Below are 54863 nucleotides of genomic sequence, written 5' to 3'. Positions count from 1 at the left end.
TCTTCAATTTATAAACCTGGCAAGTTTAGAAAATGCTGAACCTTCTCATATTACTTTCGTAAATGGCGAAAAGTATATTGATCAAGCAAAAGCTAGCCGTGCGGGTGCGTACATTGTTACAAACTCAATTAAAGAACAGCTTACTGATAAACAAAATTTTATTATTGTTGATAATCCTTATTTAGCTTTTGCCATACTTACGCATGCTTTTGATAAAAAGATCACATCAATAGGTATTGAAAGTACTGCTCAAATTCATCCTTCTGCAATTATTTCTGAAAAAGCATATATTGGCCATTACGTTGTAATTGGTGAAAATTGTGTAGTAGGTGAGAACACGATTATTCAGTCTCATACTCGTCTGGATGATAATGTGGAAATTGGAAAGGATTGTTTTATCGATTCTCATGTCACCATTACTGGCGGTTCTAAATTACTTGATCGTGTTCGAGTTCATGCAAGTACTGTAATTGGTAGTGAAGGCTTTGGATTTGCACCATATCAAGATAAATGGCATCGTATCGCACAATTAGGTTCAGTTATCATAGGTAATGATGTCCGCATTGGATCAAATTGTAGTATTGATCGAGGGGCACTAGATAATACGATTTTGGAAGATGGGGTAATTATTGATAATCTTGTGCAAATCGCACATAACGTTCATATAGGTTCCAATACAGCTATTGCTGCTAAATGTGGAATTGCTGGAAGCACTAAAATTGGCAAAAACTGTATTCTTGCAGGAGCTTGCGGTGTGTCTGGTCACCTTTCAATCACTGATAATGTGACTTTAACTGGAATGTCAATGGTCACAAAAAATATTTCTGAAGCTGGTACCTATTCTTCAGGAATTGGATTATTTGAAAATAGTCATTGGAAAAAGACAATTGTACGCTTGCGACAATTAGCAGATGTGCCATTGACCCAAATCACTAAACGACTTGATCATATACAAGCTCAAATAGAGTCTCTTGAATCAACTTTTAATTTGCGTAAATAGAATATTATGACCGAGTCAACTACACCTAAATTTGCCATCCCTGAATTACCAATGCAGATTCAAACGATTCGTCAATATTTGCCGCATCGTTATCCTTTCTTATTGGTTGATCGTGTGACTGAAGTTACTGACAATAGTATTGTTGGTTATAAAAATGTTTCTATCAATGAAGAGTTCCTACAAGGACATTTCCCAGAATATCCGATTATGCCGGGTGTCCTAATTGTAGAGGCATTAGCTCAAGTTTCGGGCGTTCTAGGTTTTATTATGAACAATGAGACGCCAAAACTAGGTTCTTTATTCCTCTTTGCTGGTGCAGAAAAGGTTAGATTTAAAAAACAAGTAGTTGCAGGCGACCAACTTGTATTAAAATCTGAATTAGTAATGCAAAAACGCGGTATCTACAAATATAACTGTACGGCTACCGTTGACGGTATTGTAGCAACAACCGCTGAAATTATGATTTCACACCAAAAAACAGAGCAGGCATGAGCAATCACGATTTAATTCATTCTACGGCCATTATTGATCCATCTGCAGTGATTGCCCCGGATGTCCAGATAGGACCTTATTGTATTATTGGTCCAAATGTGACGATTGGCGCTGGTACTAAATTACATTCACATGTTGTAGTTGGTGGTTTTACCAAAATTGGTCAAAATAATGAGATTTTCCAGTTTGCAAGTGTTGGTGAAGTTTGCCAAGACTTGAAATATCAAGGTGAAGAAACTTGGTTAGAGATTGGAGATCATAATTTAATTCGTGAGCATTGCAGTTTACATAGAGGAACTGTACAAGATAATGCTTTAACTAAAATAGGTAGTCATAACTTATTGATGGTTAATACGCATATTGCACATGACTGTATTGTTGGTGATCATAATATTTTCGCAAATAATGTTGGTGTTGCTGGACACGTACATATCGGTGATCATGTCATTATTGGTGGTAATTCAGGAATTCATCAATTCTGTAAAATCGATTCTTACAGTATGGTTGGTGGAGCATCTTTAATTTTAAAAGATGTGCCAGCTTATGTTATGGCATCTGGTAATCCAGCACATGCGTTTGGTATTAATATAGAAGGTATGCGCCGAAAGGGTTGGTCTAAGGATACAATTCAAGGTCTTAGAGAAGCTTATAAATTGATTTTTAAATCAGGCCTGACTTCTGTTCAAGCTGTTGAGCAGATTAAAAATGATATTCTTCCGAATGTTCCAGAAGCTCAATTATTAATTGACTCTGTTGAGCAATCAGAACGTGGTATTGTGCGTTAAGCCGAGATATTCAAAAAAAGACACCGCAATCTGCGGTGTCTTTTTTTCTTAAAAACTTTTATTTATTAAAAAATTTGGCTTCTTCAGATTTTGGATACTGACTTAAGATTTTAGCTTTATATTGGTTTGCTGATACAGTGTTTTTATCAACATCTTTGGCAATACTGTAGAGTTGATAAAGCGCACGAGGAGCTTTACTAGAATTTGGGTATTGCGTAGCGACTACATTATAGTTCTTTTTAGCTTCATTATAATTTACCGGATCAGTTGCTAAATTAAACTCGGCTAACCAAAAATAGGCATTCCCTGTATAAACGCTATTAGGATGATTTTTGATAAAGTTTTGCATTGGAGCAATCGCTTTTTTCGCTCCACCTTGTTTGTAGGCATCTAAAGCGACAGTATAAGCTGCTTTTTCAAGTTCTACAGGGTTCGATTGATTTTGCGTAGCAGGTGATGAAGCTGGTTGTGTTACTTGCGTTTGTGAGGGGGGAGTAACTTGACTTGCAGTAGTTGTAGTAGTACTAGCTGCTTTATTGTCGGTAGGAGGAGCTTCTGAGCTTCCGGTAGCTGTAGCATCACTATTTGCTGTATTGTCTGGTGCTGCACTTTCTGGATCTACTTTTTGATTTAGTAATTCCAAACGCTGGTCTAAATCAGTATAGCGATTAGATAAATCTTTTTTCAGTTGTTCAATATCATTCGATTGTTCTTCTAACTGTCCGCGTAAGGTGCGTATATCATTTTCTAATTGTTGGTTTTTTTGCATCAATTCCCAATTTAAATTACTAGGGACTGAAGCGTTATTCGATGAAGTGTTAGTTGAACTACCACCACTTTGACTTAAACCGCGCGATTCAATTGGAATATTGGCATAGAGAGAAGTAGTGCTCATTAAGGCAATAAATAATAAAGAATGCTTCATCAATCGCATGAGTATAGGTCCATAATTTTATGTAAAAGCTAACTTGAGAAGGGAATATGTAAACTATTCACATTAGCTATCTAAGGTTTTAATTGATCATTGCAATTAAAACAGCTAACAATATAAATGCAAGAATAGTTTACAATCTTCAAGCATATTTTATTCAAAATAAGTATCAAGAAAGAATATAAGATAAGAGATTCTAGGAATTTATATGTTTTTGACGATGAATTAATCAATTGAAACATTAACTTGCTTAAAATTGAGAAGAAGGCTTGCAACTCTTTTAAAAATCTCTATACTCTGTTTTGCAATGGTAGCCCCGCTGGTGGCTTCGCAATTGTACTCTGTGAACCCCGCCAGGACCGGAAGGTAGCAACGGTAGCAGATCTATGATGTGCCGAAGTTTTGCTAGTGGGGTTGCCACCACCTTCTAATCCGATCTCCGTTGGATTGCCTTCATAATTACATCTAAATCAAATCCTCTATATTGTAAAAACCTCATCTGTTTTGCTTTAAGTTTAGGATCTTTTTCTACTTCTTCACCAAACTTTTTCACTTTAAGTTGATAAGCCTGTTCCACCCAATCAATATTATGAATTTCATCTGCAATTAAATCATTTTCGATTTGTTTAGTTTTTAAAGCTTGTTTAATGCGTTTTGGCCCTTTACCTTTACGAATTTGGCTAGCTAATGTTAGTTCTGCAACGCGTTGGTCACTTTGATAATTTTGCTCAGATAACTCTTCAACAAGTTGCTTAACCTCTTCAGGGTTTTGTGCGTAACGATTCAATTTCTCGATCAGTTCTGCTTTCGAATAATCTCGACGAGTCAATAATGCAAAAGCATATGAGCGCAAACGTTGCCCTGTAAGCAAAGCGCGTTGTTGGGGCTGTTCTTCTGTTCTTTTGAACATATTTAATATTTCCTCGTAAAAAACGCCCCGAAGGGCGTTTTAAGACTTATAAGCGGTAATTAAGACTCTAATAGAAGATCTTCTTCTTCATCTTCCACTTGTACAGCACCATTAGTACCCGTAGTTAGAAGTTGTTCACGGATAATCTTTTCAATTTCTCCAGCCATTTGAGGATTTTCTTCAAAGTGGCGAATAACGTTGTTTTTACCCTGACCAATTTTATTACCTTGATATGAATACCAAGCACCTGCTTTTTGCACGATATCTTGTTGTACAGCTAAATCTACAAGTTCGCCAAGCTGGTTTGTACCTTTACCGTACAAGATTTGGAAAATAGCTTCTTTAAATGGAGGAGCCATTTTGTTTTTAACAACTTTAACTCGAGTTTCAGAGCCGATGATTTCATCACCTTCTTTGACCTGACCAATACGGCGGATATCTAAACGTACAGAAGCATAGAACTTCAATGCGTTACCACCAGTCGTAGTCTCAGGGCTACCAAACATTACACCAATTTTCATACGGATCTGGTTAATGAAAATAACCATACAGTTCGAGCGTTTAGCGTTACCCGTAATTTTACGTAATGCCTGACTCATTAAGCGAGCTTGTAAGCCCATGTGAGAGTCACCCATTTCGCCTTCAATTTCTGCTTTAGGAGTAAGAGCAGCAACTGAGTCGACAACGATTAAATCAATTGCACCAGAACGAACTAGCATGTCTGCAATCTCAAGTGCTTGTTCACCGTTATCAGGTTGCGATACAAGTAGATTATCAATGTCCACGCCCAGCTTACGTGCATATTGTGGATCTAATGCGTGTTCTGCATCGATAAATGCACAAGTACCACCAGCTTTTTGACATTGTGCAATCGCTTGGAGAGTCATTGTGGTTTTACCAGAAGATTCTGGACCATAAATCTCAACGATACGACCTTTCGGTAAACCGCCAATCCCCAATGCAATATCTAAAGTCAAAGAACCTGTAGATACAGCTTCAACTGCTTGAACAGTGTTGTCACCGAGACGCATCACCGTATTTTTGCCAAATTGCTTCTCAATTTGACTTAGCGCGGCTTGTAATGCTTTGCTTTTATTCTCATCCATCTCAAAAACCTCAATACTCTAAGTTCATCACGTTTAACCCAAGTGGATGCATTGAATCTCAACTTGTTTCACAGGGCTAATAGTGACAGATTTTTTCTATAGCTTCTATGTGTTGTCTGTGTGTGTGCGACACAACTCGACGTTTTTATTCATCACCATACGACCAGTGTTGATCATTGTCCTGTTTAAACCGATTAATCTGTCTACGATCCTTTTTACTCGGTCTATGATCAGGTCGAGCAAGATTATGCAATTTTCGTTGGGATGCAATCAACTCCCGTCTAGCAATACTTACTTCTGTTTCTTCATAAAGTTGCTGGGCAACTGGTGCTGGACTACGTGTGTTCGAAAGCGCTTTTACGACAACGGTTTTTTTATCAAAACCTTGTTGAATAATAAGTTCCATTCCAATGCGAATTTCTTTGGAAACTTTTACACGCTCATTATTGTGATGTACTTTACCTCCTTCGATTGCTGCTTTAGCAATTGAACGAGTTTTAAAAAAACGAGCAGCCCATAACCATTTGTCGATACGCATGGTCTCTACAGCATCGTTTTCAAGCGATTTTGACATCATTATCCTTTCTATCAATTTGATTCAATATAGACAGCAATTCTGTAAGTCGATCTAGCGCTTTATATTCTAAATCTTCATGCTTTCTTACATCCTTTAGAGTTGAGGGCTGCAAGATAGTAAACAAGTGCTTGATACCAAATTTTTCAGCTGTTTTTAGTACAGGAGCTGTATCATCAATAAAAATGGTTACGTCTGGGTCAAAAGGGTGTAATTTTTGGAGCTCTTGCCAAAAATGAATATCTTCTTTTGCATAACCAATTTGTTCACTCGATACGGTTACGTCAAAGAAGTGTTCAATTGCAACATTATCGAGCTTTAACCGTAAGCTTGCACGATCGGCATTTGTAACTAACCAACAACTATATCCTTGCTTTTTCAGTTCCTGTAGAAGCTCAATACAACCAGACCGAGCTTGAATTTTTGTCTGAAATTCTTGCTGTAATTTGAGTACATCAACGCCTACAGTTTTGGTCCAATAAGCTGATGAATACCAAACAAGCGTATGTCTATGTGATTGATAAAACTGATATAGTGTTTTTTGGCTCTGGTCGAGTGGAAGTTGATGTATCTCTGCATGTCGCTTAGGAAGACATTCATTCCAGATGAAATCATCAAAAGCGAGATCTAATAGCGTACCATCCATGTCAAACATTACAATCTTAGACATGCGTCAAAAATCTCCAAAGATATTCAAAGCATAATTTTTCAAATGATTTAGTCATATAACCTTTAAAAAATAATAATTTGTGAGTGTTTTGTGGCATTCAAAGAAATTCAAAGCTCAACAAAGTAATTCATGCAACAAACAAAAATTTGTACAAGGGTTTGTACAAAATATTATAGCTGGCATGGAAGGTAAGTTGCTTAAGATATTTTGTAAGTTGGTTTTTTTATGATGCGAAAATGGCTTTAAGTGATACCTGGTTAAAATCAAATAATGGAAAGTTGAGAGAAGCTACTCAAGTTGTTAATGACAGAGATGGTTTATCAGTTCGCATTTCCCCAAAAGGGAAAATTGTTTTTCAAATGCGGTATAGATTTAATAACTCTTCAAAACGCATGGACATTGGTACATACCCAATGATGTCCTTGAAAGAGGCGAGAGCAGAAGTTCTCGAAAATAAAAAGGAATTAGATAAAGGACGAGATCCATTACAGCTAAAATTAAAAAAAGAGACAGCATATTTAGCACAACCAACCGTTCGGCAAATATGTCTAGAATTCTTCGAGACCGCAGCCGCACATAAAGCAGCATGTAAAGATGATAAAAGAGCTTTTGAATTACATGTATTTCCTAGATTAGGAAAACGTATTTGTGATGAAGTTACTTTACAAGAATGGTCGCAGCTTCTATTTACAATCGTTAGTTATGCAAAAACTGTTGCAATAAAGGTATTAGGTAATTTGAAGCTAATCATGAAGTGGGGTTGTATTCATGGAAAATTAAAAGAGCAGACTTTATTACATATAAGAGCAATTGATTTAAATGTTCGTAAAAATCCTAGGACGAGATATTTAACAGAACAAGAAATTTTCTGGGTAATCCATGCAACATTTTTATCAACTGGAATATCACCCAAAAACAAATTAATGATACTGATGTTATTAATTTTTGGTTGTCGAGTAGGTGAGTTGAGAATAGCTAAAAAGAGTGACTTTGACTTTCAAAATCATACTTGGACAATTCCTCCTGAGCAGCATAAAACAGGTGCAAGATCTAGAAAAGCAATTGTTAGACCTTTGATTCCTCAGGTAGAAGTTTTAATTAAACAAGCTTTTGAACTTTCTCCACCGGATTGTGAGTGGGCTTTCCCAATTATTAGGGCTCAAAAATATAAACCTACACAAAAAGGATTTCAAACAACTATTCCTATTTATATTAATGAAAACGTCAAACGATACTTTGATGTAGAAATGAACCATTGGACAACACATGATTTGAGAAGAACAATGCGTACACACATTGCTGAATTTGCTCCTCCGCACATTTGTGAAATCATGCTGGGGCATGCTTTACCACAAGTATGGGGAACTTATGATTTAAATCAATATCTAGAACCTCAGGCACAAGCTTATGCAAAATGGTTTGATAAGCTTTGTGCCATTATAAATAACTACGAAAGATTTGATATTAAAGGCTCAATTTCAAGTGCTTCTAAGTATCCGTTTCTACTTTCCCAAGAGGCCACTGCTTTAACACCATATAAATTAGTAGCTCTTCCATGACCTCTAACAATTGGCTCAGGAAAGGGGTCGGAACCCCTTTCCCGCATATTTTTTAAAGTACCTTTAGAAATTTTGTACCTCTGTAAAATCTCTGGTGTTGAGATATAAATTGCCATTAAATTTAGACCTCCTTATTTTCCACTTTTCTAAAAACAGTACCTTCAGGATCAACTCCAAAATATTCGCATATCTGACGAGCCTTAGTTGAACCCGGTCCCAATCTACTAACGTGAACCCAATTTGTATCTGATTTACGCTTTTTAGTTGCATTCTGAATCGCTAAATAGTAAAGCTGCTCAAAGTCAAATCCACTCATACTTCAGCTCCAGATTCACTTTCTACTATCATTGCCTTATCAATTGCTTCACGTTTCGTTTGATGAACTGTCTCAGTTAAACGTTCCCATCCACTAATCCAATAAACAGCATTTACACAAAACCCTTCACCAGTTTTGTCATAGTTTTCATCGTAATTAATATCAGTTGTGACTAATCTCGGCTCTTGAAGCAAGAAATCTAAGCGCGCTGTATCTTTTGCTTGATCCTTGGTAACAAGTACACCCTCAGGCACCGCCTGAGCATTAGCTTTTATCTGCCACAATTCCCAACCTAGTAGAGACTTAGAATTTGTATATTCACCATCTTCAAGTTCAAGCTCACGCTGCTTACCACCAACACTTAAGTAAGCTTCTTCGAAAAGCTCTCTTTCTTTAGTCATGTCAATCATTGATGTGCTCCCGATCTAGATTGATAGAGAGACTTATTAGTTTCAACAATTTCTTCACATTCTTCTTGGCTACCAACAAAGAAATAATCTTTTTTCAATTGGCCGGCTTCTAATTTAGTTACCCATGTGCCGTAGACTTTACTTGCAGTTAAATATGCAACACGACGCTTTGTAATTGAAGTAATATCTTCAATGTCTAAACAATCACCCAAATTATTGAAGTCACTTTCTTTATTAACGCAATTTTCTGGTTCTTCATCGTCTTGCCAAAATGTATCAATTTCAGATTCCGTAACTAAAATCGAACCTTTAGGTACTGCATTGGCTTTTGCTTTATTCCAGAAGGCCCACAATTGACGGGCTTGTTCGATCATAAAAAAGACCTGATCATCTTCAAAAATGGAATAAGAAAAGAAGTCCCTATTTGAATAAGATGCTGCAAGTTCTGGAACGAACCAAAGTTCCATACATTCTTTTTTAAAGACAGCAACTTCTGCCATTAACGCAGCTCGCTGATTCGCTAAATCAATCATAACTTCGCTCCGGTAAGAGAAGAATCAGGAAGGGGCAACCAAAAAATAATTTTTTCATTTATTTCATAGTGCTCATTTTCAAAACCATTTTTCGAAAAAGTAAATTCGGACCAATATTTAGCCTCACCACCTTCATAGACATCATGCATATAGCGTGCTCGAGAAATATTTCCATATTCATCAATAACGGCACATGCAATTCCATCAGAATTTGGTTCTGTCTCAGGTAAATGTTCAGCTGCAAGAATCCAATTATTTTGTGGTTCTTTAGCTGCTAACCAAACTTCTTGCATTAATTCAATATCGTTATAGCTAAGAGTACATCCAGCTTCACGAACTAGGTTTGTTAAAACGCCTAAACTATTCCAGCCAACTTTAATTACACCTTTAGTTCTAAGAAATCCTAAAAAAGACTCTCTTTCATTCAACGTCATGCTGCCACCTTTTGATAACTGAATTTCATTGAATTAGAAATGCCACGCATCCGAAGCTGGTTAATAAAACGTTTATCCTTATTCATCCAAACCCGGCAAAATGAAGTAAATCTTTTTTGACAAACTTCATTCATTTCAAAACCTTTTTTTGTTTCTATTAGGGATATCTTTGCTACTTCTTTGCCACGCTTCATAACGATGTATCCTTTTTTATAAGAAGGATAGAAACCACTTTCTGACATCCAAACTGTGAATGGGTATGACATAGAGTCAGGGATGAATTTCATCATGTTAGAATCTCCAAATAGAATCTTTAAGTTTTGCTTTGAAGAGCAAAGCTTCAGTTTCATTAAGTGATACATTTAAGAAAACTTGGGTTCGTTTACCGATCACAGTGAAAGTTCTGGTTTTGCTGTTATAAATTTGAATCATTGAGGCGACTCCAATAAAAAGTTACCTTCAACCTCAAGTTCTTTTCTTCTTTTTAGAACCAGCTCCATTAGACGTTCTTGAATACGTTCATCAGCTTCAGAAATATCAATTTCAAGGGCATCTAATGTAGTCAGGTCCTTTGCTTGTCTGATCTTTTCCCCAATTGAAATATTTTCTTTAGAGTGACCAGCAATAATTACTAAATGCTTATTTAGTTCGGTTTTAAATAAACTCTGATCTTCAGTAGCCCAGTCTTTGATTTCCTCAATGAGACTATTAGCATCATCAGCAGTTTTGGTTTTCTTTAGCTTTTCCATAAGTTCAGATAAAGGGCTAGACTGTACAGGTTTACCGTTATGGTAACGTGTCCAGTTTTCCACTTTAGTCTCTGCTTTTTTTGATTTCTTAGGTGTTTTACCTACAGATGTAGATTCGGTTTCAGAACCTACTTTAGAATCACTTGGACCCAAAACATTTAGAATGTTGTCATCATCTCTACTAGTTAAACCTACTTCACCATTAATAATTGCATTCAGTAGATTTTTAAACTCATCACACCAATAAAGTGATTTTACAAATACACGTAACTCACCATAATCATGTGATTTACGATTAATAAATGCTTCAGCAGCTGACCGTGTTAGATGGCAATTAATATCTTCCCAAAAATATTTACCATGGCAAATATAGACGTTGCGTTCGTTCCATTCCGATAAAATATTAATTTGTGTTGATACTTTGACATCAAGGAAAAGCTCATCTTCTTCATCAATAGCCAAGCCATTTAAATCATGTTTTTCTGCAGCTTTAAGTGAATCAAAAAACTCTTCAACTGACTTATATTTTGATTCTTGATCTACATCGACAATATTCGTAATTTCAACTGAATCGCTTGCTGGGTCTAAACCCCAAACAATATTTTTTGATTGAACAACGAAAATAGGTGAATCTGTACCAGCGTTATCATTTTCCCAAGAATTTTTGAGTTGTTGGGTAAACTCCGCCCATGCTTCAGGCGTAAATAGAGTAGGTTTCATAGTTTCTAACCTTTAAATATTTTGAAGCGCTTTACGCAAATGTAGGTCAAGGTCTTCTTTATTCAGTAGCCATGAGATATACGGGCGCGGTAAATCTTTAAGAGGGGTTCCTTTGTGTTTGCCCCAAGACATAATTTTTGGTAAACGAACTGCTTCAGACATAAGGTATAAAGAATTCAGATCCTTAATTCCTAGTCGTTCTATTAGAGCTATTAGGATAATCCCCGTAAAATAAACATCCGCTCGAGCTGAATGTGCATGTCTTAAATGCTTACGTGCTTCTTCTCGGTTGGTCATTACGAAATAGTACAGAACAGCCAATTTATGACTTGGTAAATCAGGCCAAACATCCCTTGCTAAAGCTAAAGTACAAATAGTCTTTGCCTTAATTGCTGGTCCACATTTATTTAGAGCTTTAATGTCATAATCAATATTGTGGCCGACTATGAATTCAACACCTTCGGGGAATCGGAATGTTTCACAACTGGGTTGACCTTCAATATCTGCTTCAATGATGTTGTGTACAGACATTGCCTCAATATCAATTGGTTCTGGGCAAGAGAAATACCTGCTAAAGGCATGATCTTTGTTAATCAGAATCTGGCCGCTTTCAAAGCTAAATGGTGTGTAAGCAATTTCGATTGGGTATCCGTTTAAAGTATTGGTTTCAGTATCAACAATTAGTGCTTTCATAAAATTGACCCCAACTACCGTGTACCAAGAAAACCACGACGCATTTTGTAAGCTTTGCGGTCTGGAGAGGGAATATGCGTTTTACCGAGAATTTGACCTAATTCGCGCTTTCTTTGTCGCGAAATTTCTTCTTCCAAGTTGCGGAGAATCCATTCTCTTGAATTAAGGGTATGTTGAGAAACGGGAGTTAATACACCAGTTGCATCCACAGTATAAACACGGGTTAACGTATGTGGTGCAGCATAGATGGTGTAGCCTAAACGTACTTTATATAAATTTTGCTCTTCATCTTTACCTATATATTCACGGAATGTTGATTTATGGCCTGATTGATTATTCGTAAAATTTTGGGTTCTTTTAGCGCCACGTAAAAAATTAGTTCTCATTGGGCACCACCTAATTTAATTACTCGTACTTGGACTTCAACTGGTTCGCCTGAGTTAAATTGTTCTTGCCAATGTTGTGCCTTCTGCTCACGCATTTGGGCTTCTGCATCACATGCGTAAAGAAAGGCAATTGCTAATGCACTAAATATAAGAAAACATAAAAAATACGGCCATTTACTATCTTTTTTAAACTTTAGATCCTGTGCTGACGGATGTTGATAAAGCTTAGAAGTAGCTGGTTTATTAGTTTTATTCCCACTAAGTTCAGGTACAAAACAAATAGGGGTAGATGGGGCAGATTGACTGCCTATATATTTCTGATTCATAATAATTCGCCTTAATACGCACAGTATTGGTAGGAAAAAGCCCCGATAGCCGTCCAAAGTTTTCTGGGCTTTTTTCATTTCTAAGCATTTACTTCAAAAAGCTGCTCAGTATGTTTAGCAAATAGCGATACATCTCCGCCCGTATTTAGATACATGGGCGTTTTATCTCTATGCTCTTCCACACATTTGCCTTTAGGAAGTGGGGCATTCGAAACTAATTTATGTTCAACGGTTATGTTGTTGTGACCAGCACCTTTAGTGAACTTAAGTTGAATTGTAATTACGCCTGCTTTTTGAGTTTCCATTGCAGCAGTAGCAACTTTACTGACTGCACGACTTAGTTGTTCAGCAAATTCTCCGCCGTCTATGTCATTAATGAATTCTTCGCAATCTGTAGGGCGTAAATTAATCATCTATTTATTCACCGTTAGATGTGTTGGTGAAATTATTATGCATAAGTGCATAACTTAATGCAATACTGCATTATGCAAATGTGCATTATTTTTTGAGTGTTTATCAATAGGCATAAAAAAACCGCTACAAGAGCGGTAAATTAAAATGAAAGCTAGAGTATTAATTTAAAAAGTTAATTTACTAAATTAATAGACTAAATCTTTAAATTTTCAACTGTAAGCTTAAGCATTTTTGCTAATTCCATGTCAAAACCGTGTAAGGCATTCTTAATGACGTTACCCGCCATATCATGGTTTTCAAAATGATCCATTGTAAATGCTTGAGTTACAAGAGGATGATGCTCATTAGAGAGTTCTTTTATCTTCATTAGAATCGTTGCAGCTATGTCTGGTGATGACCTTACAACCTCTTCAACAAATGTTGTGAGTAATGCTTGTCTACCAATCAAATCAGCGGTGTTCTGTTCATTATTCTTCATAACTTATCGTCTCACCTTACGACCTTCTGATTTCCACCAGTATTGACCAATGATTTGTACATTTTCAGCTTCAATACGAGTTGGTGAGTAATATTCATCAGGATATTTAACTTTATCTGTATTACGAGATACAGCTTTAAAGCCACCTCTACCTTGTTCATTCCATTCAAATAACATCTTGATTTTTAATTCATCGCCTCTTAAAAAGGCATAAATTTCACCATCAAAAATTCTTTTTGCTGAAGTATCAATAGATATTCGTTGTCCTGGATAAAGGTCTGGCACCATGCTTTCACCATCAACAACGATGACTTTTGCACAATCTGGTTTCACGTCATATCTTCTAATTTCATTTACGGGAAATAAGAATTTATGTGGGCTTTGCTGCTCTATATTCAAGTATCCACCTCCGGCACTAACTTTAATTTCACTATAGAAATCAATAGCTACATAACCATCAGGGATGGGGTCACCTTCTTCATATAAATGAATTTCGGTATCGTAAATTTTATTGTTATCAGGACCTGGATTATGTTGATTTTGATTTCTTTCTAATAAAGATAAGTCTTTATCAAATAATTCATTAACAGTAACGCCTGCCCATTTAGCAATAGGTTCTAATGTAGAGCGTCTAGGATCTTTAGTAATTCCGTTCAAAATGCGGAAAACAGTCGATTGCTTAATCTCTGGATTCTTTTGCTCAAGATCATTTGGATTTGTTTCATGTTTATTAAGCAAGTATTCAAGATTCGATTTCAGGTAATTCATAGATTTCACCAGTAATTCCGCGAATCCATTTTATGCGCAAACGCATAATTTGGGTAAAATAACTCACTTATGCATTGACGATAATGCAAATATGCATAATAATTTGCATAAATCGGTCTAGACGTAAGAGCTAATTATGACACTTAAAGAAAAAATTCTTTTTTTAACAAGTACTCGTGGGTTTACCCAACAACAAGTAAGTGAGGAAACCGGGATTGAACAAAGTTCAGTTTCTCGGATTTTAAATAACACCCAAAAAAATATTGGATATGAAAAAGGTGTGGCATTAGATGCTTTCGTAAATCGTGAAAAGAAAAATGTCCAATCCAAAACTTCTTAAAGGTTTTCTCTCTATATCTATGTAATGAGGTATGTATGGCTGAAAAACTTTTAGCAAATGCTTCAGCAAAATTATCTTTAGAAGAAAAAGCAAAGATGGAATGGATCGCCAAACTTGAAGGCAAGAACTCCATATCTAATCTCATCCGCTCTATGTGTAAGAAGAAGATTTCTGAAGTAGAAAGTGAGATGGCTAATAAAAGCTCTCTAGACGTAATTAAAAACATTTGCACAAGAAAAATCTCAGAAGCAGAAACTGAATTCGAGTTTCTCAGAAATGTTTTTATTGGGTCAAAACAAACCGGGTATACCGAAGATACCTTTGAATTAGTGCCTTTACGGGCCGAAAAATCACGGCATTCAAATGCATGTGACAAATCAGTCCAGCTGGATCTTCTTAGCTGGAAATAAAAAAACCATTTCCTGCGCCAACAGGAAATGGTCATGGCAGTTCAAAACCTTGGAAGAAATGAACGTGAGTAATTTAGCAAATCATCCTTGCTCAGGCAAATGCACTGATTTTAATGAAGAACAGTGCTCGACTTGTTTAATCAAACAAGATGCCCCGCATCAAATCGCAGAACTTCAAACCGATGAAGACAAATTTCTCAATCGTGCTTTATCAGCACAAAGGGAGATTTCATGACATCTAAAAAGGTTTGGCCGTCAGGAACTAACCATACAGATTCTGAAGGTACACCGTGGAAACGGGACGATCAGAACAATTGGTGGTTTTGGCAAGAAAACTTTGGCTGGTCACGTTACGTGGGGCTGGTGAATAAAGCTTTCTTAAATTCTCGTTTTGAAGTGGGTACAGATCAGTGATTTTTGAATTAATAAACCTTAGTGATAAATGTACATTTGAAGCAACAAATTTAAAAATTGCTGCGATAGTTACGTGTGTACTTGGAAATGGACAATATTCAGCGAAGGGAATACAGCATGATTTAGATGTTCCGTTCTTTCTTTTCGGAGGACATGAAGAGTGGTTTGTCTCTAAATTTGGAACAAATTTTGAAGAAACACTTATCCAAGTTCGAGATGCAGAAAAACAAGATTTAGTGGATAGCTTTAATAGCGTTTTATTAGGTTCATACATTGACCGGACAGCTTTTTTCAAAGCTTATAACTTAATTAAACATCCAGCTGAACAAAACAAATGGCGTAGACAATGGTTAGATGAACGCCGCTCATCTTTTAACAACATCTGTGAACGTGCTTGGAATTATGCTGAACAGATGAGCTTGTATAAGCCAGCTCAGGAAGGTGAAGCATGAGAGATCGTTTTTACATCGCATGCTTTAGGGATAATGTCGGTCCTAATGTAAGTTTTCATCGTCATCAATTTGCAGGCTATCACACTGATATTGATCAAGCATATGTTTGTACATTTGACGAAGCACAACGTCATTTCAATCAAGCCAGAGAGTTCGAACGTCCTATTTCTGCTGATCATGTTGATGCATTAGCTGTATGGAAAGTTGATCATCAAACTTTGCCTAATAGCACTCAAATTATTGATGGTGTTTTTGGTTATGCTGTTTTCGTTCAAGGAAAATATTCGGGAAATGATGTCTATTGGTTAAATAAAGGTACTTATGACATAGCTACTGATTTTGAAAAAGCATCTTATTTTTCCAAAGACGAAGTAAATCAACTAGGTGGAAAGTATGTTGCTATTCCTTTTTCTTTAGCTGAGAAAGCAAAACGTAGAACTTTTGATTTTGAGCAATATAACCCACGAATCATGACTCAGGGCGCGGGCTTAAAAATGCCTGAGCACCTTAAAAGAGCCAAGAGAAAAGTCAAAAATCCTCAAACACGATTTAACTGTCCAAGTTGTGGAAAAATCGTTTGGCAATACAACCCCTATGACTTTGATCACTGTGATCATTGTGGGCAAGTGGGGGACTAATGCATGAACAATAAGGTATTTTTTGAAACTTCACGGTTATTTAAAACCCAATATGGTTTGAATTTTTCCGAGAAAATTATTGTTGATTTTTTTGCTGGTGGAGGCGGAGCCAGTACAGGTCTAGAAATGGGGCTTAACCGTCCGGTCTATGTAGCTGTAAACCATAATCCTAAAGCTGTTGCAATGCATGAAGTAAATCATCCTCATACGATCCACTATGTTCAGGATGTTTTCGCAGTTGACCCCGTTGAGATTTGTGACGGTTATCAAGTTGGTTGGTTTCACGCGAGCCCGGATTGTACCCACCATTCACAAGCAGCTGGTGGTCAACCGCGGAAAAAAGAAATTAGAGATCTTGCATGGGTTATCCCAAGATTTGCAGGGAAAGTAAAACCGGATGTTATTAGCATGGAAAATGTTCGCCAGATGCTTAATTGGGGACCATTAATTGCAAAACGTGACAAAGCAACAGGCCGTGTTGTAACCCTTGAAAAAATTGAAGTAAATGGAAAGCTGGTAAATCGTATTGCAGAGCCTGGTGAAGTTGTACCAAGAAATTTACAGTTCTTGATCCCAGATCCAAAACGTATTGGTCAAACTTGGAAACGATTTATTAAGACATTAAAGGGTCTTGGGTACATTGTTGAATGGCGTGCAAATATTGTTGCTGCTGATTTTGGAGCGGGAACAATTCGTTCACGATTATTTTTAATCGCCCGTTGTGATGGCAATCCAATTGTTTGGCCTGAACAGTATTTTGCAAAACAACCTAAGGCTAAACAGAGTAAGTGGATTCCTACGGCATATTCTATTGATTGGTCTGATTTAGGTAATTCCATTTTTAATCGTCCGAAAGGACCACTTGTTCCAGCTACACTTAAACGTTTAGCGAAAGGTTTGAAGCGATTTGTGATTGATGCTGAAAATCCATATTTCGTCAATTCTTCAACTCCATTTATTTGCCGTGATTTTAATACAAGCATAGGTCATAACATTACTGAGCCTCTTGCAACCACAACTGCAAGCTATGGTGGGCATAGTCAACTTGTGTGTCCAATTTTAGCCCCGTTTCTAACTGAATTTGCCAATTCATCTCAACAGCGTAATTGGTCTATAGATCAACCACTATCAACGATTTGTGCACAAGTTAAAGGCGGCCATCATGGTTTAGTAACTGCAAAACTAAGCAAAGACGATTTCGAGGGTGCTTTACGAGTGGCGGCCTTCTTGATTAATTATTACGGCAATGGTGATGCAAGAGACATCACTGCACCTATGGATACCTTAACGACCAAAGATCGACTTGCATTAGTCACTGTATGGATCAAAGGAGAGCCTTGGGTAATTGTTGATATACGTTTGCGAATGCTTAAGCCAAGAGAGCTTTATAAAGCGCAAGGTTTTCCAGATTCTTACATCATCGATCCGATTTATTGCGGCAAACCGTTGTCAAAAAAAGACCAAGTACATATGTGTGGCAATAGCGTTTCACCTTTGCCTATGGCTGCAATTGCTCGAGCGAATAACCCCTTTTCAAATACAAACAAAAATGAGGCAGCTTAAGAAATGGCAAGATCTAGAAATATTAAGCCCTCATTCTTTATGAATGAAGACATTATTGAATTACCTTTTGAAGCTCGTTTGTTATTTATCGGGCTATGGATACTAGCAGACCGTGAAGGTCGTTTAGAAAATCGACCTAAGAAAATCAAAATGTCTTTATTTCCTGCAGACGATATAAACGTTGCAGAACAGTTAGAGAACATTTCGAAGTTCGGTTTTATCGAGTTATACAACGCGGATGGTATTGATGTTATCCAAATCGTTAACTTTGTTAAGCATCAAAACCCACACGGCCTAGAGAAAGATAGTGAACTACCAAACCGTAATGGTATCTATACTGTGTACTATCGTAATCCCAAAAACAAAACGATTGTAGGAAAGCCAATTCAGTTAAATAAGAATGATTTGAAGCATTTTTACGATAAAACAGGTCCATTTGCCCCTCAAAATACTGGTTCTGCTGTTGAAAACAGTTATCAAGATAACGAATCGAATCAATCAAACACTAATGGGAACGCACAAGAACAGTTAGATAACGGTTCTAACACTGTTTCTATCTCAGACCAAAACGCCCTGAATCCTGAATCCTTTAATCAGAATCCTGATTCACTGAATCCTGAATCCTTTAATCAGAATCCAGAAGGTAATAACAACTCCGCCGTTTGCGTAGTTGATTCATCGACTCAAGCAAAATTTAGTTTCAAGAGTGCTTTGAAAAAAAATGGTGTACCTGAGAAAGACGCTGCTGAGTTCTTGCAAGTTCGTAAAGCGAAGAAAGCTCAGAATACCGAAAACGCTTTTGACGCACTTTTGAATGAAGCCCTAAAAGCAGGAATCACCCTTCAGGAAGCGGTTGAATATTGTTTGAAAAGACAAAATCCATGGGGAGCATTCAAAGCTTCTTGGTACCAAAACGAAAATCCCGAAATGACTACTGGTCATGAGCAAAACCATCAATCATTACCACGCAACGTAAATGAACAATGGGGAGCACCAAAACAATATGAACCAGTAACTCACACAGAAGTGAAGGGTGGATTGATATGAACGCAATGCCTCAGAAATTGGATTATAAAATTACTCAAACAAATCAGATTTGTACGATACACAATCAACACATGATCAATGTTCACGGTCGAATCGTTTGCCAGTCATGTGTTGAGGAAACCATGCAGCAGTCAAATGAAAAATATGAAAGTGAGAAGAACAAACGTATTTTGACTTTAAAAATGGCTCGAGCTGGTATTCCTAAAAGACATGTAAATAGCGGCTTTAGTAACTATGCGGTCAGTCACAAAGGACAAGACAAAGCTCGTAAAACTTGTGAAAAATTCACTATGGATTTCAATGCACGAGTTTTTAGAAATTTACTTCTTGTTGGTCGCACTGGTACGGGTAAAACCCATCTTGGTTCATCAATTCTGAAAAATATCATCATTAAAAACTGGGAAGCTATTTACATCACGTCTGCAGACCTAGCTGAAGATATCGCTGGTGCTTATCGCCGTAGCGGTGATAGTGAAGATGAAGCGCTAAAACGCTATGTGAAAAAAGATTTATTAATTATTGACGAATACGGTTTACATGACCGTGCTGAAAAACGTCCTCAACTGCTTGAGAGTGTTCATAAGGTTCTACTCACTCGTTATGACGAGTTGAAGCCAACAGTAGTGATTTCAAACCTAAGTCTTTCTGAGGTCCGCGAAGATCTTGGGGATCGACTATGGTCAAGATTTCAGCATGATGGCTTAGATATTGTGGAATGTGATTGGGATGATGCTCGTATAGGTGGAGGTAAAGCACAGTGAACGCATTTGTTGATATGAAAAAATCGGAATACGCATTAGTTGCTTACTCAAACGTTGCAGCTAAATCAAAAGAGCGTAAAGCTTTAGAAAAAGCAGTTAAAAAATGGTTAAAAAAACCAGGTAATAAAATTAAAAAAATTACCTCTGATGAAGTTGAAATTATTGCAGTTACTCATGGTACAGCATCAACGTATAAACGAATGGGTTGCCGTTGTGAAATTTGTGTTACTTGGGCCATTTCAACTGGTTTTGTAAAAACTAAGCCTAAATTAGATGTCAAACGTGGTCCGGATGAACGCCAAAAGCGTATACAGGCACAAAAACAAGGTTTAGATAGGTTCGCTAAGGTATTTAAAGAAAATTGGCAATTATTGGCATTTGAGATTGGTTATGCAGTTACGGCTTATCAACTTGAGCGGGTATATCAAGGGAAGTCAGAAATCGATCAGTTTTTTACATGGAAATACGTGAAAAAGATTGCAGACCAGTTAGTTGCTGAAAAATTAAAAGCTAATGGGGGAGTGTGAAAATGAAATCTAATTCAACCAGTAGAAAACGGTCAAAAAAATACAATCCAAATAAGCTAACACCAGCACAAGTTCAAGCTAATCAGAGAAAGGCTGAAATGCGTAGAGAAGCCGCTCAAGAATATGAGTTCAGCATGCGGTTCGTTTCAAAAGATGTACGGGACTATATCGAAGCAAAGAAAGTTGAAGAGGCTGCGTTACTTGAGCGTTTCCCTAATCGCTTAACAATACCATATCACTTCAGTATTGCAGCTTACGGTTACCAAGATTTAGCAATTGTCCAAGTTCTTGAACATGTAGAAGAGTGTGAGAAATGGAATGTTGAACTAACTATCACTATGGCCGATAGAACTGATCAATATGAAGGGCAACTAATAATAAACCAGCCATTTACCGCACCGAAAATGAATTATTTTGAGTTTTCAGAAGGAAAAGCAGACTGTTACGTAGATATAGGTGGTGGATTACGTAGAAAAGGCTGGAAAGGATTAAATGCTGAGATATTAATGGCATTAGACCAAAATAAAAATATACCTGATGGTTTTGGGATCGATTTGATAGAGGTAGAAATAAGTACCTCCTCAAAATTCAAAAGTGTGTCAGCGTATAAAGAATTTTTGAGTGTTGCTGCATGGGTAAACAGTGGTGTAGCTGAGGAAAAATTACGCCAGCTTTGGATTGCTGATCAAATTATAGGGAACGGTAAATCGCTTGGTCTTGGGGATGCAGCATGATGAAAAGACTAAGACAACGCCAGCGCCAACAACGCAGTATTTTTGCGATGTTGCAAAGCAACTCTAGGGAGACAAGTACCTTCAAAAGTTCGGAGGCTATTGCTCCTAAAGAACTACAAGCACAATCTGCAAAACCTAGATATATCTTCACAGAACTAGGGAAAGAGAAGCTTTGCAAACATTGTCAAGAATATTGGCCCATTGATTCTGAATTTTGGTTCATGGTTAAAGCTAAGCTTAAAGATGGATCCGTCGTACTTCGACCAGATTCAGCTTGTAAAGGTTGTTATGACAATGCCTATCGTCCGAATTTATCAAGGGGTAAATATCAAAAACGATCAAGTCATGAAAAAGGAGCTGCGGCATGAATCGTTTTCAAGAAAAACAGTTAATACAAATTGATGAAGAGCAGCAAGTTATTAAGTTCACTCGAAAACGTGAATTAATTAAATGTGATCATAAACATATCCAAATTTCGGAAGAAAAGAGCGAAGTACTTTGCATTGACTGCAAAACAAAATTAAACCCTGTTCATTGGCTAGCTAAATATCTAAGACAACTTAACCAAGTTACAGAGCGTAATAACAGAATGTTAGCTGAGGTAAGAGTAATTCAGTCAAAGCTTGAAAAGAAAAACAAGTTTATGTGTAAAAGCTGTCATGAGGTTAATGAAATTGATTTTAAAAAATTGCCTTCTCAAGCAGCTATTACACGTGGAATGTCGGTAATTGATCAAGAGTTTGACGGAATGAAAGTGGAGTTTTGCCAATGAAATATAAAATCGGTGATCGAGTTTATGTTGATTTCAAATCTTCTAATAGTATGGAAACTGATGGAACTCATATTTTCGGTGAAGGTCAGATTGATAGGGTAGATGAAGATAATAATTTTCTAATAGGTAGACTAGATAAAGGTGGTTATTTTGGTTGTCCATCAACAGATGTAAAACTGATTCATGAGTTATGTATACATGGGTACGATGTTGCATGTTTATTATGTGGATTTGGTCAATCTGAAACTACTGGTGAAAGGATCTGGCATAATCAAAGATAGTATGTAACATATAGTTTTTAAATGAATAACAGATTAAGCTCATCAATAATAGATGGGCTTTTTTTAAAACAGTGAATTAAATGACTTTAGAAATTTGTAAACTTTGTGGTGAAAAAAAAGAGTTACAGCGCTCACATGTAATAGGGAAAACTTTTTTTAGTCACATACTACGAGATTCTGAAAAGAATGTTGCTTATCAATTTCAGCTCCAAAAAGAGCAAGTTGACACTACAAATGACACTTGGTTTACGCGATTGCTATGTAGTACATGTGAGCGATTTTTTAATGAAAAATATGAAAATTATTCTGTTTCATGCCTTAGGGAAAAAAGAAATGATGTTGAAGTAATAAAAGGTCCAGAGGGAATAAAATATAAAAATATAAATGCAGAAAAAATTGCAGTTTTTATTCTTTCAATTTACTGGAGAGCAATGCATTCAGAACATCATGCTTTTGCTGACTGTATAAATGAACCCGTACTCGAAAATGTTCTAAAAGAGATTATTAATGGTAAGTTAAAAATAGTTCCAGATCTAATTAAGGTTAGAATTAGATTGTTTAGAGATTCAACAAACAAATTTAATGAAATCTCATTAAAGCAATTAATTATTGCACCTTATAAAGAAGCTTTCCTAAATGGCTTTATGTCTACAATGACATTTGAAGGGTATCTGGTAGAAATATATTTTGGTAATTTGAAACTTTCAAATACAACAAAGAATGGATTTCTAGATATAGGTAGTAATGAAGTTTACATTCCTTATGTAGAGATACTTACACACCGACAAATAAGGGAATCTCTTTTTGCTGGTGCAAAATTAATAAAACAATCCCCAGAAGTGATAGAAAAGGGGTAAAGTGAACCATCGGCATTTAACTCTCTTGGCTTATTTTATGAAAATATGTATTGGTGGCGATCTTAATGGTCAGGTAGTTGAGAAAGATGTTTATTCATTTAAAGCTGCTGAAATTGATCCAGAGAAAAAGTCAGAGTATTTCATTCAAAGTTATATTCTTGGAGATAAGCGATTTAGGTTTTGGATTTGTTTTGATATAGATTTTCATGAAGCCTCACAAATCGTTTCAAAAATAATAAGAACAAAACATTAAAATGTATATTGATTAAATTCGATATATATTTTATATTATGTGAACTGTTTATCGTTAAAGGCCTTTATTGGTTTTATAGTCCGTACTTTCCCCAAGGTGCGGACTTTTTTTCTGCTAACATTGTTCACTTAGAATTAAAATTTTTGGGGTAATCATATGTTTAATAATGAAACTAGAAATCAACATTTTATTTCTCAAGTTGAGCAAAAGTTAAATTGTATTGATCCAACTTTGCCAAGGGAGAGAAGAAGGATTTATAAGTTTAAAATTGATGATAGGGAAGAATTGACTTTTAATTTAGTAAACCCTTTAGGAGTTAAAATTGAAAAAAACTTAAGCTTTAATGACTTATATACTTTCGATGTTTTTTCCGATAGAACTAGAAATAATTTTGAAGCTTTTTTTGGAAAATATGAAGATAAAATTGAAGAATTTACAAATAATATTCTAGATAAAATTGCTAAAAATGAGGCAATAACAATTGAAGAAATTAAAGACTTGGTTTTTTGTAAGATGATGAATTTTATAAGAAACCCGTTCTGTATTGAAAAGTGCCTTAACACTTTTGGTGAATTATCAACGGTTAGTCCTACAGATACTCATGCATTAAGAGAATTTCAAAAAATAAAAAAGGAAAATATACATGTTAGCCCAGATGTATTATCTCAGTTAAACATAACTGAAGATAAATACATTCAATGGTTGAAGATAATATTTATTTTTTTTTCCGTAAAAATGCCAAAAGGATATTTAGGTGAATTAATTATTGATGCATGGTTAGATATTAATAAAAAGAGAATCTATGTTGGTGTACATTCTTATGATCAGGAAATTTGCTTGTTATCTGATCGTAGCTTTGTAGATTATGGCCCAGCATTGCCGAAAGAATTTTTTTGCTTTGCTTTTAATCTCAATAAAAATTCTTTTCTAAGTTTTATGTTATTTGAAAATACTTTGGAAAATATTAAGTTGTTCTGTCCAGATCTAGCTCCTGCAATTGATAGTCGAAACATGACGATTGATGAAATTAGCGATCATAAACCTAGAATTGAATTGCTAGTTAGTAAAAATAATATAGAAGCTTTGAGAGGTTACAACACTCAGGTTGTATATCAATGTCATATCCACTTCTTTAGCGCATCTACTTCTTTTCTACTAAATAATTAATGGAACCAGTCAAAATTAGTTTTTAATCTTAAAATCATAATTAAAGTTCTTCTAAGATTGCAGGGCTTTAATTATGAAATTTTATTTGCTGATGCAGTTGGGGCGAAATAATGCCCAATAATAAAAGTCGCCGTCAGTGGAGTGAGTTTTTCTCAAATAATAAAAGACAGGAACTCTTTAAAGATTTCAGTGTTTCATCAGGTAATGACAAAGTTAAAAAGCAAAAATCTAGCTCATCTAAACACGTGTTTTTCCCATGCCATGTAGAAAAAGAAAATGAAGGTGAAAATAGTGTATATAGGGGAAGCACAGGCGGTGTTATCATTTCTGGTAAGCAATACATCACAATCAAATTGCCTTATGGATTAAGCGCTAACGAGATTTGGCGGGCTACAATTGATCAGAATGGAAAGCAAAGAAATAGTCTTTCAGTAGGTGCTAAAAAGTATAAAGACAAGGTTCAAAAACAATATGGACCTATGTTTAGAGCACTTAAGTTAAAAGCTATCGATCAACTTTGTGAAATACGATTAATTGTTCAACCCCCACTTAAAACTCGATCTTACAGCGCTAAGACATATCCGCGATTTGATATTGATAACTATCCCAAACTTATTATTGATAGTGTCAAAGGTGATGGCTTGTTATTCAAAGATGACAATATTTTCATAAGTGAACAAATTAAGCTGGCAGAACCATGTGAAGATGGTTGTGTCTGGCTTTCTTGTGTTTTTACAGATGAAACTGATTGGTTATCTAAAACTGTAGATTTTGATTGGTTAGCTGGGAGAAGCATTTAAATGGCGAAAAAGAGCGATTTGCAACGTCGAGTACTTATCGGTAGAAAACTTGCAATGGCGCGTGACATGGTTCAATTACGTCAAGAAGACGTAGCATTAGAGATATTCGGTACACCACATAAGAATCGAATGAGTGAAATCGAAAATGGGAAATTAATGCCAGATGCAGAATTATTATCTGTGCTATGCCAAAAATATGGTGTGTCTTCTGATTGGGTACTTGGATTTACTGTTGAGCCTGAACTAGATAAAACTGCTTCTGTAGCAGGTATTTTGTTTAATAGTCTAGGCGATATGATGAGTGAATATACTCAAGCTATGGCTTTTCAATTAAGCATGGCCGCTGCACAACACATAACGTCATTTCCAAAAGCTTTAACTGTACAGTTACTAACTGCTTCAAAAGAGCTTATTCAGGCTTGCTTATCTCAAGACCAGTCTATTCAAGACAAAGTATTACCTGAATTACAAGCTTTAATGCTCATTGTTCGTGAATGTGAACAAAATAGAGCTAAACAAATCCGTAACCTAGAAATGGCTATTGATGATGTTTTCCAACGTGACGAAAACGATTTACAAGAAAAGGCATTGATTGACCTTATTCAAAATAAAAAGCGTTTTAGTAAGGCTTCTTTACAGCAACAAGCTATAGCGGAAGTAAAACAAATAGGTCTATTTACAGAGTAATGGATAGACACAAATGGCACGCAAGATTGAATATTCGGAAGAAATTTGGAACCGACTAAAAGAAGTCTATGAATCTTCACCTAAGATTACATGGCAAGGTTTAGTTGATCATGTTGGTGAAGAGCTCGGTTGTGAGATGCCTTCACCATCAGTAGTACGCCGTAAAGCACTTGCTGAAAAATGGAAAAAGAAAGCTAAATCTCTAGTCAAGAAGACTGCCCGAGAACTCAATAAAGAGATTAAAAAATTGACCAATAAAAACAATGGTCAAGATGTGTCACAAGAATCTGAAAATAAAGAAAAAAGTAATAGTCAAAATTCAGTCAAAAAAACGTCAAATATAGCTGAATTTAATAGTCAAAACTCCAAAAATAACGGTCAATCCAACGGCGGTAGTTCTTCAGTCAATGAGAACTATTTAAAGTCCGCATTAGTTGTAAAAAATAACCGTATAAGAGCTCACAAATTAGGTGAGTTAATTACTGATACAATCGACAGTGTTATTCATATTAGAGATGAAGTACTGAATCTAAATAACCCAACAGAAGAACAATTAGCGCTAGTTAAATTCAAGATGGGACTTATATGTCAGGTTGTAGATTTAAACGTTAAGCAAAGTATCAGCATTTCTAACATTGCCAAGACAGAAGCAATGTTCTGGGGCTTAGATGTAGATGATCTTAAAGACCAGTCAGAAGTTCAAGCACGGCGTAGTTCTGTTATTTCGGGTGCTGAAGAAAGAATGGCAATAGCTAAAGCAAATATGAAAAAGAAAAAAGAAGAGGCGTTTATGCGTAAGCTAGCGCTTGTCGAAGCTGGTGAAGTAGAGCCTGATGATTAAACTGATGAATAATATTTAAATTATAATAAGATCTATAGAAATAATTATTAAAATACTAACTATAATGCAAAATGCATTTTATATTAGAAATGTGTTTAATTTTTTATTTTTTAAGAGTAGTTAAATATGAGCATTATGTCAGCTTCAGAAGCTGCTAGAATTTCACAAGTAGCAAAACAATATACTATTGAAGAACTTAAGGATGAAGTAGGTTCTGTAATTTCTACTATAGCTTCAAAAGGGGAAAAGATCCTTCATTTTCCTGTATTAAAATCAAGAGCATCAGTTGCTCTTGTTATTGAACTTCAACAAATTCTTCTTGATTTAGGATATGACGTAGAATTAGATGTTTTGCATCCTGAAAATTATATTGTAAATATTAAGTTTTAATTTGATCATTAATTGGAACACTTAAATTTTCACAATATATCTATAATTCAAAATGCCTTATATCAATATGGGGCATTTTTCGTTATGACAGATTTAAATCACAATAAACCAGTTTTATCCTACGATGATCTTGGCTTTATCATCGGTATGAAACGAGTTGAAAAAAAAGTAAGTACGATTGATTCAAATATTGAAAAGATTATCGAAATACTTACTCAAAGCTTTGAAGAGCAAAAAGCCCAGTTTGCTAAGCCTCAGCCAAAACTGACTGAATTTCAAAAGATGCTTAATGCTGTCAATAATAGACCAGCTTTAGACTTTGAAGATTTATTAAAAGAAAAAGCAAATCCTATCACGCAGTCTTTTGTTGTAGCCGACAAGTTTGTGAAAGACTTTGCTGATGTATTAGAGCAATCAGTTAGTGACCTTAATTCAGCAAATAAAGAACGAATCAACCAACCTAAGGTACAAAAGCCAGCTATAGAAATTAATAGTCATGAAGATTTGGGTAAGATCGTAAGCTCATCAACACCAGAACGTGATGAGAAAGGGCGTTTTGTTTCTAATCAAGATGATGTTAAAAACCAATCCGCTATTAGCAAAGTTGCACAAACTATTACCACGGCGGTAAAAGGTGTGATGCCGAACTCACCACAAGGTGTTGATCCTACAGTTGATGCAATAAATGAAGTTGGTCACTTACTTTCACCTGTACGCCGTGCTGCTGGTTTAGCCATGCGACCATTAACAGGTTTTATGCGAAGTAGAAAACGGAATGAACCTTTACCGCGAGAACAAGAAAATCATAACCGCAACCAAATAAAACTATTGCAGCGTATAGCTGATAATTTAGCTTCTAGAGGCGGTTTGCTTGGCTCTATAGGGAAATTACTTACTACAGCCCTATCAGCTGGTAGTGGGCTGTTAGGCGGTGCCCTAGGTAAAGGAAAGAAAGGTGTAGGGAAATTAGGAAAGGGCTTGGGTAAACTTCTCAAGTTTGGCCGTGGTTTGCCTGTAATTGGTGCATTGGCTGCTGGTGCATCATTGTTAGATTGGAATGAACAAAGTACTCAAGAAAAGGGCGGTACGGTCGGAAGTCTTGCTGGGGGCGTGATTGGTGGTACGGTAGGATCCATATTTGGCCCAGCTGGTACCTTGATTGGTGGTATGGCTGGATCTTGGATTGGTAATAAACTTGGTACCGCAGTTGCGCCGTATTTTAAAGAATGGACGGATTCATTAATTGCTGCAAATGTACCAGATATCATTAATACTGCTTGGAAGGGATTTGTAAGCTATGCATCTAATGCTTTTGATCAGGCGAAAGGCACTGCTTCAAAAGTTGTAGACGGCGTTAAAGATACTGCAGGTGATACCTTAGATTTCATTAAGGATAAATTTAATCGATTTAATCCATTCCATGACGGCGTTCCAACTTGGGGAATCGGTCAAGGCGTTTATAAGCCAGGCTTTGGTGCAAATAAAAATGTAGCTGCTTATGGAGCAACTAATACTAAAGCTTTGGAAATGATAGGTAAAAATACTGTAGAAAGAGCTAGTAGTTTGTTACGTAAATTCGAAGGATACAATGATACTGCCTATTGGGATGTGAATGCTCACCGTGTGGGATATGGTAGTGATACAGTGACAGATGAACAGGGTAACATTAGAAAGGTAACTGCAAATACCAAGGTCAAAAAATCAGATGCTGAAAGGGATTTAGCCCGCCGTACACGAATATTTGCAGCTGAAGCAAGGAATAAGGTTGGAGAAAAGGTTTGGGATAACTTACCTATGGACACTCAAGCTGCTTTAACTTCTGTTGCATACAACTATGGTGCATTACCAAAAAGTGTTGTTAAGGCTGTAAAAACAGGTAATGTTGAAGAAATATCTAATTCTGTTAGAAATCTTCAGCATCATAATAATGGAATCAACTCTAAGCGTCGGAATGCTGAAGCAGATATTATTAAGAATTCAATTTCTAAATCTAATAATTTACATAAGCCATCTGAAGAAATTAACAAGGTTGGAGTTGATAACAAACAACAAATATCTTTCTCAAATAGGTTAGATGAATCTAGAAAATCAATTAAACAGGTTTTAGCTACTAAACCAGCAATTCTTCCAACTTCTCAAAATTCACCAAATGTTAATTCAAAACCTAAGACACAATTTAATACTACTGTTCAACCATTTAAGCAGCCACTTAATACGCCTAATCCTCAAGAAGTCGTTGTTGTTAATGGTAGTAGTGGTAATATTTCGCAGAACGTTAACGATAGGTACCTAGCACATGCTTTAACTGGTGGGATAGGTATGGGGAAATTAGATGTATAAATTCATGAGAATTACTTTTTTAATTATGAGTACTATTACTTGTTCAGTTGCTTTTGCTGGAATAGATAAATGCTCAAATTTGCCAAATCAATCGGCTTTAAATAATTGCTCATCAAATGTTTTGAATTCTGCCAATCAGAAAATTAATACCGTTTATGCAAATTATATGAAGGAGCTTAGCCCAACAGAGAAACTTCAATTGAAAGAAGCTCAAAGAGCTTGGATTCAATACAAAGAAAAAGATTGCCAATTTCAATCTTCACCTGTTCTAAAGGGCTCTTTATACCCATTTGTACATAATGCATGTTTAGTTGAAAAGACAGAAACGCGAATTAAAGAATTACAAGATATGCAAGAGTGCAGATCCGGTAACGAACCTGGTTGCTTGTAATTTTTCAAAGGGATTGAGGTAATCAATCCCTTTTAATTGTCTTCATGAATTATATATGTCCTCAAATTCTTTTTCAGAATAGTGGCTTAGTAAACGGTAGTATTGACTTCGAGTTTCTAAAGTTAATTTTTGTTTAGGGTAGTGAATTAATTGTGAAACAGCATTCACTGGATTCCAACTTGATGTAAATGGTACTGGTTCATTGATGAAATAAGCTTTATTAGAGCTTATAGAGCAATCTAATATTGCTTTAACTTCTTTATATCTAGGGTAGCGCTGAGCTGTTAAAAATAATCCATCAAAAATTACATATGCTTTTTGATTATGGAGTTCTACTAGAGCAAGTGCTCCCATTAAAGGCAAATTTGTCTCTGGTCCATCATTTCGGCTATATCCATTATTAGGTTTGTCTGAAGTTGCAAATAGAACTACTTGGATACATTCAGGCATATTTAAATAATCAAGAAGATTGCTACAGTTCTGAGTTGTATTACTTTCTTTATATCTAATCGCAATAAAACCTTCATTTTCACTATAAGCAGCATTTTCAATTCGAGTATGTGGTAAATATTTTTTGGCTAATTCTTCACGTACGTGTTTTTGTTGAATAATTTGCTGAGAAAATTCTTCTACAATTTCTCCTAAATCAGTTTTTAACTGCAAACCTTTTTCCATTAATTCAAGCATCGCTGAATTAAAAGATAGATCATTTTTATCTGCGTATCTTATAACTTCATCGTAAAGATTTTCTGGTATACGAATTTGCGTACGCTTCCATTCTTCTTGTTTCTCACGGCTCATGACTGATCCTAAAATAATCATTGACACTAATTTTAGTTATACACTATATTTGTGTCAATGTTACTATTTTTAGTGACAAAAAAGCCCCGAACAATCTTGGCGGATCAAAATCGGGGCTTTTATCAACAACCGTTTGGAAAGGATATTGATATGTCTAATCTATCATATATACCGCAAATTGTGTCATTTCATGGCACCGAACTCTTCATTGTTGAACATGAAGGACAACCTTATACCCCGATGAAACCTATTGTTGATGGTATGGGGATGGATTGGGCATCCCAATTTATTAAATTAAAACAAAGATTTGAAAAAGGTATTGTGGAAATCACAATACCTTCCAATGGTGGGTTACAAACAATGATTTGTTTATTGTTGCGTAAACTTCCCGCTTGGTTCTATTCAATAATGCCAGGTAAAGTTAAACCTGAGATTCGTGACACAGTAATCATGTATCAACAAGAATGTGATGATGTTTTGTGGAACTACTGGATACAAGGCCATGCAATAAACAAGCGACTAACCATTTCCCCAGAGCAACAACAAAGATTACTCGAAATAGTTGACCGCCGTGCAGGAAGGGATCGAAGTTTAAGAATTTCAATGTGGATACGTCATAACAGACATTTCGGCATAACTAAATATAGCCAATTGCTTTCAATTCATTATGAGGATGCGAAGCAGTACCTTGAAACGATACCACTTCAAGAATTAGCTCCGACTGAAACAGATACGTTACAACGGTTAGAGAAGTTTGTAGAGAATCTAGCTGCACGTTATCCAGCTCTTGAGAACCCGTTGGCTTATGAAATTGCACAGCAGGTAAGCGAGAAGCTAAAGTACCAATCTTCAACTGGTCCTAAAAACTTTTGGGTCTCAATTCAAGAAAACGGCGCAGTTTCTGTACAGCAACATTCATTACACCACACTCCAGTAAATGTTGTGCAACTTAGAGAAAATTTTAATGATTTATGGGATTTTCTTCATAAAGATGAGGTGCTTGAACTTGGTAAAGTCTTAAAACGCTTTCCTTTCGAAACTGTTAATCGATAAGGGCTTATCAAAATATTAAGATGTCTAAATTGGACTCCCCAAATAAAAAAGCCAGTTATTAAGCTGGCTTTTTTAACATTTATAATCATAAAGTATTATTATTAATAAGAATTGATAAGTTTTGGGTGAACAAGCAACATATGAGAATTTTAGAAATGTGGGGAGTCGAGAGAAATTATTTAATTAAAAACCATAAGTTTTACCTTGAGCAGGGTGTTTCTAAGCTTATGTCTCAGTTTGAAAATATTGAAGAGGAAGCTGACAAGTTCGCAAACGATTGGCTTGAGAATAACGAATATCCTTTTGATCCTGATTATGATGATCCAGCTGATATATACGAGAAAGCAAACGACATTGGGCTTGAATATGGTTTAAATTTATATGAGCTACAAGATCACACAAGATTATCCATTCTTTCAGGGCTTTATCATAAATGGGAAAAGGATTTAAGAGTCTGGCTAACAAGAGAATCAAGATTTTGGAAATGTAGAGAATCATTTAAACTAGAACTTTGGAAACCTGGTAATTCCCGAATATTTTCTTTTTTTAAAGGGCTTGGGTGGGATATCAAACAAGAAGATTTTTATCAAGATCTAGAAGCAATTCGATTGATAGTGAATGTTTATAAGCATGGAAATGGTAATTCATTCAATGATTTGAAAAAAGAATATCCTAAGTATATTCGTGATTTTGATCCAAATAGTCCTACTTCTAGTATTCCAGATTATTATGATCATGAAGATTTAATCATCTCAGATAGAGACTTGATAGAATTGGCTTCAGCGATTGAAAAGTTTTGGAATAAAATTCCCTCTACTTTTGATTTTAATAACTTTAAAAATGTACCTCAATGGTTGCGTGATTCATATAAAGTAGATGACAGTAAATTTTGTGCTTCACAATTTAATAAACTAATAGTGATGAGTTATTTTTAATATCACTATAAATTTTCTAAATTTGAATTCCATGTATAAGAAAGCCAGCGAGTTAGCTGGCTTATTTTTTGGAAAGTGTTTAAAAAACTTTAGTGTGTTGCATGGCTACTCTTCATTATCAAGTGCATTTATAGATTTAGAGCTAGGATGGTCTTTATGTACATCTTCTTGTGATCTCACAGTAGGGTTAGGAACGAATGAACGTCCACAGGATAAGGCTAATTTTTCAAGCTCTAAAATAATTTTCTTATAATCTTGACTGCTTCGTATTTGAGTAAATCTAGTCATGTAAGATCGCTCAGTTTGTTCATCTAAACTAGCAGCATTAACCTTTAAGAGATAATCAAAGTAAGAAATTGATTCATATACGTACTTGGATGTTACTGTTGCATACGTAGCGTTATAAATACAAAAGATAATAAAAATTGGTAGAAGATACTTTGCTGCTATAAAAAACTTATTAAAAAATTTGTCACTTTTTTCAGCGTCATTTATCGAGGTATTGATTTTTTGAAGAAGCTGTTCTGAAGTAATTTCTTCTTTCACTTTTTCTTTTTCTGCATTTAAGACCTTGCCTTGAAGTTCATACAGTCTAGATTTTGAATCCTCATATTCTTTCCTAAAGTAGAGCATAACTAAGTAAGTTCCAGCAAACAGTAGAATAAAAAAAGATAAGGAAAATATTGCCACTAACAAGTGAGTAGATTGTTGCAAGGCAACTAGATCATGGGTGGAAACAGAGATAAAGACTAGAGTGTTAAAGGTACTAGAGTATTTAACTCCTTGAGCCGTAAACCAAGGGAAAATTTGATCACTAAGAATAGTACATATTAAAAATGTGACAATACCAACAAATATGGATCCACCAAATTTTTTGAAGTTGAATTTATTCATTATATATTCCGAGATTAACTTGTTGTAAAAGCCTCATTAGTTTACAAGCATGTCAATTCTGAATAAAACTGATTATAGAAATGTGAAATCTATATTATTCATCACATTAAAAATTTTTTGACTGGAACTCTTCTCATTTCAATCTTTTCCGACACTTGAAAATAACCTTATATAAATGAGGTTATTTTTTATGGGCAGTCTTAATCTTGCAGCTGTTACAGCTACTACTCCATACATTAAAAAGATTCAATCGGCATTAGAAAAAGCAACAGGCCAAACCATCGTTACACCAGAATTTCGCAAAATTAAGCGTGTTGCTGGTGTTAGCGTTTTACCAGTTGCATTTTTCTTTTCAGGTGGCGCTACGCTCACACTTTATGTTCGTGCTTTAGCAGATGTTGTGAAGGCAGAGCTTAATGACAAAGTTATTGTGTTATCTGGTGATTTTAGTGATGACTATAAACCAACATTTGAAAACGCCGTGAGTTGTGTCGCTAAACTTATCCGTGAAGCACAATCTAAAATCCAAGAACAAAATAAGCGGGAAAAAGTAAGCTTACCGCCGCGCCGTACTTCTGTAGATCAGAAAATTAAAGAGGTCGAAGAACAAGAGCAAAAGCTTGATGAAGATTTAGCTAAACAATCAGCACACCGTGACCAGCTGAAAGAACAAATTGAACAAGCAAAGCAGCAACTTGGTATAAGTTCGGAGGCTGGTCAATCCGATCTGGGAAAGCCTGAATTTGATAGTGCGAGTCCAATCAAATCAGTTACAGCAAATATCACACGTGGTAAAGCTGCAATGAACAAAGCCATTATGGAAAAAACCACAGTGCATAGAGCTATGTATCGTAATGATTTAGGCTGGGTGGATTTTGAGTATGGCAGTGATAAACAGGGCATTAAGCATATTATCAAGCGCCGTATGGAAAGTGATGGCATGACATATGATGAAGTTGTGCATATGCTTGTGGATACTATTGTGCAAACAATCGCTCAAGGTAGTACACAACGGCGTACAGAACGTGGATTATCTACAAGAATAAATATTGTATTTAATTCGCATGAAGCGTCATTGATTAAGCGAGAAGGTAGTAATGCATGGCTGCTTACAGCTTTTGAAGTGCATTAAAAAAAGCCCGGTAGTTAGAGATGGGTTGCGACATCTTCTAACCTACACTTATGACCCTATACGTTCTCGTGTCATAAGTGGAGCGGGCTTTGTATATATAATAATCCATGCATTTCTTATTTTCAAATATGGAACCATTCACGCTTACATATATACAAAAGCAATACCCTTAATACAGTTCTTATTAAGGGTGTTTTTTATGCAAATTCAAATCGGTATTGATATTGTCTTAATTATTGCATTTTTAGCTTATCTTTCCGTTGTTACAGGATGGAATAGCAAGAATAAAGCTGCGTATATTAAACAATTCCGTCATGTGCCTATAAGCCTCTTATTTAAAGAAATCAGATATATGTATTTCATAAGTATGGCATGTGTATTGATCACTATTATTCTTGTTGATTGGCGAATCTATAACGTTGCTTCATATTTTGATGCATTAAGCGTTTCATTATGGATATTCATAATCTATTTCACCATTTTTTCAACTTATCAGATTGGCACTGCAATACTAGTAAAGCTTTTGATGATTTTCAGTAATAGAGCAACTTCTTAATGATCACATCTAAAACAATTTTAGACATGGTTGAGTACTGGCTTAATCATCCGGTCAATGGGAAGTATGGTTCTGACTTTGGTGCACCTCTTTATGATTTGCTAATGGCACCTTTAGACTCGAGGGTGGCAGATAGTTTTCTTATTAAGATGAAAAAGGATCTACCAATATTATCTGAGCTTAACTCTGACCAATTAGCCCTGTATTCACAAACCGAAGGATTTGAGACGGTTCATATTCATTTAAGCATCATGAATGTGAATATAGATCTTAACCAAGTAGCAGACCGATTGGGTAAATCAGTAACAGGTGAGACATATGACATTAACGCAAGCTGATTTTGAAGCCCAGCTCCAAGCAGCGATAGATGATTATGAGATTCAGGAACGCTATAAAGCTCAAGATCCACTTGTCGTTCACCAGCTGCGTTCTATGGCTAGTTTTTTGACTGCATTTGGTCCAGAAATCGATATTGCTTCAATTGAACCATTTACCAAAACACGTGACCGCTCAATTATTGCGGATGCTACAAATAAAGGCATTTTGCCTATAGGTACACCGTGTCAGCACTTAATAGAAATTATCAACCGCTCAACAAATGCAGTGAGCTTAAGCCAAGGGCGAATGATTGAAGATCATAGTGGCGGTAGAGTTTGGCGGCTTCTTCAATCAATTACAGTTAAAGCTGGTGAAACGGCGGAAGTAATAGCAGAACAAAGTGAATACCGTGAAATTAAGTATGTTGTACCAGTTACAGAAGGGTTCCATAAATATCGAATAGATCTTTTAGAGGACCTTTCACTTGCAAACATTTCGATTAAGCAGGGCAATAATAACTTTGTAATTAAGCCGCGCTGGATGAATGTTGAACCAGGTGAATATGCTGTAACAGTTACTACAGATAATCTAAGAAGATTGTTTATTGAGTTTGGCGATTCTGAAAGAGCTGGTCGTACACTACAAGCCAATGAAACGGTCACAATCGGTATCCTTGAGACTTACGGTGAAGTTGATGCTAATCGTTTAAAGGATGCTGCTTTACTTGATGTACTTACTAATGATGAACAGCGGGTATCAGTGCGTTTTAAAGCTGGTGGACTGATAAGAGAGGGGGTAGATCCGTTAGCTGTATCGGAATTACGCTTATTATCAAGCTATCCATCACTTTACGATGATGATGCGGTATTTCTCGGCAACTTTGACTATGCGGTACGTAAAAAGTTCATGAAACGGGCTCAGTTTATCTCTGTCTGGAATGAAACGCTGCAAGAGCAACACTTTGCTATCACATACCGTGACATTAATCATTTAAACCTTGTGGTGGTTGCTAAGAACCCAGCTGAACAAGCAACATTAGAACAAGATATCTGTCGGTATATTGGTTATTGCGATAACTTGTATGAAGGCAAAGTGAATGTACATGAAGTTGTAGAAAAGCCAATTGAAGTAAAAATTAAAGGTTCTTTGGCTTCTGTTCATAATACGGATATGGTTAAAACACAGATCAAAGAGTTACTAGTAGAGCGATATGGACGTGAATCATTGAGCTCAAGTCGTTGGCTGGTTAATGGCTTTAATACTCAAGAAATGGGGAAGCTGATTAATGACAATATTGTGGCATTCCAAGATCGGATGAGTGACTTTACCATTATGCTTTCAAATGAGTTGAATAAGCCTAATGAGTGGGTATATGTGACCAAAGACAGTATCACTGTTGAATTGGAACGCACCGCTGATATTTCGGGGGCTACATGGACCCTATAAGCTTTACCCAGCCTCTTGATGAACACTATGTAAGTACGGGTTTGCAAACCGCACTTGCTAAAGCATTTAAACAAGTATTTGCACAAAACTTTGAGCAGTCCATACAAGATTTATTGGATTATGGTTGTCCTCATATCGGTAGTAAAACAGTTGTAGAACGGTTCTCTAAACAAAACGGACTTGTTGTATTACGGCGAAATAACACCTCTGACACGTTAATGCGAATTATCTATGCCAATTGGAGCAGCATGGGTAATAAAAGAGGATTAGCGTTTTTAGAGTTCGTTTTACGAATGTTGTGGGGGAAAGATCATTTCCAGATTATCAGGCTATGGCACAGCTTGGAAAAGCTAAAAGAATATCCAGCCTATTTGTCTGATTTTGAAAAGCCTAATTATTTCCTAACAAGTCGGATTAGAATTGTTTTAGATAAAACTGTTGATGCAAATGAAGTTGTAGAGCTGTCACCGATATTACGGCGTTTAGTACCAGCCAATATTGTCGTTAAAGTTCACTCAATGGCATTTGATAGAGATTTAGGTGCAACAAGCTTTGCAGCTGCAATAGCAGCTAAGCCTTATGCCGTCTATAACTTCCTTTAATTCGATTGGAACTGTTGAGTTAGCGCTCAAATACAAAATGATTTCATAGTCCTGTTCATTAGATCAGGACTTTTTTATATGCAACAAGCTCAAGAAAATGTTTTAGTAGGAATCGCAGAACCAATCAATGGTCAAGGAGAAAACTTATTAATTGATCATTTCTTAGGATATGCAAACCAAGAATTAGAACCACAAGAAATTGATAAAGTTGTAAATGGGGAAGTGGTAGAGGGCATTACAACTTATGCTCAAGGCCATTACTATAAGATTTCAGCAAATCCTGAAACTCAAAATGCAAAAGATTTTGAAATCAGTCTTCATTTTCAAGATGGCCCAATTCATGAACACGGTGTGAATGGGGTGACTAGTGAAGCATTGCTAAAAGTGCTTATTCACCGTACTAAAACCTTGGATGAAAAGTTCCCAAGTGAGTTCAACAAACAAGCCATTATTTACATGGAAAGTGCGCTAGAAGAATTTAATAAGCGTACAGCTGAGCGCCGTGCTCGTGGTGTTGAAGACACTCTTGCTAAGTAAATGGATGAAGTATGCGATTAAATATCTTTTGTCGAAAGCGTGGTTGTTCTCAATTAATTGATTTATCTGAAATGGATTGTATGCAAGTCTCCAAAAGTGATCATAGAGGCAGCATGGTTTATGAGAGCTTTTATGATGTTTTTATCTCACTTAAAAGTGGATACATCTTTGATGCAACTATTGAAGATAAACAACATGACAAACTATTGGAATTGATTGAGTTTGATAAAAAGATTTGATTTGGAACTGATTAAATTTCAACTATAGAACAACTGAAACAATAGCCTCAATCACAGCATTGGGGCTTTTTTATGGCTAGCAAAAATAGAAAGACGAAAGTTCTATCTTACAACTTACATGATCGATGCCGTAAATATACTGGTGTTGATCGAAGTAATGTCGATGTTGATGTAATGATCAACTTGATTAACAGTAATCATGTACAAGAAATGGTTGCAACTAACTCTTTACAAGGTTTTTACGGTCATCAAATTCGTCAGCGTTACGGTATGGTACCGCCTGAAACTGTTCCGATTAAAGGTAAATTGGTATATCTAGCCCCTGCGCTTAAAACTATTCAATTACGTGCTTCACAAGATGGGACTGTAGAGCATCAAGAAGAATTTTTTGACAATGAACCAGGTGAACTTGCGTTAAGACAATATGCCGCACAAGCAGGTGGGTTCAGCACAGCAGTTAACTATAAGAGAATAGGTGGCCGTCTTATTCCTACTGGCTTTTTTGGTTTTGACTATGTATCACAACCTAACTATGCAAGTAATGTAGGTGACGGTCAGTTATTTGATGGTTTATTTGTTCCTGAAGAACCAGAGGGTGTAATTTCTTGCTTTGATAGTGCAACTGATATTTCACAGTTATCACAATCTGAAATTGTTATTGCTCAATTGCTTGAAGATCAAATCTTGCAAACGTACGACAATATCAATAGTCAGATTCACCTTTTAAATGAATTGGGTAATGCTCAGGGTTTAGTTGGTGAATTATCAGAAGTAGTTGATAAGCAAAAACGCGTACAACAACTTAGAGAAGAACGCAAAAAAGAACTCTATACGGGAATGATAAATCCTGTGATGAGCTTTGATTCGGTTCAACAACAAGCTGAACAAATTTTGCAGTCCATGGATCAGCCAAGCATAAAAGAGAAAGCTAAAAAGCCGAAAAAGTCTTTTGGCAGTATCTTTAGTGTATGGGGGTAATAATGAATTACCCCAATGATTCGCTTAAAAGCATTCAAAACGCTTGGTATAAGCAGCTTGTCAATTTTCGTGCTTGGTATATGCCTGAGACACAATTAACAGCTGACTGGAAATTGAGAGCTATTGGCAATGCTATAAAAGCATGTCCCTCACGGATGATGGACGATTCAGAAGCAATGCTATCTGAATACAGAAAAAGCCAAAAGCATGATGATGTATCGAAAGTGCTTTTACCCGTAATGCTCACTGCAACAGCGTTAACAGATCAACCCCCTGATGTTAATCAATTACTTCCAGTACCAGATTTTGTTGAAACGGTAATTGAGGAGAGGCGGGGAAAAGTAAGTCTGGTGCCAACAACTATACGTGCTCAAATCGCATTCTTTGCCACCAATCCCAACGATCTACGTTCAGTCATTGGGCAATTTTGCGCGTACATGTCTAGCAATGATAACCGTCGTTTTAATGTGCCATTTCAGCAATGGAATGATCATGTAGTTAATTCAACATTCACTGTTTTTGAAAATGAACTTTTTCCATCACCAGTCCCAAGCGAAGCAATCAATCTTTCTATCTCAACTGTAGATATTCAGCTTGTGGGTTATACACCTAACGTCATCGGTTTCGGTGGTCCTTTCGACCAAAACACAGGTAATGGCTATGAACCTGACGGCTCAGCAACGGAACAGCCAGCAATCAACGACAAAGTTGTAGTGCAAGCTGATCAGTACACATCACTCGATCACCAGCGTGTGAAGGGTGATAGAGAAACAGGTGAAATAACAGTTGAGCGTATAGATGACTGACTTAATCGATAAGGCACAAGAAAGTGCTGATTATTTATTGCAGCAAGAAATTGCAAATCGATGCCGTTTTGACGGCGAATCTGAAAAAGAATGTGTTGAATGTGGTGAAGAAATACCAGAGCGCCGCCGTGCTTTAGGTGGCGTGAAATTCTGCATTGAATGCCAAACCAAGTTAGAACGCAAACGGCGATAGGGATACAAGTAATGTCTGGAATTATTCGTATAGACAGCCGTGTTGCTGGGTTTTCTGATCAACCAATTCGTCTCATTGGAGCCGCATTTGCAGATACTGGTGAGCTTGTTATTCAAAAAACAGCCGTTTATTCAAATTTACCTGTACCAAGTGATTTAAGAGATCAAACGGTTGTTGTTACTGACTCACCTGACCAAGTACAGAACTGGCAATTAAGTTTCAATGCTAAAGAGCATTTAGAAGAAGTGATTTCAATTTACCAAGCTCGTTACAGAGCAAAGTTAATTGAAATAGAGCCTAAGCTAAACCAGTACAACCCTAAGAACGTACTTGAAATCCGTAAGGTCGATAAAAACGGCCTTCAGCAGGAATTTGATAGCAGCAGCTTAAACAACGGCCACATTGCAATCCTGTTAGCAGTTTGGGCTAGTACAAAAATTGCTAATGGCTTTTCGATTACTGAAGGGAATCAGTTTGAAGAAGATGCTGTAGATCCAACAATGCTTCCTTTTTCAATCTTTTAGTTAATGGTGTTTTTACGGTATGGCTTTGGCACCATTAAAAGAAATTCCCGAATGGTGGGAACTTTGTGAGCGTTATCGATACGACATCTATGCTTTCGCCGTAGAAGCATTAGGTGTCGAACCCACATGGCAACAAGAATTACTTTTTGAATCTATTGCATTTGATGGTAGTCGTACATCCGTAGCTTCAGGTCACGGTTGTTTTGGTAAAGGGACATTAATCAAATTAGCCAATGGGGAATTTATCCCAGTTGAGCGGATTAATTTAAATCACAAGATCCTTGCTGCAGATGGTAAAACAGAACTAGAGGTAATTAAAACAGTAACCGGTTATCAAGAAATGTACCGGTTTGAATATGAGAATGCTAAAGCTCATACCTTCAATAAATCCCACATCCTTTGCTTAATAGCCTTATACGATGGTAACGGCTGGTCCAAGGGCGACAAGATTGAATTACTTGTTTCTCAATACCTGAACTTAAAGCCAGAAAATAGAGAACAATTTGCATCTTATAGGCTTATAGATGGTGAACATAAGCCTTTAAAAATCACATCGGTTGCCGAGCTTGGTGAAGGCAAATATTACGGTTTTGTACTCGATCCAGATCCATTTTTCTTAGGTGAAGATGACTTAGTACTACACAACACTGGTAAAACGGCCAGTGCTGGTATTGTTGCCTTATGGCATCTCTTGTTTTTTGATGAATCAATCATGATGTTTACTGCTCCGCAAATTGGGCAGTTAAAGAAACAAGTCTGGAAAGAAATTAGTATCAATCTAGCACGATTAAAGCAAGGCCCTTTGGCTTGGCTTGCTGATTATGTTGGGTACCAGTCTGAACTCGTTTACATCAAAGGCTACAAAGAAAAATGGTATGTCTTTGCTAAGACAGCACCTAAACATCAACCCACGAACTTAGCTGGTAACCACGGCGACAACTATATGGTCTGGGTCGATGAGGCCAGCGGTGTAGATGATGCTGTACTTGATGTAGCGTTTGGTGCACTAACTCACGAAGACAACCGTGCTGTAATGACGTCGCAACCTACCCGTAATGCGGGTATGTTCTATGAGACTCATCACAAGTTAAGTCATCGAGCTGGTGGTGTTTGGATTGCTCTAACATTTAACGGGGAAGAGTCACCACTTGTTAGTAAGCAATCTTTAGAAGAACAACGGCAAAAGTATGGAAGCCGGGAAGATGCTCAGTACAAGATCCGTGTTCTAGGTGAATTCCCAGACTTATCTGATGAGTTCTTAATTACTAAACGTCAAACAGAAGAAATGTATGTTGGCGCGAGGATTTTTGAGGATCATCAATTTGGTTATGTCATTACGGTAGACGTTGGTGGTGGTGTTGGCCGAGACGATTCTGTAATTGTTGTTTCTAAAGTTTGGGGTGAATCCCAATGGGGAGAACGTGCACGCCGTGTAGAGGTTGTAGATATACCTTTGTGCAAAAACAGAGATGATATCTTAGAACTATTCGCAAAGATTAATGAGCTACTTTTACAGTATCCAAATGCTAACTTGGTAGTAGATGACAACGGGGCAGGTAAAGGTTTAGGTCAGTATCTTAAAAAGCAAGGTATTTTCTACGTTCCTGTTTATTGGGGCTCACAATGTTTTAGTAATGACAATAGAAAAGAGTTTACGAATAAACGTTCGTTAGCTTATGTGGGCTTAGCTCGAGCAATCGCTAGTGGTCGTTTTAAAATGAAAACGAAGAAACACAACGTGAAAATTAAAGACCAATTAATTCACGTTCCATACCGTTTTGATGACTTTGCACGTTACAAAATCTTGAGTAAAGATGAAATGAAACGGATGGGAATTAAGTCGCCCGATTTGGGTGATGCTTTTGCCTTCTTATTCTTAGAAAACGTTCACTACACTGAAGCTTACGAAACTGTAAATGTCACTGACGATACACCAGAAGGCCGTGAACAAGCTGAACGTAAGTCAAGATTCAGTGCTTTAAGAGAAGCAGCCGAAAAAGAAAATGATTAGTTTTGTGGAACTGCCCCCCACAGATCCTTTTTGCCGTAACTACCATAGATCAATAAATCATATGGGTGGGTTATGGCTATTAATTTCTTTTTAACTGACGCAGGTCGTAATGCTTTAAATAAAGTAGGCGATGTTGCTAGCTTTGGTGGGGAGCTTACTCATCTTGCTGTTGGTACCGGCAAATTTGATGCATCAGTTGAAGCGAAAAACCTAACTTCGCTTAAAAATGAATTAGCCAGATTTTCTCTTAATGGTGGTGGTGTAGATACAGAGACTGGTACTTTGCGTTTTGTGATGAGTATTGAGCCAACTTTAACAATGGAAGTGTTTGAGATGGGTATTTACCTATCAGATGGTACTTTACTTGCGGTGGCCTCAACTACAGAAGCTCAATCCATCATGTCTTTACATGCAAACGTAGTAGCCATTGTTACATTTGGATTTGTTCTAACTGACGTTAATTTAAAAAACGTAACTATCAAGATTGATCCAAACACACCAATTGCTGTGATGTTGATGAATCAGCATAGTGCAGATGAAGACCCACACCCACAATACGGTGCGTTAATTCGTAAACTCATGACTGAACATAATCAGCATGAGGATCCGCACCCCCAATATGCATTTGAAAAAGATGTAAAAGCCAAAGATGATGATTTACAACATCAGATTGATGATCTAGATCTTAGTTCCAAAAACATGTTACAGCAGTTAATCGATTTCAAGAAAACCTTAGATGCTCAATATCCAAAATTGATTGGCGCAGGTGTAAATATTGGTAGCTCAGCAACAATTGAATTAGGTGGCAAAGTTACTGATTTACGTGATTCAAAGTATGCAATCTATTTAACACCAGAAAGCTCACATGAAGCATGGCAGCTTACCCGTGCTGAAAAGGGTTTTTCATATGAAGTTTGGGACCGCTCAGGTCAAAACCGGATAGGGTATTCTGGTACTGTGAATTGGTCAGTTGTTCAGGTAGCTGCAGAAACATTAAACGATGGAAACGGCGATTACACAGTACCAGGTGTTTATATCATTCCAATTCAACCAAAAGAACAAAAAGAATTCATTTTGGTTGGTGCTGGTGGTGCTGGTGGTGGCAGTGTCTGGGAGTTAGGAGCATTGGCACATGGGACCAGTGGTACAGATACACGCTTACGTTTAAATGAACTTGATTTGGCGGTTGTTGGCGGCGGTAAGGGCGGTACCAGTGGTCAGTGGTCGAATGGTAGTGCTTTCTCAAATGGTGCAGGTGGTTTAGCAGGTGTAATCACTGTGACTTCAAGCATTACCGAAATTTCACGAAAGATTGGTAACGCTGGTACAGCTGCAAACCAAACTAACCACAAAGGCGGCGCATCAGTAAGTCCAGTATCAAATTGGGGTGCTGGTGGTGATGGTGCTAATGGTGTAGGAGATGATGGCTGGGCACTTGGTGGGGGTGGTGCAAGTGGTGGATTACTCATTTGTCGATATGCGAATTCAACCGAAAAAACTCAGTACATGACTTTAGTTGTTGGCGAAGCTGGTCACACTACTGAAAGTAATGGCAACAGCGGTAAAGCCGGTATTGGTGGCTTTGCTCGTGTAAGTACTGTTAAAGCTTAAATAGGTGAAACAGTATGAGAAATGACTATCGAAATGCCATCAGAGATTTAATTCACCGATATCTTCAACAGAATAATATTCAGAACTTGATTGTATGGGAGATTAAAGAGGATGAATCGCAAGATCCATCATTGTTGAGTTTGAAATTATATGGTTCAAGAAATCATATTGATGCAGTACTTGTGGCTTGTGGGGCAAATGGTGTTTGGGAAAAGTTACCTCTACAAAAAGTAGCATTTCCACGCCTAGTTGATCTTTTAAGACTTCAAAAAGAATACTTGCAGGATAATTAATATGTCAGCATTTAAGCCAGATGACTTACGCCGTGCTCAGATGCAATTAAACCAATCTTTGCAAAATGGTGGAGTTCGTAGAGATCAACAAAGTCGCCAACGAGCAGATCGAGAACAGCGGGCATTTGCAGAAAAAGAAATTGAATATGATGATTGGGGACGAAAGATCCCTAAGCCTATGTTCTTGCGACCACAAGATATTGCCCAAGGGGAAAAATATGATGTCGAACGAGTTCTTTTTACTACGTTAGGTCAGCGAAATGGGGAAGTGCCACGGCGTATTACCCGTGATGATATCTTGGCATTTCAGGAAAACATTCAGTTATTAAAAGATCAGTATAGTAAGGGTATTACCCCTCAAAACATCATTAATTTAAGCCGACAAGACGATATTGACCGTGCAAATGAGCAAATATATTTGGCGGTACCAGTCAGCAGAAAAGCTGGATTAGTGCACTTTCTTACTAATGCCGGCCCAAATAGTAAAGTTTTAAATCATCACGTTGAGATTGAGTTTTCAAACTTTAAATCTGTCGTATTTGATATCGACAAGCAGGCATTAACCACGGTTAAAAACCGCTTGGCTAAAGGCAAAATCAAATTTCAGTGTGATTGCGAACGTCATACGTTCTGGTACCGCTATATGGCAACTATTGGCGGTTACAATTTAGGACGTGATGAGGGCGGCTTTCCGAAGATACGTAACCCGCATTTATCAGGTGTGGCATGTAAGCATGTATTGCGCGTTGTTAAGTGGATTAGTTCACCATCTGGGATTGCCTACCTTAAAAAGGAAGTAGAGAAAGACCGTAAAAAACAAGTAGGTGCACGGTATAAACAAACAGATAAGCAAATACAGAATTCAATTAACGAGCAAGTAAAGGATTTGATGAATGGTTCTGTTAAGCCAATCAAAGCCAATATCCAAAAAGCAGAAAAAGAAATGATGCGTAGAGCTGATAAAGTTGCCAAAAAGCTCTTAGAACGCGAATTAAAAACCCTCAAACGTTTTGAAGTGGAAACTGTTAGAGCGAGTCAAATTGAAAGAATTCAAGCCTTACATAAATCAGGCGCAATCGACAATGACATGTTAAATGTCTTTATGAAGGGTTTAAGTCGAAATGCTAAATAGATCAGTAAATCAAGTTGCAAATGGACGCCGTTTAGCAGCTAGACGTGTTGTGATGAATGCTCTAGCAAGTATTCCAGCGCAAATTTGGCGAAAAGAAGTAATTTTCAATAATCCGGCTGAAGATTCAAAACCTTTAGATCCTCTTTCTTTTGAAGCGAACACTTTATCGATTCAAGACGAACCCAACTATAAGTACGAATATAAGGGCGCTGCTTATGTTCATTTCGATAAATTTAATGGTGGTTATATTCAAAAGAACTTCTCAATGAATAACCCCTCGGATTTGGTGCTAACTGCTCAAGTAGAGCCATTTAATGATGAGTTGGAAGATGTTTTGGAAAGGATAATCAACATTCCCGACTTGATTCTTAAAGAAGGGGATCTATTAGGTTTAATGATTTATGAAAATCTAATGTTGTGGTTTGAGATTGTGAATATTACTGGTTTTAGCCTCATGGCAGATTTTGGCAGTAAGTATGTTTTAAACCGTAGAGATGATTTGTTTATTTCACCTATAGGTGATGGAGAAACTAAATGAGCTATTTAATATTCAATGAAAAAGGTAAAAAGACAGGTGACATTGAAATAGCTGAACAATGTACTTCAGCAATTTTCAATTACCAGGTAATTGGGAACGGGGCAGAAGTAGAGTTTTTTGGAAGCAATGTTCCATATGCAGATCCGCAAAACGATTCTCACTGGGTGTCTATTCTTACATTAACAGCTGCTGCCCCCGACACTGAACCGTTTAGACAGCATTGCTGGGATAAGCTCCGTTATAAAGTGAAAGCAGGTGATAATGTGGAGATTTATGTTTCGAGTGGTGTAAGCGGATAGCTATATAAATAAAGGGCTGAGATGGTCCTTTAGCTACATTTTCTTTGTCCTCAATTTTGGGGACTTTTTTATGTTTGGAACCGACCAACTTTAGTAAAAATACGCCATGTCAGACTTTATGCATCTTACATAGAAAGCCAAAGGCTGGTTTAAAATGACTGTGTTAACAAAAGAAATTCGTAAAAATTATGATGCTCAACAACTAGCAACTGTTCAGTGCCGAAATTACTATTTCAAAAGTCCTGAAGAGCTTGAAAATGGGTTTGACAGTGCGCAAACAGCGGCAGAAGAGTACCCAGAAGTATTAAAAGAAATTTTTGATTCAATCGGCATGGAGTATGCACCAGAGATTGATAAAGCTGTGATGTTTGGGGTATCACAATATCAATCACGTCATGGGGGCGAATTACCGCATCCTTCAATCATTGCCGCTGCGTTAACTGCTGGTTTAAGTGGCGCAAAACAAGCAGCTGCTTTGCCTGCTGAGACCCTTAGCTATTATGACAGTATTAATGAATCTGGTTTTGATGATGTAAATCACCAACATCATGAATCTGTAAGCATCGTTCCTGCAATTACAGTTGCTACTATCGCCAACGTTATCGCTTATGCAACACCTATCGTTGCAATGGTTCCCAACTCGAATGGTTCAAATGAAGTACCGATTGTATCTATTCGCTTTATCACCAACCGTGATTTTGGTGCAATGAAGAAATCAGAATACTTAGATGGTGCAAATGCTTCTAAGCCTTATGTTGAAGGACGATTCCGTTTTGCATTGTCTAATGGTGGTGCAGGTACAACTTATACTGTAACTGCACGAACAGGTTATGAAGACTTCAAGGCTAAAACACCTGACGCCAAAGCGAGTTTATTGCCATTTATTGCGGGTAATGTATCTATCAAGATCAATGGTAAAGAAGTTGCGCATACTCGAAGCCGCAGTAAATCAAAATTTTCAGGCAAGATTTCTGCTATTGCTGAGAAAGACGTAGTAGTAAACGGCGTTGAATATCGTGTAATTGGTAGCGAAATTGACATTTCAGCTAGCAAAATTAGCGTGACTTTGAATGAAGCATTACCAGCTGGTGCGAAAATTGAAGTTCATCTGGTTGCGGATTTTGATGCACGGGATGGTAATGATAACTATCTATTAACCCCAGTTGGTGTTGATTTCGAACCTGAATATGAAACATTGGTTGCGTCACCAATCATGGCACGGGTTACAGCTTCAACACTATTACAATCTCAGTTAACTAACGAACTTAAGCTTGGCTTCCTGGGGCAGGCTTTAGCTATTGTTCAAGGAAAAATCTTCTTAGAACAAACTGTACGTTTATTAGGTGAAGCAAAAGATTTAGCTGAATACTCAGGTCGTGAAGTTAATTTTGATGCTTCTCGTGGTGTGACTGGTAAATTAGCAGCTGCATTTAATACTTCAGGTGACTTGTTTGCGGAAGTAAATAAATTTATTGCAGCGGCCAAATTGGATATTAACCAACGTACAGGTGGCTCTACCGTAGCATTTGACTTATATGTTGGCGATACTGGCTCAGTATTCTTTAATCAACTGTCAAGCGACAAGATGCCAGTTAAAACCGGATACACTGCTGGTTATGGTCAAATTGTCCGTATTGGTACTCTTGCAGATGGTACTAACGTTTACCACGCACCGTCAGCACAAGAGCTTGTAGCTGAAGCAGATACAGCGTTTGATATGCTTTTAGTTGGTCGTGGTAATGAGCCAATTCGTGCGCCGTTCGTTGGCTTTATTCAAACGCCTCTTTCAGTTATTGAAACTCGTCCAGATGCGCGTGAATCAGTACTTACTTTAATCGGTGCTCAAGCAGCCGAAATGAACCCGTTAGAACGTTATGCTGATCAAAGTTATGTCATCCACTGTATCAATATGCCATCCCTCAAAAATTCGTAAGTAAAACAAATAAGGGCGCATTTCGATGCGCCTTTTTACCCTATTTATTGAAAGGATAATCTCATGGCTGCAGCAACACAAAACACTGACGAAACTTTAGCTTCAACTGACGAACAAGCTATTACTAAATCAAAAAATACACGTAGTAAAACAAATAAAACTACAGAAACACAGAACCCTCAATCTGATGAGAACAATTCTTCAGATCAAGGTGATTTGTTAAATAGCCAAGGTCCTGAAAACGGCGCATCTCAAGATGAAGGTAATAAACCTACTGATTTGAAAAATGGCGATTCAGATAATGAAGATTCCAGTACTAAAGATAATGGAAACTCAACTGAATCATCAAATGACTCTGTCACACCTTTAAAAGATCTTGATTCCAAAATTTTTTGGAATGTTGATGAGTTAGGGTATGTAGCAAATAAAACTAAAGAAACTGATAATCCTAAAGCCGAACATCAAATTGTGGAAAATCTTTCTGGTTCTACCATTAGTAATATAGATCCTCTAGTTATTAATGTGACTAATAACGGTTTTTCAACTGTTTTAGAACCGTTATCACGTATTTCTATTGGGGCAGGTCAAACACAAAAAATTAAGTGCCATAACCAAACATTTAAGCATCAAGTTCTTGAAAACTTACGTCAGTTGAAGGGTCTTGGTAAGAATCTAATTGTTGAGTAACAAGATGACTATTTTCATTATTGATGGCACGAACCCAATTATGGATGCTGTAGGTGATCAACCAACAGAACGAAGTATTACACTTCAAAATAAAGGTTTAAGTGACATTACCGAACCATTTACACAAGTTTTAGTACAAGCTGGTCAAAAGGTTACATTCACTTTGATCGGTGACGAAGCTCATAAACAATTGCTAGATAACTTAGATCAAATTAATGGCTTGAAAGGTAATGTACTTCAGATTGTACCTACTGAGGCAGAAGAGCCTACAGTGCCTGCTAGCGGATTATAAAATTTAGGAAAAGAAAAACCACTTTCGAGTGGTTTTTTTTCATTGGAACTAGCCAGAAAATCAAAAAAGCCAACGGCTCAAAATACTTAAAACAAATAGCCTTGGGCGTGTAATGTAATGAATATACTTGCTCTATCAAGTACAGGTGAGCTATCCCTTGTAGCAGGGGACAGTCCATCACTCAAATTAGAATTTGATACATACAGTTATCTTGCAAGTGCAGAAATCAATGTGGCCTTTTTTGCGAAAGTTTCAAGCCCACGTGGACCTGCAGATATTTCTATGCGTTTAGAAATACGTGATGCGGTAACTGGTGACCAAATTGTTACTGTTCAGGGATTAGTAGATGGAGACATTGAAAATTCCGCTTCTATTGTCGCTGTAGCTGATGCGAAAGAATATTTCGAGCGATTTGATTTATCGTTAGGTATTGATGCGTTACAAGCAATTCTCAAATCTAATGCTTATAACGAATCAAATAGCTTAGGTCGTGCATCAAAAACGTTGGCATTGGAAGACGAATCGTTACCGTCATTTAATCCAGATGAACTATATAAAATTCTGACAAGCCAATTAAGCACACCAGCATATCTGACTTTACCAAATCCTCATGATTTACCAATTTATGTTGCGGCTCAACGTGCAGCTACAAAATTACGTATTCCTTTGGATGCTGAAATCAACCCAACTTTTACAGCTGAGCAAGCAGCTCAATTTGCGACAAGCGTAGATGCTCAATCACAGTTTGTTCAATTCATTTGGAGCCCGAACCTTTGCCGCCCATCTGATGCTGTCACGCTAAGAGGTCGTAAGGTACCAGCTTATTATTTGGGCCATTACATCGGCGATAAATTATTACGTAATGCAAAGTTAAATAAACAAGGCTTTGCGCCGTTAAAAAATGCAGTAGCTTGGAAAGATTATCCCTTTACAGCAAAAAACTTAAGCCAGATGCCGAATATTGATCTTGAAGATGAACAGACACAAGAAATGTTGGCTAAGGCTAAAGTAAATGTAGTTCGCCCAGTTAAGTTTGAAACTACATTATTTGTATTAAGTGATGTGCTTACCCAATACCAAAGCAAAAATAGTGCTTTGCGTTTAGTTCCGGCCGCGGAGATTTCGGCTCGAGTTACGAATAAATGTATCGAGATCCTACGGACTTATATGTTCCAAGCTACACCGGACTATATCAAAAAAGCTGGTGATGACATCCAAGAGTTTTTAGAAGGTGCTTCTAGTGAAACAACCGGTTGGTTGCAACCGGCTGAAGATCTAGGGGGTAAACCTTTTGAGTTCAGTTTAATACCTGACAAAGACTATCCATATGAGCGTGTACGACTCTATTTAGCCCATGGAGTTGTTGGTACAACTCGTGCCGCAATTTTTGATGACGACGTTTTAGTTAAATAATTTTATTAAGGATCTATCAAGATGAATCCATTTGGCCCCACTACTGAAAAACCATTAACTTTACGTGCTTTTGATTCAGCAGCGGAGAATATTTCTACCGTTGTAAGTAAGGTTTCAAGTACTGATCGAGAACAGCAATCTGTGATTGAACAAGTACGACAAATTGCTCTGAACATTCTATCCGATACGGTAGATACAATCAGTGAAGGTAAGCTTGAAGAAGGTGAACTGGGCGTTGATCATTTAGATGCATTAATTGTCGATGCCTTAGATGGTGCAGATGATGAAGAAGGCATCTTTGAAAGCGCTTTAATGGCATCTCTGTCCGATGCTTTCTTAACATTCGGCGTTGACACTTCTGATATTGAAGAGATCTTTAGTGATGATACAGAAGTTGCTGACGCGGCGTTAGAAGCAGCAGCCAATACAGTTCTTGCTAATATGCCAGACGATGGCCCAGAACTTGAAGAACTCGTTCGAGAGTTTATTTTCGGTGAAGCGGATGAAACTGAAGAAGGTTTTGATTCAATGGCTAAAAAAATTAAAGCTCGAAATGGAGCATTTAGCCAACGGAAAGTAAATGGACGAAAAATTCACTACCGTGGTGTGTTGGCTATTCGTCAAGGTGTCAAAACCGTTGTGAATAAACGATTACCTGGTCAAAAGGTCCGTTTAACTGCAGCACAAAAAGCTGGTATGAAAAAAGCTCGACTTCATGCTTTTACTGCGAATGCAATCAACAAGCGTTTACGTTCATTCAAAAAAGGTAAACGCTTAGGTATTTACTAATTACTCATAGGTAAGGTCATTTTTTGGCTTTACCTATCATCCATTCAAATAAGGAAATAAGCATGAATACAACTCAAATCTTAGGTGAAGCGCCAGGTATTCAATATCAGAAAAAAACTGATAAAACTGAAACAAAAACAAATCAATCATTAACTGACACGATTATCATTGGCCGTTTTATGCGTGGGCGTTTTGATGCACCTATGACGATCCATAAAGGAAATATTCGCGGTGAACTCGGTTATGAACCAAATAACTCTGATTATCGATGTGTCCAAGATACCCTTGAACGTGGTGTGCCTTCAGTACAAGTTCTGCGGGTACCGCCGAATATTGGATAAAAAGAAATAAACAAAGCTACCTTTAAGGTGGCTTTTTTAATGGAACCAAACAACTTTGAAAGGGTTTTAACCTTTTACTCTTGATGCATATAAAAGCTATAGAGCATCAAGATCATGCAACAATCTAACCCGATTTTACTTAACCAGCTTAAACAAGATTATATTGCCTTACAGCAACTTGGGTCCCCCTTATTAGCGTGTCAAGGAATGTTTGTACCTCGTGGCATGGAAGACCTTCGCTTTTTATTTAAAAGTTGCCCACGGCCGATTGTGAGTAATGAAGATCCAGCAGAAGTTCAATATGCGGGTGGTTTTACTGGAATTGTTGCTGGTCCACCGAAAACCCATTACACAGGCAACCTTCAAATCCTAGTAACTGAAGCTGGTCATGATCAACTATTAGCTGAATATGTCGTAGCTAGTGGTGGAATCATCCATGGTGATTACTACGATGGCCGATTAGGAAGTTTTACCCGCTCATATGCACTTGAAAACTGTGCTATTCGTTTTGAATCAGCTGAATACGATTCTGATAGCCGATCACAAGTAATGACAGTTTCTTGCCCAATTGATTACAACTACTTTGGTAGTTTCGCAAACATTGGTACCAACGGTAGTATTCAGCCGGGTAAAAAAGAAATTGATGGTACAGCTGAGCTTGTTAATCGAGTTCAGCAAGTGATCAATACTGCTCAACAAGCAACTAATCTTGCAAATGCTGTGCAAGGCGTTGGTCGTCAACTGGGCAATCTATTTGGGTAATGGCTATGAAGTTATTACCTGAATCAGAAGGGTATGCTGTAGTTGCTGGTTCTATCCAGCAACTTTCGGAAGAACTCTATAAAGAATATCAATTAACTGGTTACTCAATTTTGCTTGAGGATATCGTTAAGGCATTTATTGAAGAGACAAAATCTTATGCGGGTTGGGCGACATTAGATTGTCAAACTAAGGCAATTACCAGTATTGAACTGAATGAATCCATAGAACTTAATGGGGATGAGTATGTAATCATTTTGCCTTTAGTAAAAGCGCAATGTGATCTTTTGCAAGCTCGATTAGTTGAAGCTACCCGTGGGCTAGGTGTCGAAAGTTACGGGCTTTCAGTCTCAGAAGCTCAGCAAAACTATAATGAGAAGAAAGAAGCTTTACCAAAACTTGCATTTTTAATGGTCCCTAAGAGTTTTAATATGGGGAACCGTTAATGCAAATTACCATTGTGTCTGCGGGTAAAGTTATTCCAGCATCTGAGCTCATTAGTGCAACTTTAAGAACTGATCTCGTACCAATTCCAGCATCCATTGAGTTTACAGTTCAATCAACAGCAGAATTAGACTCCCTTTTGAAAGAAGGGGAGCAGTTAACTGTAAACGATATTTCTCATCCATTTGAATTAATCAAAGTTACTCCTCTAAAAACTCAAACTATTAAACAAGATCGCCGTGTAGGTGGTATCTCATGTATTGGCATTTTGGCTGGCTGTAAAAGACTTATCGAAAATTCAAAGCAAGCTGTTATTAGTAATGAAACCTCCTTTAATTCAGTGATAAGAGCTTGTGGAGCAACTATCAGTCTAGGTGGTGATTTACCTTTGCCAAAATTCGTATGCCTAAAGGGAAGCTTGCCTACACAACGTTTGGCTCATTATCTGCAGCAAGAAGCGGCAGTCATTTGTTTTCAAAACAATAAGATGTCAGCTCAAAAAATTGATTCTTTTTTCAAAAAGGAACCAGTCACAAAACTAGATCCTAGCAGTGTCGTTTGGATATCCAGTAAACCTTTGGAACTGATGCAAAAATCATCTTTCGTGACCGTGGAGAATAACGGTTCAACGGTTGTTGGTGATGACTCAATAACCCCAGGCCACACTGTTACGCAAAGAGCTGGTTTAGATGCCCGACAAGTTAAAAACTTAGAAAAAGTTTTGATCTTGCGGGGAACCATAATCAGGCCGCTAAATTTGAATTGGAATGCGGGCGATATATTCGAAATTGATAGTAAGAAGTATGTCGTTTTAACAGCTGCACATCATATAGATACAGGCGCAATCGGGGGATCAATGGGGACTTCATCAAAGTTCTGGATTGCTAATTTGTAGGTCAAATATATGAATGGTTATAAACGTGCAAAGATTTTAAGTTACAACGCAAAAGGTCGTACTGCACAAGTACACATTCATGGTTTAACTGATGGCGCGAGTGAAGGCATTACGGCAACTTTTGCCTATCCAGTCGGTGATAGTGATTTAGATACAGAAATACAAATTGTGGATGGGGAAGACGTCTATGTCTTCTTTGAAAACGGCAATGAAGAACGTCCAGTAATCCATAGTTATGTTAGTCACGGAGACGGCGCAATTGTAGGTGTGCGCCGTATTCGACAAGACAATATTGAATTTATCTCTAAAGAAAATTTAAAAGTAGATTCTGGCACAACTGTATCTATTAAAACGCCGTTGATGAATGTGCAAGCTAATACACAACAAACTGGTAATAGCACATTAACGGGAAATAGCACTGTAGTAGGTAATACTTCAGTAGCAGGTAATAGTTCTGTTGCAGGCAGTATGGCCGTAGGCACAACGCTTACGG

75 protein-coding genes and 1 other RNA gene (2 of these 76 running past the window's edge) are annotated in these 54863 nt (G+C 37.0%); 57 read left to right on the top strand and 19 right to left on the bottom strand.

The features are described 5' to 3' along the window. The 3 genes in view from lpxD to lpxA are tightly spaced (at most 6 nt apart) and all read left to right on the top strand, a layout consistent with a single transcriptional unit that may run on beyond the window. Positions 1-1000, top strand: the 3' portion of a protein-coding gene (lpxD, locus tag J690_RS13930; protein WP_032036519.1) for a UDP-3-O-(3-hydroxymyristoyl)glucosamine N-acyltransferase. The gene continues 71 nt to the left of window position 1, outside the view; 1000 of the gene's 1071 nt are visible here — the last part of the coding sequence; its start codon lies off the left edge, out of view; the stop codon is at positions 998-1000. A gap of 6 nt (positions 1001-1006) precedes the next feature. Beyond that, positions 1007-1492: a 3-hydroxyacyl-ACP dehydratase FabZ gene (fabZ, locus tag J690_RS13925; protein WP_032036518.1), complete on the top strand. Its 486-nt coding sequence runs from the start codon at positions 1007-1009 to the stop codon at positions 1490-1492. Further along, the gene (gene lpxA / locus J690_RS13920) at positions 1489-2277 is read left to right on the top strand and encodes an acyl-ACP--UDP-N-acetylglucosamine O-acyltransferase (RefSeq protein WP_017385998.1); all 789 of its coding nucleotides are present in this window, start codon (positions 1489-1491) and stop codon (positions 2275-2277) included. Before fabZ ends, lpxA begins: the two co-directional genes overlap by 4 nt. 58 nt (positions 2278-2335) lie before the next feature. Here lpxA and J690_RS13915 read toward each other — a convergent pair whose 3' ends face one another. Then, on the bottom strand, positions 2336-3211 hold the full coding sequence (locus tag J690_RS13915) for a YbgF trimerization domain-containing protein (RefSeq protein WP_032036516.1): 876 nt from the start codon (positions 3209-3211) through the stop codon (positions 2336-2338). A gap of 314 nt (positions 3212-3525) precedes the next feature. Between J690_RS13915 and ffs the strand changes: the two genes are divergently transcribed. Next, an RNA gene (gene ffs / locus J690_RS23550) (signal recognition particle sRNA small type) lies at positions 3526-3622 on the top strand. A 13-nt stretch (positions 3623-3635) separates the two neighbouring features. Here the strand turns inward: ffs and J690_RS13910 are convergent. The 4 genes from J690_RS13910 to J690_RS13895 form a co-directional block, all read right to left on the bottom strand. Further along, complete coding sequence (locus tag J690_RS13910; RefSeq protein WP_005068912.1) at positions 3636-4118, bottom strand: regulatory protein RecX; 483 nt, start codon at positions 4116-4118, stop codon at positions 3636-3638. A 59-nt stretch (positions 4119-4177) separates the two neighbouring features. Beyond that, positions 4178-5224, bottom strand: a complete 1047-nt coding sequence (gene recA / locus J690_RS13905; RefSeq protein ID WP_002115680.1) for a recombinase RecA — start codon at positions 5222-5224, stop codon at positions 4178-4180. A gap of 145 nt (positions 5225-5369) precedes the next feature. Further along, positions 5370-5798: an RNA-binding S4 domain-containing protein gene (locus J690_RS13900; protein WP_032036514.1), complete on the bottom strand. Its 429-nt coding sequence runs from the start codon at positions 5796-5798 to the stop codon at positions 5370-5372. Next, positions 5782-6468 carry an HAD-IA family hydrolase gene (locus J690_RS13895; RefSeq protein ID WP_032036512.1) on the bottom strand — a complete coding sequence of 229 codons (687 nt, stop codon included), beginning with the start codon at positions 6466-6468 and terminating at the stop codon, positions 5782-5784. Before J690_RS13895 ends, J690_RS13900 begins: the two co-directional genes overlap by 17 nt. A 236-nt stretch (positions 6469-6704) precedes the next feature. Here J690_RS13895 and J690_RS13890 point away from each other — a divergent pair, with 236 nt between their 5' ends. Further along, positions 6705-8027: a tyrosine-type recombinase/integrase gene (locus J690_RS13890; protein ID WP_032036510.1), complete on the top strand. Its 1323-nt coding sequence runs from the start codon at positions 6705-6707 to the stop codon at positions 8025-8027. A 121-nt stretch (positions 8028-8148) separates the two neighbouring features. On the opposite strand, the gene J690_RS0104460 is transcribed toward J690_RS13890, so the two are convergent. The 12 genes from J690_RS0104460 to J690_RS13845 all read right to left on the bottom strand — a co-directional run bounded on the left by J690_RS0104460 (position 8149) and on the right by J690_RS13845 (position 14254). Continuing rightward, positions 8149-8343, bottom strand: a complete 195-nt coding sequence (locus tag J690_RS0104460) for a hypothetical protein (protein WP_032036509.1) — start codon at positions 8341-8343, stop codon at positions 8149-8151. Further along, entirely contained in the window at positions 8340-8753 is a 414-nt protein-coding gene (locus J690_RS24280) for a hypothetical protein (RefSeq protein ID WP_155762597.1), read from the bottom strand. Before J690_RS24280 ends, J690_RS0104460 begins: the two co-directional genes overlap by 4 nt. Further along, positions 8750-9286 (bottom strand): hypothetical protein, encoded by a 537-nt coding sequence (locus J690_RS13885; protein ID WP_032036506.1) that lies wholly within the window; start codon positions 9284-9286, stop codon positions 8750-8752. The genes J690_RS24280 and J690_RS13885 overlap by 4 nt, the downstream gene beginning before the upstream one ends. Next, positions 9283-9720 (bottom strand): hypothetical protein, encoded by a 438-nt coding sequence (locus J690_RS13880; protein WP_050688053.1) that lies wholly within the window; start codon positions 9718-9720, stop codon positions 9283-9285. The genes J690_RS13885 and J690_RS13880 overlap by 4 nt, the downstream gene beginning before the upstream one ends. After that, a complete protein-coding gene (locus J690_RS0104445) occupies positions 9717-10010 on the bottom strand; it encodes a hypothetical protein (RefSeq protein WP_081405170.1) in 294 nt (97 codons plus the stop codon). Before J690_RS0104445 ends, J690_RS13880 begins: the two co-directional genes overlap by 4 nt. Positions 10011-10148: 138 nt before the next feature. Next, positions 10149-11189: an ead/Ea22-like family protein gene (locus J690_RS13875; protein WP_032036503.1), complete on the bottom strand. Its 1041-nt coding sequence runs from the start codon at positions 11187-11189 to the stop codon at positions 10149-10151. A gap of 12 nt (positions 11190-11201) precedes the next feature. Next, positions 11202-11882 carry a 3'-5' exonuclease gene (locus J690_RS13870; protein ID WP_032036501.1) on the bottom strand — a complete coding sequence of 227 codons (681 nt, stop codon included), beginning with the start codon at positions 11880-11882 and terminating at the stop codon, positions 11202-11204. 14 nt (positions 11883-11896) lie between these two features. After that, positions 11897-12268, bottom strand: a complete 372-nt coding sequence (locus J690_RS13865; protein ID WP_032036499.1) for a hypothetical protein — start codon at positions 12266-12268, stop codon at positions 11897-11899. Beyond that, complete coding sequence (locus J690_RS13860; protein ID WP_032036497.1) at positions 12265-12594, bottom strand: hypothetical protein; 330 nt, start codon at positions 12592-12594, stop codon at positions 12265-12267. Before J690_RS13860 ends, J690_RS13865 begins: the two co-directional genes overlap by 4 nt. 80 nt (positions 12595-12674) lie before the next feature. Further along, positions 12675-13007 (bottom strand): hypothetical protein, encoded by a 333-nt coding sequence (locus J690_RS13855; RefSeq protein WP_032036495.1) that lies wholly within the window; start codon positions 13005-13007, stop codon positions 12675-12677. Between the two features lie 194 nt (positions 13008-13201). Beyond that, positions 13202-13486 (bottom strand): hypothetical protein, encoded by a 285-nt coding sequence (locus J690_RS13850; RefSeq protein ID WP_032036493.1) that lies wholly within the window; start codon positions 13484-13486, stop codon positions 13202-13204. A gap of 3 nt (positions 13487-13489) precedes the next feature. After that, positions 13490-14254: a S24 family peptidase gene (locus J690_RS13845; RefSeq protein WP_032036491.1), complete on the bottom strand. Its 765-nt coding sequence runs from the start codon at positions 14252-14254 to the stop codon at positions 13490-13492. A gap of 136 nt (positions 14255-14390) precedes the next feature. Here J690_RS13845 and J690_RS0104440 point away from each other — a divergent pair, with 136 nt between their 5' ends. From J690_RS0104440 to J690_RS13745, 23 genes are all read left to right on the top strand, one after another. Then, complete coding sequence (locus tag J690_RS0104440) at positions 14391-14594, top strand: MarR family transcriptional regulator (protein ID WP_016145624.1); 204 nt, start codon at positions 14391-14393, stop codon at positions 14592-14594. Between the two features lie 35 nt (positions 14595-14629). After that, positions 14630-15004 (top strand): hypothetical protein, encoded by a 375-nt coding sequence (locus J690_RS0104435; protein ID WP_032036489.1) that lies wholly within the window; start codon positions 14630-14632, stop codon positions 15002-15004. 64 nt (positions 15005-15068) lie between these two features. Further along, positions 15069-15239: a hypothetical protein gene (locus J690_RS24385; protein WP_171073733.1), complete on the top strand. Its 171-nt coding sequence runs from the start codon at positions 15069-15071 to the stop codon at positions 15237-15239. Continuing rightward, a complete protein-coding gene (locus J690_RS13840) occupies positions 15236-15418 on the top strand; it encodes a hypothetical protein (RefSeq protein WP_032036487.1) in 183 nt (60 codons plus the stop codon). Before J690_RS24385 ends, J690_RS13840 begins: the two co-directional genes overlap by 4 nt. Continuing rightward, positions 15415-15870 (top strand): hypothetical protein, encoded by a 456-nt coding sequence (locus tag J690_RS13835; protein ID WP_032036485.1) that lies wholly within the window; start codon positions 15415-15417, stop codon positions 15868-15870. Before J690_RS13840 ends, J690_RS13835 begins: the two co-directional genes overlap by 4 nt. Further along, positions 15867-16508 (top strand): hypothetical protein, encoded by a 642-nt coding sequence (locus tag J690_RS13830; protein ID WP_032036484.1) that lies wholly within the window; start codon positions 15867-15869, stop codon positions 16506-16508. The genes J690_RS13835 and J690_RS13830 overlap by 4 nt, the downstream gene beginning before the upstream one ends. 3 nt (positions 16509-16511) lie before the next feature. Beyond that, entirely contained in the window at positions 16512-18071 is a 1560-nt protein-coding gene (locus tag J690_RS13825) for a DNA cytosine methyltransferase (RefSeq protein ID WP_032036482.1), read from the top strand. A 3-nt stretch (positions 18072-18074) separates the two neighbouring features. Next, the gene (locus J690_RS13820; protein ID WP_032036480.1) at positions 18075-19118 is read left to right on the top strand and encodes a hypothetical protein; all 1044 of its coding nucleotides are present in this window, start codon (positions 18075-18077) and stop codon (positions 19116-19118) included. Next, the gene (locus J690_RS13815) at positions 19115-19879 is read left to right on the top strand and encodes an ATP-binding protein (RefSeq protein WP_031980711.1); all 765 of its coding nucleotides are present in this window, start codon (positions 19115-19117) and stop codon (positions 19877-19879) included. Before J690_RS13820 ends, J690_RS13815 begins: the two co-directional genes overlap by 4 nt. Continuing rightward, positions 19876-20406 carry a hypothetical protein gene (locus J690_RS13810; protein ID WP_032036478.1) on the top strand — a complete coding sequence of 177 codons (531 nt, stop codon included), beginning with the start codon at positions 19876-19878 and terminating at the stop codon, positions 20404-20406. The genes J690_RS13815 and J690_RS13810 overlap by 4 nt, the downstream gene beginning before the upstream one ends. A gap of 2 nt (positions 20407-20408) precedes the next feature. After that, positions 20409-21140 (top strand): hypothetical protein, encoded by a 732-nt coding sequence (locus J690_RS13805; protein WP_032036476.1) that lies wholly within the window; start codon positions 20409-20411, stop codon positions 21138-21140. Further along, positions 21137-21508 carry a hypothetical protein gene (locus J690_RS13800; RefSeq protein WP_032036474.1) on the top strand — a complete coding sequence of 124 codons (372 nt, stop codon included), beginning with the start codon at positions 21137-21139 and terminating at the stop codon, positions 21506-21508. Before J690_RS13805 ends, J690_RS13800 begins: the two co-directional genes overlap by 4 nt. Then, entirely contained in the window at positions 21505-21912 is a 408-nt protein-coding gene (locus J690_RS13795) for a hypothetical protein (RefSeq protein WP_032036472.1), read from the top strand. Before J690_RS13800 ends, J690_RS13795 begins: the two co-directional genes overlap by 4 nt. Beyond that, a complete protein-coding gene (locus J690_RS13790) occupies positions 21909-22193 on the top strand; it encodes a hypothetical protein (RefSeq protein ID WP_032036470.1) in 285 nt (94 codons plus the stop codon). The genes J690_RS13795 and J690_RS13790 overlap by 4 nt, the downstream gene beginning before the upstream one ends. An 80-nt stretch (positions 22194-22273) precedes the next feature. Continuing rightward, entirely contained in the window at positions 22274-23050 is a 777-nt protein-coding gene (locus J690_RS13785) for a hypothetical protein (protein ID WP_032036468.1), read from the top strand. A 37-nt stretch (positions 23051-23087) separates the two neighbouring features. Further along, complete coding sequence (locus J690_RS13780; RefSeq protein WP_032036466.1) at positions 23088-23303, top strand: hypothetical protein; 216 nt, start codon at positions 23088-23090, stop codon at positions 23301-23303. Positions 23304-23459: 156 nt separating this feature from the next. Further along, positions 23460-24470: a DUF4238 domain-containing protein gene (locus tag J690_RS13775; protein ID WP_032036464.1), complete on the top strand. Its 1011-nt coding sequence runs from the start codon at positions 23460-23462 to the stop codon at positions 24468-24470. A gap of 110 nt (positions 24471-24580) precedes the next feature. After that, a complete protein-coding gene (locus J690_RS13770) occupies positions 24581-25270 on the top strand; it encodes a RusA family crossover junction endodeoxyribonuclease (RefSeq protein WP_032036463.1) in 690 nt (229 codons plus the stop codon). Further along, the gene (locus tag J690_RS13765; protein WP_032036462.1) at positions 25271-25957 is read left to right on the top strand and encodes a helix-turn-helix domain-containing protein; all 687 of its coding nucleotides are present in this window, start codon (positions 25271-25273) and stop codon (positions 25955-25957) included. A gap of 13 nt (positions 25958-25970) precedes the next feature. Next, on the top strand, positions 25971-26798 hold the full coding sequence (locus tag J690_RS13760) for a hypothetical protein (RefSeq protein ID WP_032036461.1): 828 nt from the start codon (positions 25971-25973) through the stop codon (positions 26796-26798). Positions 26799-26933: 135 nt separating this feature from the next. Next, on the top strand, positions 26934-27188 hold the full coding sequence (locus J690_RS13755; protein WP_171073735.1) for a hypothetical protein: 255 nt from the start codon (positions 26934-26936) through the stop codon (positions 27186-27188). An 84-nt stretch (positions 27189-27272) separates the two neighbouring features. Continuing rightward, a complete protein-coding gene (locus J690_RS13750; RefSeq protein WP_032036458.1) occupies positions 27273-29528 on the top strand; it encodes a glycoside hydrolase family protein in 2256 nt (751 codons plus the stop codon). Beyond that, on the top strand, positions 29521-29919 hold the full coding sequence (locus J690_RS13745; protein WP_032036457.1) for a lysozyme inhibitor LprI family protein: 399 nt from the start codon (positions 29521-29523) through the stop codon (positions 29917-29919). The genes J690_RS13750 and J690_RS13745 overlap by 8 nt, the downstream gene beginning before the upstream one ends. 42 nt (positions 29920-29961) lie before the next feature. On the opposite strand, the gene J690_RS13740 is transcribed toward J690_RS13745, so the two are convergent. After that, positions 29962-30720: a hypothetical protein gene (locus J690_RS13740; RefSeq protein ID WP_032036456.1), complete on the bottom strand. Its 759-nt coding sequence runs from the start codon at positions 30718-30720 to the stop codon at positions 29962-29964. Between the two features lie 150 nt (positions 30721-30870). On the opposite strand from J690_RS13740, the gene J690_RS13735 reads away from it, so the two are divergent. Both J690_RS13735 and J690_RS13730 read left to right on the top strand, forming a co-directional pair. Then, entirely contained in the window at positions 30871-31773 is a 903-nt protein-coding gene (locus tag J690_RS13735) for a phage antirepressor N-terminal domain-containing protein (RefSeq protein WP_032036454.1), read from the top strand. A 140-nt stretch (positions 31774-31913) separates the two neighbouring features. Next, positions 31914-32708 carry a hypothetical protein gene (locus J690_RS13730; RefSeq protein WP_032036453.1) on the top strand — a complete coding sequence of 265 codons (795 nt, stop codon included), beginning with the start codon at positions 31914-31916 and terminating at the stop codon, positions 32706-32708. Between the two features lie 105 nt (positions 32709-32813). On the opposite strand, the gene J690_RS24595 is transcribed toward J690_RS13730, so the two are convergent. Continuing rightward, positions 32814-33602: a hypothetical protein gene (locus J690_RS24595; protein ID WP_228133001.1), complete on the bottom strand. Its 789-nt coding sequence runs from the start codon at positions 33600-33602 to the stop codon at positions 32814-32816. 190 nt (positions 33603-33792) lie between these two features. Between J690_RS24595 and J690_RS13725 the strand changes: the two genes are divergently transcribed. The 27 genes from J690_RS13725 to J690_RS13605 all read left to right on the top strand — a co-directional run. Continuing rightward, positions 33793-34734: a putative barnase/colicin E5 family endoribonuclease gene (locus J690_RS13725; RefSeq protein ID WP_032036451.1), complete on the top strand. Its 942-nt coding sequence runs from the start codon at positions 33793-33795 to the stop codon at positions 34732-34734. A gap of 199 nt (positions 34735-34933) precedes the next feature. Beyond that, complete coding sequence (locus tag J690_RS0104425; RefSeq protein WP_032036450.1) at positions 34934-35290, top strand: hypothetical protein; 357 nt, start codon at positions 34934-34936, stop codon at positions 35288-35290. Further along, entirely contained in the window at positions 35290-35628 is a 339-nt protein-coding gene (locus J690_RS13720) for a hypothetical protein (RefSeq protein WP_000633139.1), read from the top strand. The genes J690_RS0104425 and J690_RS13720 overlap by 1 nt, the downstream gene beginning before the upstream one ends. Further along, entirely contained in the window at positions 35609-37054 is a 1446-nt protein-coding gene (locus J690_RS13715) for a hypothetical protein (protein WP_032036448.1), read from the top strand. Before J690_RS13720 ends, J690_RS13715 begins: the two co-directional genes overlap by 20 nt. Further along, positions 37042-37656: a hypothetical protein gene (locus J690_RS13710; RefSeq protein ID WP_032036447.1), complete on the top strand. Its 615-nt coding sequence runs from the start codon at positions 37042-37044 to the stop codon at positions 37654-37656. The genes J690_RS13715 and J690_RS13710 overlap by 13 nt, the downstream gene beginning before the upstream one ends. 78 nt (positions 37657-37734) lie before the next feature. Then, positions 37735-38193, top strand: coding sequence for a hypothetical protein (locus J690_RS13705; protein ID WP_032036445.1), 459 nt, complete (start codon positions 37735-37737; stop codon positions 38191-38193). 11 nt (positions 38194-38204) lie between these two features. Continuing rightward, complete coding sequence (locus J690_RS0104420; protein ID WP_032036444.1) at positions 38205-38432, top strand: hypothetical protein; 228 nt, start codon at positions 38205-38207, stop codon at positions 38430-38432. A 72-nt stretch (positions 38433-38504) separates the two neighbouring features. After that, on the top strand, positions 38505-39410 hold the full coding sequence (locus tag J690_RS13700) for a hypothetical protein (protein ID WP_032036442.1): 906 nt from the start codon (positions 38505-38507) through the stop codon (positions 39408-39410). Positions 39411-39412: 2 nt separating this feature from the next. Further along, a complete protein-coding gene (locus J690_RS13695; protein WP_032036440.1) occupies positions 39413-40216 on the top strand; it encodes a hypothetical protein in 804 nt (267 codons plus the stop codon). Continuing rightward, a complete protein-coding gene (locus J690_RS13690) occupies positions 40209-40409 on the top strand; it encodes a TraR/DksA C4-type zinc finger protein (protein ID WP_016145592.1) in 201 nt (66 codons plus the stop codon). Before J690_RS13695 ends, J690_RS13690 begins: the two co-directional genes overlap by 8 nt. 11 nt (positions 40410-40420) lie before the next feature. Further along, positions 40421-40933: a hypothetical protein gene (locus J690_RS13685; protein WP_032036438.1), complete on the top strand. Its 513-nt coding sequence runs from the start codon at positions 40421-40423 to the stop codon at positions 40931-40933. 19 nt (positions 40934-40952) lie between these two features. Further along, positions 40953-42944: a terminase gene (locus tag J690_RS13680; protein ID WP_032036437.1), complete on the top strand. Its 1992-nt coding sequence runs from the start codon at positions 40953-40955 to the stop codon at positions 42942-42944. A gap of 72 nt (positions 42945-43016) precedes the next feature. Continuing rightward, a complete protein-coding gene (locus J690_RS13675) occupies positions 43017-44555 on the top strand; it encodes a phage tail-collar fiber domain-containing protein (RefSeq protein WP_032036436.1) in 1539 nt (512 codons plus the stop codon). Positions 44556-44569: 14 nt separating this feature from the next. Further along, entirely contained in the window at positions 44570-44848 is a 279-nt protein-coding gene (locus J690_RS13670) for a hypothetical protein (RefSeq protein ID WP_032036434.1), read from the top strand. 1 nt (position 44849) lies between these two features. Beyond that, complete coding sequence (locus J690_RS13665; protein WP_032036432.1) at positions 44850-45980, top strand: hypothetical protein; 1131 nt, start codon at positions 44850-44852, stop codon at positions 45978-45980. Continuing rightward, complete coding sequence (locus J690_RS13660; RefSeq protein WP_000934749.1) at positions 45970-46518, top strand: hypothetical protein; 549 nt, start codon at positions 45970-45972, stop codon at positions 46516-46518. Before J690_RS13665 ends, J690_RS13660 begins: the two co-directional genes overlap by 11 nt. Further along, a complete protein-coding gene (locus J690_RS13655; protein WP_032036430.1) occupies positions 46515-46817 on the top strand; it encodes a hypothetical protein in 303 nt (100 codons plus the stop codon). The genes J690_RS13660 and J690_RS13655 overlap by 4 nt, the downstream gene beginning before the upstream one ends. 154 nt (positions 46818-46971) lie before the next feature. Beyond that, the gene (locus tag J690_RS13650; protein ID WP_032036428.1) at positions 46972-48750 is read left to right on the top strand and encodes a hypothetical protein; all 1779 of its coding nucleotides are present in this window, start codon (positions 46972-46974) and stop codon (positions 48748-48750) included. Between the two features lie 63 nt (positions 48751-48813). Beyond that, a complete protein-coding gene (locus J690_RS13645; RefSeq protein ID WP_032036426.1) occupies positions 48814-49437 on the top strand; it encodes a hypothetical protein in 624 nt (207 codons plus the stop codon). A 4-nt stretch (positions 49438-49441) separates the two neighbouring features. Continuing rightward, on the top strand, positions 49442-49729 hold the full coding sequence (locus tag J690_RS13640; protein ID WP_000151780.1) for a hypothetical protein: 288 nt from the start codon (positions 49442-49444) through the stop codon (positions 49727-49729). A 117-nt stretch (positions 49730-49846) separates the two neighbouring features. After that, positions 49847-51142, top strand: a complete 1296-nt coding sequence (locus J690_RS13635; RefSeq protein ID WP_001022857.1) for a hypothetical protein — start codon at positions 49847-49849, stop codon at positions 51140-51142. Between the two features lie 21 nt (positions 51143-51163). Next, positions 51164-51931: a hypothetical protein gene (locus J690_RS13630; protein ID WP_032036424.1), complete on the top strand. Its 768-nt coding sequence runs from the start codon at positions 51164-51166 to the stop codon at positions 51929-51931. Positions 51932-51993: 62 nt separating this feature from the next. After that, on the top strand, positions 51994-52272 hold the full coding sequence (locus J690_RS13625) for a hypothetical protein (RefSeq protein ID WP_032036422.1): 279 nt from the start codon (positions 51994-51996) through the stop codon (positions 52270-52272). A gap of 114 nt (positions 52273-52386) precedes the next feature. After that, positions 52387-53034 (top strand): hypothetical protein, encoded by a 648-nt coding sequence (locus J690_RS13620; RefSeq protein ID WP_001187722.1) that lies wholly within the window; start codon positions 52387-52389, stop codon positions 53032-53034. Continuing rightward, a complete protein-coding gene (locus J690_RS13615) occupies positions 53034-53477 on the top strand; it encodes a hypothetical protein (RefSeq protein ID WP_032036420.1) in 444 nt (147 codons plus the stop codon). Before J690_RS13620 ends, J690_RS13615 begins: the two co-directional genes overlap by 1 nt. Then, positions 53477-54370: a hypothetical protein gene (locus J690_RS13610; protein WP_032036419.1), complete on the top strand. Its 894-nt coding sequence runs from the start codon at positions 53477-53479 to the stop codon at positions 54368-54370. The genes J690_RS13615 and J690_RS13610 overlap by 1 nt, the downstream gene beginning before the upstream one ends. A 9-nt stretch (positions 54371-54379) precedes the next feature. Next, a protein-coding gene (locus J690_RS13605; protein WP_032036418.1) for an interleukin-like EMT inducer domain-containing protein crosses the window boundary here: on the top strand, positions 54380-54863 show its beginning. It continues 10016 nt past the right edge of the window; the window shows 484 of its 10500 coding nt (coding positions 1-484); the start codon lies at positions 54380-54382; its stop codon lies beyond the right edge, outside the window.

Source organism: Acinetobacter sp. 742879, from assembly GCF_000588535.1.
In the GTDB taxonomy this organism is placed as follows: domain Bacteria; phylum Pseudomonadota; class Gammaproteobacteria; order Pseudomonadales; family Moraxellaceae; genus Acinetobacter; species Acinetobacter pittii.
This window is presented reverse-complemented; position numbering and strand designations above follow the sequence as displayed.

Coding starts and splice junctions, on each gene's coding strand:
- J690_RS13845 (WP_032036491.1), bottom strand. CDS start 14,254: ATGAATTACCTGAAATCGAATCTTGAATACTTGCTTAATAAACATGAA.
- J690_RS13755 (WP_171073735.1), top strand. CDS start 26,934: ATGTCAGCTTCAGAAGCTGCTAGAATTTCACAAGTAGCAAAACAATAT.
- J690_RS0104435 (WP_032036489.1), top strand. CDS start 14,630: ATGGCTGAAAAACTTTTAGCAAATGCTTCAGCAAAATTATCTTTAGAA.
- J690_RS13785 (WP_032036468.1), top strand. CDS start 22,274: ATGACTTTAGAAATTTGTAAACTTTGTGGTGAAAAAAAAGAGTTACAG.
- lpxA (WP_017385998.1), top strand. CDS start 1,489: ATGAGCAATCACGATTTAATTCATTCTACGGCCATTATTGATCCATCT.
- J690_RS13770 (WP_032036463.1), top strand. CDS start 24,581: ATGCCCAATAATAAAAGTCGCCGTCAGTGGAGTGAGTTTTTCTCAAAT.
- J690_RS13620 (WP_001187722.1), top strand. CDS start 52,387: ATGCAACAATCTAACCCGATTTTACTTAACCAGCTTAAACAAGATTAT.
- J690_RS13660 (WP_000934749.1), top strand. CDS start 45,970: ATGCTAAATAGATCAGTAAATCAAGTTGCAAATGGACGCCGTTTAGCA.
- J690_RS13815 (WP_031980711.1), top strand. CDS start 19,115: ATGAACGCAATGCCTCAGAAATTGGATTATAAAATTACTCAAACAAAT.
- J690_RS13610 (WP_032036419.1), top strand. CDS start 53,477: ATGCAAATTACCATTGTGTCTGCGGGTAAAGTTATTCCAGCATCTGAG.
- J690_RS13710 (WP_032036447.1), top strand. CDS start 37,042: ATGGACCCTATAAGCTTTACCCAGCCTCTTGATGAACACTATGTAAGT.
- J690_RS13865 (WP_032036499.1), bottom strand. CDS start 12,268: ATGAGAACTAATTTTTTACGTGGCGCTAAAAGAACCCAAAATTTTACG.
- J690_RS13625 (WP_032036422.1), top strand. CDS start 51,994: ATGAATACAACTCAAATCTTAGGTGAAGCGCCAGGTATTCAATATCAG.
- J690_RS0104425 (WP_032036450.1), top strand. CDS start 34,934: ATGCAAATTCAAATCGGTATTGATATTGTCTTAATTATTGCATTTTTA.
- J690_RS0104440 (WP_016145624.1), top strand. CDS start 14,391: ATGACACTTAAAGAAAAAATTCTTTTTTTAACAAGTACTCGTGGGTTT.
- J690_RS13890 (WP_032036510.1), top strand. CDS start 6,705: ATGGCTTTAAGTGATACCTGGTTAAAATCAAATAATGGAAAGTTGAGA.
- J690_RS13700 (WP_032036442.1), top strand. CDS start 38,505: ATGGCTAGCAAAAATAGAAAGACGAAAGTTCTATCTTACAACTTACAT.
- J690_RS13705 (WP_032036445.1), top strand. CDS start 37,735: ATGCAACAAGCTCAAGAAAATGTTTTAGTAGGAATCGCAGAACCAATC.
- J690_RS13870 (WP_032036501.1), bottom strand. CDS start 11,882: ATGAAAGCACTAATTGTTGATACTGAAACCAATACTTTAAACGGATAC.
- J690_RS13665 (WP_032036432.1), top strand. CDS start 44,850: ATGTCAGCATTTAAGCCAGATGACTTACGCCGTGCTCAGATGCAATTA.
- J690_RS13780 (WP_032036466.1), top strand. CDS start 23,088: ATGAAAATATGTATTGGTGGCGATCTTAATGGTCAGGTAGTTGAGAAA.
- J690_RS13790 (WP_032036470.1), top strand. CDS start 21,909: ATGAAATATAAAATCGGTGATCGAGTTTATGTTGATTTCAAATCTTCT.
- J690_RS13795 (WP_032036472.1), top strand. CDS start 21,505: ATGAATCGTTTTCAAGAAAAACAGTTAATACAAATTGATGAAGAGCAG.
- J690_RS13615 (WP_032036420.1), top strand. CDS start 53,034: ATGGCTATGAAGTTATTACCTGAATCAGAAGGGTATGCTGTAGTTGCT.
- J690_RS13635 (WP_001022857.1), top strand. CDS start 49,847: ATGAATATACTTGCTCTATCAAGTACAGGTGAGCTATCCCTTGTAGCA.
- J690_RS13855 (WP_032036495.1), bottom strand. CDS start 13,007: ATGATTAATTTACGCCCTACAGATTGCGAAGAATTCATTAATGACATA.
- J690_RS13910 (WP_005068912.1), bottom strand. CDS start 4,118: ATGTTCAAAAGAACAGAAGAACAGCCCCAACAACGCGCTTTGCTTACA.
- J690_RS13745 (WP_032036457.1), top strand. CDS start 29,521: ATGTATAAATTCATGAGAATTACTTTTTTAATTATGAGTACTATTACT.
- J690_RS13900 (WP_032036514.1), bottom strand. CDS start 5,798: ATGTCAAAATCGCTTGAAAACGATGCTGTAGAGACCATGCGTATCGAC.
- J690_RS24595 (WP_228133001.1), bottom strand. CDS start 33,602: ATGAATAAATTCAACTTCAAAAAATTTGGTGGATCCATATTTGTTGGT.
- J690_RS13915 (WP_032036516.1), bottom strand. CDS start 3,211: ATGCGATTGATGAAGCATTCTTTATTATTTATTGCCTTAATGAGCACT.
- J690_RS13735 (WP_032036454.1), top strand. CDS start 30,871: ATGTCTAATCTATCATATATACCGCAAATTGTGTCATTTCATGGCACC.
- J690_RS13840 (WP_032036487.1), top strand. CDS start 15,236: ATGACATCTAAAAAGGTTTGGCCGTCAGGAACTAACCATACAGATTCT.
- J690_RS13645 (WP_032036426.1), top strand. CDS start 48,814: ATGGCTGCAGCAACACAAAACACTGACGAAACTTTAGCTTCAACTGAC.
- J690_RS13680 (WP_032036437.1), top strand. CDS start 40,953: ATGGCTTTGGCACCATTAAAAGAAATTCCCGAATGGTGGGAACTTTGT.
- J690_RS13685 (WP_032036438.1), top strand. CDS start 40,421: ATGTCTGGAATTATTCGTATAGACAGCCGTGTTGCTGGGTTTTCTGAT.
- J690_RS13750 (WP_032036458.1), top strand. CDS start 27,273: ATGACAGATTTAAATCACAATAAACCAGTTTTATCCTACGATGATCTT.
- J690_RS13765 (WP_032036462.1), top strand. CDS start 25,271: ATGGCGAAAAAGAGCGATTTGCAACGTCGAGTACTTATCGGTAGAAAA.
- J690_RS13640 (WP_000151780.1), top strand. CDS start 49,442: ATGACTATTTTCATTATTGATGGCACGAACCCAATTATGGATGCTGTA.
- J690_RS13875 (WP_032036503.1), bottom strand. CDS start 11,189: ATGAAACCTACTCTATTTACGCCTGAAGCATGGGCGGAGTTTACCCAA.
- J690_RS13880 (WP_050688053.1), bottom strand. CDS start 9,720: ATGACGTTGAATGAAAGAGAGTCTTTTTTAGGATTTCTTAGAACTAAA.
- J690_RS0104460 (WP_032036509.1), bottom strand. CDS start 8,343: ATGAGTGGATTTGACTTTGAGCAGCTTTACTATTTAGCGATTCAGAAT.
- J690_RS13690 (WP_016145592.1), top strand. CDS start 40,209: ATGACTGACTTAATCGATAAGGCACAAGAAAGTGCTGATTATTTATTG.
- J690_RS0104420 (WP_032036444.1), top strand. CDS start 38,205: ATGCGATTAAATATCTTTTGTCGAAAGCGTGGTTGTTCTCAATTAATT.
- J690_RS13885 (WP_032036506.1), bottom strand. CDS start 9,286: ATGATTGATTTAGCGAATCAGCGAGCTGCGTTAATGGCAGAAGTTGCT.
- J690_RS13760 (WP_032036461.1), top strand. CDS start 25,971: ATGGCACGCAAGATTGAATATTCGGAAGAAATTTGGAACCGACTAAAA.
- J690_RS13805 (WP_032036476.1), top strand. CDS start 20,409: ATGAAATCTAATTCAACCAGTAGAAAACGGTCAAAAAAATACAATCCA.
- J690_RS13675 (WP_032036436.1), top strand. CDS start 43,017: ATGGCTATTAATTTCTTTTTAACTGACGCAGGTCGTAATGCTTTAAAT.
- J690_RS13715 (WP_032036448.1), top strand. CDS start 35,609: ATGACATTAACGCAAGCTGATTTTGAAGCCCAGCTCCAAGCAGCGATA.
- fabZ (WP_032036518.1), top strand. CDS start 1,007: ATGACCGAGTCAACTACACCTAAATTTGCCATCCCTGAATTACCAATG.
- J690_RS13860 (WP_032036497.1), bottom strand. CDS start 12,594: ATGAATCAGAAATATATAGGCAGTCAATCTGCCCCATCTACCCCTATT.
- J690_RS0104445 (WP_081405170.1), bottom strand. CDS start 10,010: ATGATGAAATTCATCCCTGACTCTATGTCATACCCATTCACAGTTTGG.
- recA (WP_002115680.1), bottom strand. CDS start 5,224: ATGGATGAGAATAAAAGCAAAGCATTACAAGCCGCGCTAAGTCAAATT.
- J690_RS13695 (WP_032036440.1), top strand. CDS start 39,413: ATGAATTACCCCAATGATTCGCTTAAAAGCATTCAAAACGCTTGGTAT.
- J690_RS13775 (WP_032036464.1), top strand. CDS start 23,460: ATGTTTAATAATGAAACTAGAAATCAACATTTTATTTCTCAAGTTGAG.
- J690_RS24280 (WP_155762597.1), bottom strand. CDS start 8,753: ATGATTGACATGACTAAAGAAAGAGAGCTTTTCGAAGAAGCTTACTTA.
- J690_RS13800 (WP_032036474.1), top strand. CDS start 21,137: ATGATGAAAAGACTAAGACAACGCCAGCGCCAACAACGCAGTATTTTT.
- J690_RS13720 (WP_000633139.1), top strand. CDS start 35,290: ATGATCACATCTAAAACAATTTTAGACATGGTTGAGTACTGGCTTAAT.
- J690_RS13650 (WP_032036428.1), top strand. CDS start 46,972: ATGACTGTGTTAACAAAAGAAATTCGTAAAAATTATGATGCTCAACAA.
- J690_RS13725 (WP_032036451.1), top strand. CDS start 33,793: ATGGGCAGTCTTAATCTTGCAGCTGTTACAGCTACTACTCCATACATT.
- J690_RS13825 (WP_032036482.1), top strand. CDS start 16,512: ATGAACAATAAGGTATTTTTTGAAACTTCACGGTTATTTAAAACCCAA.
- J690_RS13670 (WP_032036434.1), top strand. CDS start 44,570: ATGAGAAATGACTATCGAAATGCCATCAGAGATTTAATTCACCGATAT.
- J690_RS13850 (WP_032036493.1), bottom strand. CDS start 13,486: ATGAAGAATAATGAACAGAACACCGCTGATTTGATTGGTAGACAAGCA.
- J690_RS13820 (WP_032036480.1), top strand. CDS start 18,075: ATGGCAAGATCTAGAAATATTAAGCCCTCATTCTTTATGAATGAAGAC.
- J690_RS13895 (WP_032036512.1), bottom strand. CDS start 6,468: ATGTCTAAGATTGTAATGTTTGACATGGATGGTACGCTATTAGATCTC.
- J690_RS13740 (WP_032036456.1), bottom strand. CDS start 30,720: ATGAGCCGTGAGAAACAAGAAGAATGGAAGCGTACGCAAATTCGTATA.
- J690_RS13630 (WP_032036424.1), top strand. CDS start 51,164: ATGAATCCATTTGGCCCCACTACTGAAAAACCATTAACTTTACGTGCT.
- J690_RS13655 (WP_032036430.1), top strand. CDS start 46,515: ATGAGCTATTTAATATTCAATGAAAAAGGTAAAAAGACAGGTGACATT.
- J690_RS13830 (WP_032036484.1), top strand. CDS start 15,867: ATGAGAGATCGTTTTTACATCGCATGCTTTAGGGATAATGTCGGTCCT.
- J690_RS13730 (WP_032036453.1), top strand. CDS start 31,914: ATGAGAATTTTAGAAATGTGGGGAGTCGAGAGAAATTATTTAATTAAA.